Origin of the sequence: Paenibacillus sp. IITD108 (assembly GCF_036541265.1) — a bacterium.
GTDB lineage: Bacteria > Bacillota > Bacilli > Paenibacillales > Paenibacillaceae > Pristimantibacillus.
Genome location: NZ_JAZHCT010000007.1, coordinates 1 through 57,222 on the forward strand (window position 1 = coordinate 1; position 57,222 = coordinate 57,222).

The window sequence follows — 57,222 nt, forward strand, 5'->3', positions numbered from 1 at the left end:
CGCATCTGAGCTTCGTTAGAAACATCGGTCGATTCAATTTACGGTTAACATTCAAAATCAAATTTTAATTGGAGGGTTTGCAATGTCCGATAAAAAAACATTTTACATTACAACACCAATCTATTATCCAAGTGATAAGCTGCATATCGGTCATGCTTATACGACAGTAGCTGGAGATGCTATGGCACGTTATAAGCGACTGCGCGGATATGATGTTTGGTATTTGACGGGTACAGATGAGCATGGTCAAAAAATTGAGCGCAAAGCAAAGGAAAATAATAAAACGCCGCAGCAATTTGTTGATGACATTGTTGTAGGCATTAAAAGCTTATGGTCAAAGCTTGATATTTCCAATGATGATTTCATTCGTACGACAGAAGAGCGCCATAAGCGTGTAGTTGAGCAGATTTTTGATCGATTGCTGCAGCAGGATGATATTTATAAAGGAACTTATGAAGGCTGGTACTGTACACCTTGCGAATCATTTTTCCTAGAGAGACAGCTTGATTCGGGCAACTGTCCGGACTGCGGCCGTCCTGTCGAAAGGGTGAAGGAAGAAAGCTATTTTTTCAGAATGGGCAAATATGCAGACCGCTTGCTTGAGTACTATGAGCAAAATCCGGATTTTATCCAGCCTGAGTCCCGCAAAAATGAAATGATCAACAATTTTATAAAACCAGGCCTTGAAGATTTGGCTGTTTCGCGTACTACGTTTGATTGGGGCGTTAAAGTAAAGGGCGATCCGAAGCATGTTATTTATGTATGGATTGACGCGCTCAGCAACTATATTACTGCGCTTGGCTACGATCTTGATTCACCGGCTGATAAGTTCAAAGCATACTGGCCGGCCGACGTTCATTTGGTAGGAAAAGAAATAGTAAGATTCCATACCATTTATTGGCCAATTATGCTGTTGGCGCTGGGCTTGCCGCTTCCGAAAAAAGTATTTGCACATGGCTGGCTGTTAACGAAGGAAGGCAAAATGTCCAAATCAAAAGGAACTGTAATCGACCCTGTTGTGCTGATTGACCGATATGGCCTTGATGCGCTGCGTTATTATTTGCTGCGCGAAGTGCCGTTTGGTGCAGACGGCGCGTTTACGCCAGAAAATTTTATTGAACGGATCAATTTTGATTTGGCTAATGATCTTGGCAATTTGCTGAATAGAACGATTGCGATGATTGACAAATATTTTGACGGCGTTATTCCAAGCTATGCTGGTGCGGTCACACCATTTGATGAGACTTTGCAAAAAGCGGCAGCGGAGTCGATTGCACAGGTTGAAGCTGCGATGGAACGGATGGAGTTTTCTGTTGCACTAACAGCACTATGGCAATTTGTAAGCCGTACTAACAAATATATCGACGAGACGCAGCCATGGACGTTGGCGAAGGATGAAGGCAAGCGCTTAGAGCTCGGATCAGTTATGTACCATCTTGCAGAATCACTGCGCATTATATCGATTGCATTGCAGCCGTTTTTGACGAATGCTCCGCGTGTAATGTGGGAGCAGCTTGGTATTGAGGGCGAAGGGCTGACTTCTTGGGATAGCATAAAAGCATTTGGCCAGATTCCAGGCGGAATGAAGGTAAATAAACAAAACCCGCTATTCCCAAGGCTTGAAACGGAAGAGGAGGCTGCGTTCATTACCGCATCGATGAGAGGCGGCCAAGCGCCAGCAGCAGACGCTTCAACCGAAGATGCGAATCAAGCAGCAGCAGACGCACCAGCTCCGGAGGGCAAAGAGGAAATCGCGATTGATGATTTTGCCAAGGTGGAGCTTCGCGTAGCGCAGGTGCTTGCTGCAGAGCCTGTCGCAAAGGCTGATAAGCTGCTTAAGCTTCAGTTGGATCTAGGCTATGAGCAGCGCCAGGTTGTTTCCGGCATTGCGAAATATTATAAGCCCGAAGAGCTTGTAGGCAAAAAAGTGATTTGTGTAACGAATTTGAAGCCAGTCAAGCTGCGTGGCGAGCTTTCGCAAGGTATGATTCTTGCCGCATCGACAGATGATAAGCTTACGCTAGCTACAGTTCCTGACACAATGCCTAATGGAGCGATTGTAAAATAAGCATCGTCTAAAACCATCCAAAAGACTTCCCAAATTGTCGCTGATCTTTCAGATGATAATTAAGGAAGTCTTTTTATATACTAAAATTGATGGTTGACAACAATTTTGGGTAGACGTATACTATTAAACGTAATCATAACGATTACTAATAAGATATAAATATAGGAGTGGAGCTTTATTATGCGATTGAAACGAGGGACAGGTACAAAGCGAGTAGCTGCAATATTGCTAAGTTTGCTATTAGCAGCAGCATTATCGGCATGCGGAAGCGGCAACGGCAGCAAAAATGAAGGCGATACGAATCAGAAGCCGGAAGAAACAAATAAGCAGGCTGATGAAAAATTAAGTGTTGTAACCAGCATTTATCCGATATATTTTATAGCAACTGAAATTGGCGGAGAGCATGTGGATGCTGTAAATTTAATTCCAACAGGCATCGACCCGCATGATTGGACACCAAAAAGCAAGGAGCTGAAAGCAGCCTCAGATGCGGCTTTATTTCTTTATCATGGGGCAGAGCTAGAAGGCTGGGTGGATGGCTTTCTAAAAGGATTGTCGAAGGACAGCAAAGTGATTACAAAGGTAGTGAGTGAAGGGATAGACTTGATTGCCGGCGAGCATGAGGAAGAGGGCGAGGAGGAGCATGATCATCATGAACATGCGGAGGAGGCCGAGCACGACGACCATTCCGGCCATCACCATGAGATCGATCCTCATACATGGGTGAGCCCGAAATCTGCCCTAATCATCGCGCAAAATGTGAAAAACAGCTTAATTGAGGCTGATCCTGAGCATACTGATTATTACGAGCAAAATTATGCTTCACTGCATGATAAGCTGCTTCATCTCGATAAGCAGTATGAGGAAAAGCTGGGTCAGGCGCCGCAAAAAAACATAGTCGTTTCTCATCAGGCTTTTGGTTACCTGGCAAGAGATTACGGACTTAAGCAGGTTGCAATTATGGGGCTTAATCCCGAAGCTGAGCCGCTCGCACAGGACATATTGAATATTGCAAAGTTTGTTAAAGAACATAATGTGAAATATATTTTCTTTGAAGAGCTCGTATCGGACCAGCTGGCAAAAATGCTGGCTTCTGAAGCAAAAGTCGATACTATGGTATTGAATCCGCTGGAAGGTTTGACAAAAGAGCAACAAAAATCAGGTGAAAATTATTTGACATTAATGGAGCGCAACTTGCAAAATTTAGTTCAAGCATTACAATAGATTATGGTATACGAATCGTAACGGAGCTTTTTAAGGCTCCGTTTTCACTATTAAGGGGTGAAGAAATGGAAGGAGACGCATATATTTCGCCTGCAGATGCATATTGTCATCGGGATGTTATTTCGGTGCAGAACGTATCTTTTGCCTATCAAAATAAAACGGTTCTCTCCAATGTCAGCTTTAATGTAAAAGAAAGAGATTTTATTGGGTTAATTGGTACGAATGGAGCAGGCAAGACGACATTGCTGCGCATGATTGTTGGCCTATTAAAGCCGGCCTCTGGACAAATTACGCTGTTTGGCGAGCCAGTAGAACGCTTTAAGCAGTGGGGCAGAATTGGTTATGTGCCGCAAAAAAATAATCTCAATCCATTGTTTCCCGCTACAGTTAAGGAAGTTGTTTTATCTGGTTTAAATGGAGCGAAAAATAAATCCAAATCGGATCAATTGATGTGCAATGATGCACTTGAAGCGATGGATATCGTCAATCTGGCTGAAAAAAAGATAGGGCAGTTGTCCGGCGGCCAGCAGCAGCGCGTCTTTCTTGCGCGGGCTTTAATTAATAACCCATCTTTGCTCATATTGGATGAGCCTACCGTCGGTATCGATGCCGAAACACAGGAGAGCTTCTTTCATATGATCAAGCATATGCATCAGCATCATAATATGACTTTTTTAATGGTTTCTCATGATATGGATATGATTAGAGGCTATTTGGGCCAGCAGCCAGCCTCCGAAGCGGGCAAGCTGAAATTTTATATTAAACATTCGCATGAGACGCAGGATTGTGTTGAAACTAATATTGCGCATAGCTTGAAAGAGCTTAGAGAGCGAATTGTTGGCGAGAAAGAGGTTGTGCAGGTTGGAAATTTTAACTAGTGAGTTTTTTCAACGAGCACTGATTGGCGGAATTTTGATTGGGATAACCGCTCCGCTGATGGGGATGTTTCTCGTGCTGCGGCGGTTGTCGATGATTGGGGATACGTTGTCGCACGTCGCAATAGCTGGGGTAGCTCTTGGATTTATTATGCAAGTATATCCGATTATGATGGGACTCATATTTGCAATTATCGCTTCGTTTGCCATTGAAAAGCTGCGCAAGGCGTATAAAACTTATGCGGAGCTTTCGCTGGCGATTATTATGTCTGGAGGGATCGGGCTGGCTTCGCTGCTATTCACTTCGGGCAGAGGAATGAAAATGAACGTAAGCAGTTATTTGTTTGGCAGCATTTATACGCTTAACAGTACAGATTTGTACGTTATTGGCGGAGTGACGGCTGCTGTATTGATTGCGATCTTCTCGCAAATGAAAAAGCTGTTCCTCATTACATTTGATGAGGAGGCTGCTTCTGTAAGCGGCTTGCCAGTGCGTTTCTACAATGTTATGATTAGCGTGCTCACTGCCCTTGTTATTAGTGTTGCGATCAAGATTGTAGGTGCTTTGCTTGTGTCGGCTTTGCTTACTATTCCTGCAGCCTGCAGCTTGCTCGTAGCCCGCAGCTTCAAACAAAGCATTGTGATGGTTATCATTATTGGTGAAATAGCGGTTATCGGCGGTTTAATGATCGCGGGTGTTTGGAATTTAGCGCCTGGCGGTACAGTTGTCCTTTTATTGATTGCAATTCTGCTGCTGCTTCTAGTATTTCGTAAAGGTGTAAGATTTGGCAACTAAGCAATTAGAGGTGATTATAAATGGCTGACATTACGATATGGCTGGCGCTGGGCGCCGGTTTTGCATCTTTTATTTCTCCTTGCGTCCTTCCCTTGTATCCATCATACTTGTCATACATAACAGGCATTTCGGTTACAGAGATAAAGGATAATCAGCTTCCCGCTCAAAAACGAATGATTACTATGACTCATACCCTTGTTTTTTTAATCGGGTTTAGTACGGTATATTATGCGCTCGGTTATGGAGCAAATGTGTTTGCAGATTTTTTCAGCGAATACGACAAGCTGATCAGACAGCTTTCCTCTATCCTTATTGTGTTAATGGGTTTATTTTTACTAGGCATTTTTCAACCAAAGATGCTTTTGAAGGAAAGAAGAATGAACTTAATTCCGAAAAAAGTGAATTATGTAAGCTCATTTGTATTCGGACTTGGCTTCTCAGCCGGCTGGACACCTTGTACAGGCCCTGCATTAACTGCTATATTAGGATTAGCAGCTTCATCGCCAGGAACTTGGTTTCAGCTGACGACGGCTTATGCCGCCGGCTTCTCAATCCCGTTTTTTATTTTAGCTTTCTTTATCGGACCATCGCGCTGGATTTTGAAATATTCTTCAACCGTAATGAAAGTTGGCGGCGGTTTAATGATATTGATGGGTATATTGCTGTTTACGGATCAGATGACCAAAATTACTATTTGGTTGAATTTGATTACGCCTGAATGGCTGAAATTTTAAATTTGCTTGCTGGAAGGCAAGCTATTACGGTTAGGAGGTCTTACATTGCCGACTCCAAGCATGGAAGACTATTTGGAGCGCATTTATAAGCTTATTGATGAGAAGGGCTATGCGCGCGTATCTGATATTGCAGAAGGGTTAGAAGTTCATCCTTCATCCGTTACGAAGATGATTCAAAAGCTTGATAAAGGCAGTTATTTGATTTATGAGAAGTACCGCGGCCTTGTGCTTACGAATAAGGGCAAGAAAATGGGCAAGAGGCTGATGGAGCGCCATCAGCTTCTCGAATCTTTCTTGACGATGATCGGTGTACAGGAAGAAAACATATATGCCGACGTTGAAGGCATTGAGCACCATTTAAGCTGGGACTCGATTACTTGCATCGAAACGCTGGTGCAATACTTTGAGAGAGACCCTGTTCGCTTGGAGGAGCTTCGCGCCATACGCGAAGAGATGGACAATGAGTAGCTTAGCAAACAAAAAAGAAACCGTGCAGGCCATATAGTAGGCCGTACGGTTTCTTTTTTTGAAATATAAGAAAGTATCAGCTTTGCATTCTTATACCTGTCCTTATATTTCATCGGTAAACGCGCCTGTCCAAAGGACGGCGGAGCCGTTTATCCTTGATTAATGATACTTGGGCTTGTCGTCGTCCTCTTTCCCGCCGTCAATAACGTGAAAAGGCACTGTTTTGGAGCGTGGACGGCTTTGCTGAGGCTTAGCAGAAGTTTTCGGGTTAATGACATATGTGCGATTCCCCGATTTCGCTCCTTTTCTCCAGGCAGCAGGCGGATACTTATAAAGCAGAAAAATACCGCCGATGATCAGCAACGGGAGCAAGAAGTTCAACGGATTAAAAATTAGCTCAACAACTACTCCGATAATAATAAGCAGCATGATTATAACTACTAGACTGTTCCAACCTTTTGGCCATCTCATAAAAATTCACGTCCTTCTAGCCATTTTGGGAAATGTTTTTATTCAATTGCGAATCAAGCTCACGCATTCTATTAAAGGAAGCTATGGACACTTCGACCTGATCGTCATGCGGCTCTTTCGTAGTAAGCAGCTGAAGCCACAAGCCAGGATACCCTAAATAACGAAGCAATGGGATTTCACGCATAGCGTTCGTTAATCTTAATACTTCATAAGAAATACCCAGTACAACGGGCAGTAGAAGTATTCTGATGTACACTCTTTCCCAAATCGATTGCCAATCAAAGATCGGCAAGGAATAAATGACGACTCCGACGATAACGGTAAATACGATAAAGCTTGAACCGCAGCGATAATGCAGGCGGCTGTACTTTTGCACATTGGACACGGTGAGCTCTTCGCCAGCCTCATAGGCGCTTATGACTTTATGCTCAGCACCGTGATACTGAAATAAACGCTTAATGATAGGTGTTAATGAGATGAAATACAAGTAAGCCAGTAAAAAAATAATTTTAATAAGACCTTCTAATAAGTTATGAACTATTTTGCTTTCAAATACGTTAGTAAATAACAATTCTTCTACTGCAGCAGGTGCGGCTGTAAAAATCAATTTCCCGAATATGAAGGACAGCACGCCAGCAGCCGCTACGCTTATAATCATGCCTGTGCTGAAGCCGCTTTTTGATTTTTCTTCTTTCTGCTTAAGCTTCTCGCGCTCTTCCTCGGACAGGTTTTCGTTCTCATCCTCCGCATATTGCTCCATGGAAAAATTCAAATGCTGGGAGCCCTTAGCGCTTGATTCAATAATTCCTACAACACCTCGTAGAAAAGGAACCTTTTTTAATGGCTGCAGCCAACGGCTCGATGTCCGAGGCAGCTCGTAAAATACGATTTCTTTGTTTTTTCTTCGAACCGCTGTTACATTGACATGCTTCCCTTGAAACATGACGCCTTCTATAACAGCTTGTCCGCCATATATGTTACGTGGATCCTGCGACAAGTGACGTTCACCTTCCTGTTAATAGCTTAATTAATAATATCTATTGTACTTGATTAGACATTCAAATGCCAACGCTCATATCTCGGTTACTTTCAAAATATTTGACACATACTACAAGAGGATAAGGTTGGAATAAGGAGGCAATGGCAGCGATGGCGAAGAGAAAGCCGAATAATCATAGCAGTGGAGCAGTGCAAAATAAAACTAACCCGTATCTGTATGCGCTGTTTATTGGTTTTTTTGCAGGTGTAATTTGGGGCGTTGTACGATGGATGTTTTATGGATTGAAGTTTACAAAGGAGCTGCCAGGCTACTGGCTGGAGCCGTTTTTTCAGAACAGTTTTTTAAAGACATACTGGGGTGCTGTAGCCGGAATCGGCAGCTTTATTGTTTTTTCTATTGCTGCTGCTTTTATCTATCAAATCGTGCTGCATAAGTTCAAAGGGGCATGGCCGGGAGTCATTTACGGCTTTGTGTGGTGGTTTATAATTTTTGTTCTAATTGGGCCTTGGCTGAAAATGACGACTGTTATAACGAAGGTAGGCTGGGAGACCTTGTCGGCAGAGCTTTGCATATGCCTGTTATGGGGTTCTTTCATCGGCTATTCCATTTCTTTCGAGCTCAATGATGAAGCTTCGAGAGAGCCGTCGCGTGCCAATAAAGACAGCAACAGATAATTACTTCTCAAGTGGCGGTTATTTGTGGTAAAATGTCTAGTGTCTTAATGCGCAGTATTTAATATTTTGCCAGAGGGGTGCAGTTATGCGTAAAATCGCTGTATTTAATGGACCAAACTTAAATATGCTAGGGATACGAGAGCCTGGTATATACGGCAGCGAAACACTGTCCTCTATTGAAGAGATGCTCAAGGAGCATGCAGCTGCGCTTGACGTCGAGCTTCATTTCTTTCAGACAAACCACGATGGCGCAATGATTGATGCGATACATGCTGCTTTCGGCAAGCTGGACGGTATTATCATGAATCCAGGAGCGTGGACGCATTATAATTACGCGATAAGAGACGCGCTAACCACAGTTAATCTTCCAGTTATTGAAGTGCACTTGTCCAATATACATAAACGGGAAGCATTCAGGCATCATTCTGTTGTAGCTCCTATTGCTGTTGGCCAAATCGCAGGTCTTGGCTCTTATGGGTATGTACTTGCTCTTGACGCGATGGTTCGTTTGCTGGGCGAGAATGACAACTAAAAAGTTGGTATGAAAGGATGAAGGCAATGACAATCGAGCGTGTTCATAAATTACGTCAGTTAATGGAACAAAAAGGTATACAAGCTATGCTGATCAGCAGCAGCGTGAACCGCCGTTACGTAAGCGGCTTTACCGGTTCATCTGGAATGGTTCTTGTTACTGGGACGGCTCAGTTTGTTATTACTGATTTTCGATATCGTACACAAGCGCCGTTACAATCGCCGCAATTTGCAATTGTCGAGCATGGCGCGATTATGATGAACGCAGTTTTAGAGCTTTTGAATCAAGAATCGATTAAAGAGCTTGCGTTCGAACAGGATCATGTTACGTACAGTGATTATTTAATGTGGTCTAAGCTGCTTCAGGACATTAACCTGAAGCCGGCATCAGGCCTTGTAGAGCAGCTGCGAATGATTAAAGATGAGCAGGAGCTGCAAATTATGCAGGAGGCAGCTGATCTGGCTGACCGCACCTTTGCCTACATTCAGCGTTTAGTTCAGCCTGGCATGAAGGAATCGGATTTGGCGCTTGAGATGGAAGTGTTTATGCGCAGCAATGGCGCTACCTCATCATCCTTTGATACGATTGTCGCATCAGGTGAGCGCTCTGCTTTGCCGCATGGCGTTGCAAGCGACAGAATAATTGGCAGCAATGAATTTGTGAAATTTGACTTTGGCGCTTATTACAAAGGGTATTGCTCTGATATTACGAGAACAGTAGTCGTCGGAAAGCCGACAGCCAAGCATATTGAAATTTATAATATTGTGCTTGAAGCACAGCTTCATGCCCTCGCTCATATCAAGCCTGGCATGACTGGTAAAGAGGCGGATGCGCTTGCTCGTGATGTTATAAACAAATATGGCTACGGCGATTTGTTCGGCCATAGCACTGGACATGGCCTTGGCATGGAAATTCATGAAGCGCCAAGATTATCGATGCTTTCAGATACGATTTTAACCCCCGGCATGACTGTAACGGTAGAACCTGGTATTTACGTTCCCGGCTTTGGCGGCGTACGCATTGAGGATGACATCGTTATTACGGATTCCGGTATTAAAATATTAACCTCATCCACAAAGGATCTTATTACTTTGGGATAGGAACAATTTATTCAGGAGGGAATCAGTAATGATTTCAGTTAATGATTTTAAAACAGGCTTGACAGTTGAAGTTGATAACGAGATTTTTACAGTTCTTGATTTTCAACACGTAAAACCAGGCAAGGGCGCAGCGTTTGTACGCTCCAAGCTGAAAAACCTGCGTAATGGCAACACTGTGGAAAAAACGTTCCGTGCTGGCGAAACGATTGGTCGTGCCATTATTGAAAACCGCGAGGTACAATATTTGTACAACTCCGGCTCAGAATATACATTTATGGATAATGAAACGTATGATCAGTTCAATCTTGACAGAGATCAACTAGAGTGGGAGCTTAATTTCTTGAAGGAAAATATGAACGTTCATATTTCCAGCTATAATGGAGAAATTCTTGGCATTCAGATGCCAAACAGCGTAGAGCTTGCAGTGACAGAAACTGAGCCAGGCGTAAAAGGAAATACAGCGCAGGGCGCTACGAAAAATGCTACTCTTGAAACGGGCCTTACTGTGCAAGTGCCGCTTTTCATCAACGAAGGCGACGTATTGCTTATTGATACAAGAGAAGGCAAATACATTTCCAGAGCCTAGTAATCATACAATTTCTTACGGGCATTCCAAAAGAACATTGGAGCACCCTCAGCAAGAAAAAAAGGCTTGAGAAAAACCACGGAGCTAAGAAGCGGCTTGTTGTTTCCGCTTAGCCCCGTGGTTTATTGCATCTTAAGTGATCTTTTGAGCTGAAGTTGGTGAGGGATGCCCTCGCTATTGCCTTCAATAAAACGATTGACCAGCTAGGAATACTGTCGATTACGATTATGTTAATAAGTATCGTATCCAAGAACTAGGGAGCTGTGCTATAATATTAAGTTGTATATAAATGTCGGGTTTGGGGAGTGAATCAGCTTTGTCTTTGATTGTGATGAAATTTGGCGGCAGCTCTGTAGGTACGCCTGAGAGAATGCAGCTTGTAGCAAAGCGAATTATTGAAAGGCAGCAAGAGGGCAATGAGATTATCGTAGTCGTGTCTGCAATGGGAGATACGACGGATGATTTGATTGATCAATCCAAACAGCTAAATGCGAATCCTCCCGCTCGCGAGATGGATATGCTTTTGTCTGTTGGGGAACAAATTTCAATTTCCTTGCTATCGATGACGATCCATCAGCAAGGCCATTCTGCTGTATCATTTACAGGATGGCAGGCAGGTATGATTACAGAGAAAGAGCATGGCAAGGCAAAAATTAAAAAAATTGATCCGCATCGCGTAATAACCGCTGTCAAGAATGGATCAATTGCGATTGTGGCGGGCTTTCAAGGCATGAGTGAGGACGGAGAAATTACTACACTCGGACGCGGCGGCTCGGATACAACAGCAGTTGCTTTGGCAGCAGAGGTTGGCGCTGACGCATGTGAAATATATACAGATGTAGACGGCGTATATTCAACTGATCCGCGTGTTGTAAAACGCGCCCGCAAGCTTGACAATATTTCCTATGATGAAATGCTGGAGCTTGCAAACCTTGGAGCAGCAGTCCTGCATCCAAGAGCTGTAGAATATGCTAAACATAATAATGTGAAGCTGGTTGTACGATCAAGCTTTACACACAATGAAGGAACAGTTGTGAGGGAGGAAGCAATAATGGAGCAAGGGGTAGTCGTTAGCGGCATTGCTTTTGATAAAAATGTAGCTCGTATCAGCATTTTAGGAGTTGAGGATGAGCCGGGAGTACTGGCGCATGTGTTCGGCGCGCTGGCTGATAACGGCATTGATGTTGATATTATTGTGCAAAGCGGCGTTCAGGATGGAAAAGCTGATTTCTCCTTTACTTTGTCGAGAAACGATGCAGACAAGGCGCTTCAAGTTATTGAATCCATCCGTGAAACAGTGACGCATCGTGAAGCTACCTCTGATGATAATTTGGTGAAGGTTTCTATCGTTGGCGCTGGCATGGTGAGCAACCCTGGCGTTGCAGCCAAAATGTTCGCTACGATTTCTTCACTCGGCGTAAGCATCAAAATGGTCAGCACATCTGAAATTAAATGCTCCTGCGTAATTGCCCCGGATAAATTGTCTGAGGTAGTTATTGCACTGCATACGGCATATGGTCTTGATGCTGAAACTGAAGTATTTGTCGGCGGTCCTAAAGAAAGAAGATAGTTGAAGCAAGTCAGTCAGCTCGGAACTCATAGATTTGATCATAAAAATTAATATAACACCTCGTTTGTCAGCTTAGCTGGCAGTCGAGGTGTTTTTTAATTGATTTTTGGGTGTGCGAACGGCTTTGTATGTTTTTTCGTACCAACGAGTGCCGCACGGGTCACGATAGAGGCATTTTGTACGTTTTTTCGTACAAACAGGTACAGCACTATTGTCTGGTTGTCGTAATCGTTTCGTATGGATTAAAGCGAATAAGCTTGTTATCCAATAATAGCGGCACATCGTCAAGCACATCTGTTTGCGAGCAGGCAATAACATCTGCCTCTTGACCGGAACGCAGCAGTCGCTTTCCGCATTTGCTTTGCCTAAGCACATCCTCTGCTTGATTTTCATAATGCTTGTAAAGCGCCAGCATAGCATGACCGAGGTCATCTAGCACGACAGGCTCAGCCAATCCGCCGGACATAAGCGAATCAATAAGCATTCCGGCACAATAGCCGTCCTCGATGGCAAACTGATCCTGATGGCCGGCGCAAAAGATAACAACATCACGATTAAGCAGCTTCAGCGTCTCGGCTGCAGCCTGCACGTTCAGTAAAGATACGGCGATTAAATAATCGGATCGCATTGCTTTTTTTATCGCTCTTGTGCCATTCGTTGTCGTAATAATCATTCTGCGGTTAAGTAATTTTTGCTGTGTCAGCTCGGTAGGCGAATTGCCAAGCTCGAAGCTGGCTATTTTTCGTCCGAACCTTTCACCGGCGAGTATATCGTTATCCAGCTTCATCTGTCTGGCTTCCATTACCGTTTCTACAGGAACGACACTTTCGGCTCCCAATGATAAAGCTGCTGCAATCGTGCTTGTAGCTCTCAGCACATCTATTACGGCAACTGACTTAAAAGGAAAATAAGCTGCGCTAGCCTCATTAACATGCGATATCACTTGAATTTCCATTTGGATCACAGTCCCTTTTGTATGATGCATATGACCATTTATTTCATACATCATATGCCTAATTTTTAGGCATGTGTGCAGCATGATATGTAGACGAGCCTGCATATACATAATTATGAGGATGGAAAGGAGGGAAGCCAATGATTAATAAAATTGTCCTGACTATGGGTTCCTTGCGTATTTTTTCCGGCATGATTGAAATTGCGGCCGCATTGCTGATCCTTCGCTGGAACAGCATTGATCGGGCATTAGTCATTAATTCATCACTGGCTCTGGTTGGGCCGCTTATTTTGATTACTACGACGACAGTCGGCTTGGTAGGGTTATCTGACAAGCTGTCTGCTTCCAAATTTTTATGGGTAGCCGCAGGTGTAACCTGCTTAATGATCGGTATATTGAAAAAATGATAGAGCCCGACTCTAGCAAAATAAAAATAACGTATAAGCAGCTCCAAGACATATTTTCAAAAGACAAGCATACAATGGGAACTACGCAACAATCATCCGGGAGTGATGGCTTATGCTGGCGCAGGTCGCGCATTTATTGCCGCAAGAGATGAGAGCTTTGCTTGAAAAGCTACCAAAGGATATTCAAACGGATTTAGAAGAAATAAGAATAAGAGAAGGCAGGCCGCTTGAAATCGGCTATAGAGGTCAGTCGAGACTAGTTGCGAAGGACGGGCTAGTGGCCTGGACGAGTGACGAAGCGTTTATTCCGGCTAGCGAGCACTGCCGAATGTTGCTAGAGCGAATAACTAATTATTCGCTGTATGCGATGGAGGAGGAGCTGCGCCGGGGGTATATTACAGTATCGGGCGGACACCGAATTGGACTCGCGGGCAGAACGGTGCTGGATCAGGGAAGCGTGAAAGGAATTCGCGACATCGGAGCTTTTAATATAAGGATCGCTAGAGAGGTTATAGGAGCAAGCAAGTCATTGCTGCCAGCGCTTATTGATACGAAGAGGCGCACCTTAAGCTCGACGCTGATCATTGCTCCGCCACAGCAAGGCAAAACAACGATTATACGAGATCTGGCGAGATCGATAAGCTACGGCTATTGGCAAACGCCTGAAAGCCGCGGCTGGCCAGGCAGAAAAGTCGGCATCGTCGATGAACGGTCAGAAATAGCAGCATGTGTAAAAGGCATCCCGACCTTTGATGTAGGTCCCAGGACAGATGTTATGGACGCTTGCCCAAAGGCGGAAGGAATGATGATGCTGCTGCGCTCCATGTCGCCAGAGGTGCTTATTGCTGACGAAATCGGCCGCATTGAGGATGGCGCAGCTATAACAGAGGCGGCTCATGCCGGTGTTAATGTTATTGCCACTGCTCATGCCTATGATTTCAACGAAGCGGTTGGCAGGCCTGTGCTGTACAAGCTGCTTAAGGAAGGAGCCTTCTCGCTGGTTGTGCAGCTAAGAAGAACAACGGACGGCATATCGCATCAGGTGGCCAAAACAGCGGACATAATGAACCAGCCTTCGCGCAGCTATGAAGCAGGGTTAACAAGATGGTAAAGCTGATCGGTGCTTTGTTCGTACTGTTTGCAGGCACGATGATCGGCTTTCAGCAGGCTGCAAAATTCGCTGAAAGACCGCGTCAATTGCGACAGCTTGTTCATATGCTGCAAAGACTGATTACAGAAATAAGCTACGGCTATACACCCCTGCCAGAGGCATTGAAGCGCGCAGGAGGAACTGGGAAAGGCCCAATAGCCGCTATGTTTGCAGAAGCAGCGAAAGGCCTTTTGTCCGGAAGCGAGCAATCCTTTGAGCAGCATTGGAAAACGGCCATTGATGAATATTGGGGCCACACTTGTATGCGGAGCAACGAACAGGCTGTACTATACAGGCTTGGCACATCGCTTGGCATAAGCGATGCAAACGATCAAATTAAGAACTTGCAGCTCGCAATCGATCAAATCAAGCTTGAAGAGCAGGCTGCAAGGGAGGAGCAAGGGAAGTATGAAGCGATGTGGAAAAGCCTAGGGGTATTAACCGCTGTGCTCATTATTATTTTAATGATGTAAGAGGGTGCCTGCGTTGATGAATATGGATGTGAGCGCAATATTTCAGATTGCCGGCATTGGCATCATTATTGCGATGATTCACTCAGTGCTGAAGCAGATGGGAAAAGAGGACATGGCGCATTGGGTCACTTTAATCGGATTTGTCGTCGTTTTATTTATGGTAGTCCGCTTGTTAAACGATCTTTTCCAGGAAATTAAAACAATTTTTTTGTTCCAGTAGGTGAGCAGTGTGGAAATGATTCAGATCGTTGGGCTTGGCATTATTGCCACCGTATTGATCATCGTAATAAGGGAACAAAAACCGATGTTTGCTTTTTTGCTTGCTTCTTTTACAGGGCTGTTCATTTTATTATTCGTAATTGGAAAGATAGAGGCAGTTATTGCGGTTATTGAGGATCTGGCCAACCGCTCGGGCATTCCATCCATTTACCTGAAGACGATTTTGAAAATAATCGGGATTGCCTATATTGCAGAATTCGGGGCGCAAATTGTGCGGGATGCTGGTCAGGAGGGGATAGCTTCCAAAATAGAGTTCGCAGGGAAAGTTTTTATACTCGTCATGGCCATTCCAATTATTAGCGTCATCGTTGAAACAATACTCGGATTGCTGCCGGACGGGGGTGGGTGACATGCTTTTGCAGAAGGATTTTCAAAAAAGAAAAATACTTTTCTGCTTGCTTGGGATGGCATTTTTGTTCGTTATGTTGCTTCCTATGGGAGGAATATATGCAGATTCTGGCAAACAGCCGCTGAACGAAACAGAAAGCATTCCAGTATCCTCGCCCAAGCAGCAAATCGAAGAGCTGGACATCAGCGCAGTTGAATCCTATTGGAATAAACTGGGGAGCGAGTACGGCGGTTTTTTTCCGGATCGACATATTCCAAGCTTTATGGAAATGCTGATGCCTGGCGGCGAAGGCTTGAAGCTTTCGCAAATGGTGCAAGGGCTGCTGCGTTATTTATGGCATGAAGTGCTATACAATGGCAAGCTGCTCGTCACAATCGTTATGCTGACTGTTTTTAGTATGGTGCTCGAAACGCTGCAGAGTGCTTTTGAGAGAAATACAGTAAGCAAGGTTGCATATTCGATCACGTACATGGTGCTCCTAATTATTGCGGTCAACAGCTTTTACGTAGCTATTGGTTATGCCAAGGATTCCATTCAGAGCATGATTCAATTTATGCTCGCCATGGTTCCGCTGTTGCTCACACTGCTTGCCTCCATGGGCAGCATTGTAACGGTATCTATTTTGCATCCGCTAATTATTATGATGATACACGTCGTTGGGACTGTCATTTATACCGTTGTTTTTCCTCTATTATTTTTCTCTGCTGTCCTGCATATTGCGAGCGCTTTGTCGGACAAGTATAAAGTAACACAGCTGGCTAATTTGCTCAGATCGATTGGGGTAAGCATTTTAGGCGTACTGCTGGCTATATTTCTAGGGGTTATATCGGTACAGGGTGCAACAGGAGCAGTAACAGACGGGGTTACGGTGCGCACAGCCAAGTATGTAACAGGCAATTTTATTCCAGTGGTAGGTAAAATGTTTTCAGATGCGGCTGATACAGTTATATCCGCTTCGATGATCGCGAAAAATGCGGTAGGAATAGCAGGCGTCATTATTATTTTATTTCTTAGCGCATTTCCCGCAATAAAAATATTAACATTGGCCTTAATCTATTATATCGCTGCAGCTGCCATGCAGCCGCTTGGCTCTTCGCCTATCGTCACCTGCCTGCAAACGATCGGAAAAACGATGATTTACGTGTTTGCTTCGCTGGCAGCTGTAAGCCTTATGTTTTTTTTGGCAGTAACCATTATATTGACGGCTGGCAATGCGGCAATGATGGCGAGATAGCTTTGCGGCAGGCAGGCGCACTTAGGGGGGAGTGAATTGACCTCATGGCTGGTTGAATGGCTTCGCAATATTATAGCTGTTATCCTGCTGGCAGTCATTGTTGATATGCTGCTGCCGAACAAAACGATGCAGCGCTATGCAAGACTGGCGATTGGCTTAATTATTTTGCTGACGATCTTATCGCCGATTTTAAATCTTCTGAAGCAGGATGTCGGCAAGAAGCTGGAGGAAAGCGTAAAAATATGGGATCAGCGATCGATCGAAAAGGGTATCAAAATGCCTACGCTTGAAGATATTCAAAAAAAAGGGGAGGCTTTGCAAAAAAAATACCAATCTGACGCCTTGTCATTAACCGAGCAAACGATCGAGCAGGCCATGCTTGAGCAGCTGGAGCAGCAAATTGATCAGGAAATTTTATCGGTTTCTGTACAGCTGGAGCTGCATGACAGCAGCGATGCACATGCCAAAATCGAGCAGGTAGTCGTAACGGTCAGACAGCCACAGCAGGGGGCCGAGAATGCAATCGAAGGGAACGGGGGAAGCAAGGCAAGCGGAGAGACAGATATTACAGCTATTGCCCCGATCGCGCCCATCAAGCCTGTTGAAATTGCGATAAAAGAATTATCCTCATCTATTGATGTGACTGATGCAAATCAAGGGATGGAGAATGCGGAAGCGGCAGAGAAAAATGAGCATTTTCCTGACGCAGAGCTGGAGAAGCAAATCAAAAGGATGATTTCAACCCGATGGGAGGTGAATGAGCGGCTAGTCATAATTAAAGCTTTAGCTTAAGCATCAGCTCGAGTTTGGAATGGTACAGGAAGGGAGAGATAGCATTGTGGCCAAGTGGCTGGAGCGTATTGAAAAAGCGATAGGTGGCGGACCAGGCGGGCCAAAGCGAGTGCGTTCACTTCGCCTATTGCTCATCATTGGCGGAGTAGGTGCGGCGCTTATGCTGCTTAACTCTTTCCTGCCATTTAAACCGGTAGAGCGTTATGCGGAGCAGGAGACTGTGCCGCCAGAAACTTCTGAGGCATGGTCCAAGCAAGACACGTCAGGCTCTATGTTTGAAGCTTATGAGCATCCGATCGAAAATCGCCTGAAGGACATACTGGAGCAAATCGTTGGTGTAGGCAAGGTGGATGTGCTAGTAACGATTGATTCTACGGAGGAAATTGTAATCGCAAGCGCCATTTCAGAGTCTCAGCAAATCACGGATGAAAATACTGGGAACGGCGGCAGGCGGCATATTACTTCCGTAACAAAGAACGGGCAAATTGTTTTGCATGAGGTATCAGGCGACAGCAAGCCAATTGTTACCAAGACGATAAATCCTCGAATAAGAGGCATTCTCATCGTTGCCAGCGGCGCAGAAAACGCGACAGTCAGGAAGCTGATCACACAAGCGGTTGAACGCGGCGTTAATATAGCTGTAAATCGAATTTCTGTAGTACCTAGAAAACAATAATGAACTTATTTTGGGAGGGTAAACGAAAATGAATACAAAAAGACAAACAATATGGCTAGTGTCGATGCTCAGTTTAATGGTGGTGCTGTCCGCGTATTACTTGTTTACACAGGATACCAGTGATAATAAAGCGTTAACGGACAACGGCAATCCCAAAGGCGAAGTAACGGAGGTTGCAGGCGAGAACGATAAAACGATTGTGAATAATGATGAGCTGAATGAAGAAATACTTGCAAAGATTGAACGTGAAGGCATTTTGCAGGGCGGCATTTTCGATAATTTGCAAACGAAGCGCGATCAGTACTTGGATTCTGAATATGACCGCATTTTGTCCTCGATAACTAATTCAGGTGACAGCAATGAGGAAGTAACAGCAGCCTTTGCTGAGCTGCAAAAATTTGAAGACAATGCATCAAAGATTAAATCGCTTGAAGATAAGCTGATGGAAAAATACGATGTGGCACATATCGACCAAACAGAGGATGTTTTGAACATCGTCGTCTCCAGCAGCAATATGAATAAAAGCGAGGCAGCTGAAATTATAGAAGAAGTAATGAGTGTCATGGCTGTAAAGCCTAATCAAGTATCTGTCCAATACGTGCCGTAAAGGTCAGAATTGCAGCTAGCGGGGCATAAGCTTTGAGTGGTTTGGCTGAATGCCGGACAGCTCAAAGCTTTTTATTTTGTCCCAGCTCAAATAAATGCTATACTCTTTTATATTTCAAAAAGAATCGCTGCGCGTTTTTGGCTATGGGCTGTGCTGTTTCTAGGTGAAATATATATTTTAAAAAATGATTCGTGTTCTTCCGTATTTATGTTATAATGTGTTACGTTATGTGAATAAGAGGAGTGATTACGTTCATGTTTAAATTGAGCGAGATTAAAGAATTGATCAAGCTAGTCGATCAAACATCCGTTCAGGAGTTGGAAATTGAAAATGAAGGAGCACGTCTGCTTATCCGCAAGCCTGGAAAAACAGAAGTTTTAAATGTTCAAACTGCTCCAATTACGCATACATACACGCAAGCCCCTGCAGTGGCAGCTCCGCAGCCGATAGCAGAAGCTGTAATCCAGCCAAGCGCAGCAGCGCCGGAAGCATCCGCCAAGGATAACTTGCATCGCATTGTATCTCCTATGGTAGGAACTTTTTATGCAGCGCCATCACCTGAAGCGCCTGCTTTTGTCAAGGTTGGCGATCGCGTAAATGATAAGAGTGTCGTTTGTATTCTTGAGGCAATGAAGTTGATGAATGAGCTGGAAGCTGAAGTGAACGGCGAAATTGTTGAGGTATTAGTTTCTAACGGCCAGCTCGTTGAATTTGGCCAGCCGCTCTTCCTTGTTAAGGCGGACTAACTAATCTCCCCAATTCAATTGGGAAATTGTCGTTTGAAAGGGGTTCCTACGTGAAATTCCAAAAAATATTAATTGCGAATCGCGGCGAAATCGCAGTTCGAATTATTCGCGCTTGCCGTGAATTAGGCATTAGTACTGTTGCTGTTTATTCTGAAGCGGATAAAGATTCCTTGCATGTCAAGCTTGCAGATGAAGCTTATTGCATCGGTCCGACACCATCGAAGGACAGCTATTTGAATTTAACTAACATTATGAGTGTTGCTACATTAACAGAATGTGATGCGATTCATCCGGGCTATGGATTCTTGGCTGAAAATGCTGATTTTGCAGAAATTTGCGAGTCATGCAACATTACATTTATAGGACCATCGCCGGAAGCGATCAGCAAAATGGGCGATAAATCAGTTGCTAAATCGACGATGAAGGAAGCTGATGTGCCGATCATTCCAGGTTCAGACGGTTTGATTGAGGATATTGATGAAGCGATTAAAGTAGCTCGCGAAATCGGCTACCCTGTCATTATTAAAGCGACTGCAGGCGGCGGCGGCAAAGGAATTCGCATCGCTGAGAACGAAGAGTCGCTAGTTTCTCAAATTACGACTGCGCAGCAGGAAGCGCAAAAAGCTTTCGGCAATGCCGGCGTATATTTGGAGAAGTATTTAACCGGCATGAAGCATGTCGAGATTCAAATTGTAGCTGACAAGCATGGCAACGCCGTGCATCTGTTCGAGCGCGATTGCTCTGTGCAGCGCAGACGCCAGAAGCTGATTGAAGAGGCGCCTTGCCCAATCATGACGCCTGAGCTTCGCGAGCGCATGGGACAAGCTGCCGTACGCGCGGCACTGGCTGTGGAATATTCCGGAGCAGGCACACTTGAGTTTTTGCTGGGCCCAGACAATCAGTTTTATTTTATGGAAATGAATACCCGAATTCAGGTTGAGCATCCGGTAACCGAGATGATCACCAATGTTGATCTCATAAAGGAAATGATTTCAATTGCTGAAGGCGAACCATTATCCTTCAGTCAAGAGGATTTGAAAATAAACGGCTGGTCTATTGAATGCCGCGTAAATGCAGAGGATTCTGAGCGTAATTTCATGCCTTCTGCAGGACATATTCCGTTCTATCTGCCGCCAGGCGGAGCAGGTGTGCGTGTGGATAGCGCTGTTTATCCCGGCTATACCATTTCACCACATTACGATTCGATGATTGCGAAGCTTATCGTATGGGGCGCTAACCGCGAGGAAGCAATTGCACGAATGAAGCGGGCGCTGGAGGAGTTTGCCATTGAAGGCATTAAGACAACAATTCCGTTCCATTTGAAGGTGCTGAATCACTCGAAATTTATTAAGGGCGATTTCGATATTAAATTCCTTGAGGAATATGACATTAACCAGCAGTAAACATTCAATTAGAATAGTTTGTCATATTTTCGGCTGAATGTTATAGTATAGAAATAAGATGCGGATGTAGGCTTGTCAACGGAGCCGTTAACGCGCAACTTTAGGGAGGTGTACAACCAACATGAGTACGATCGCTGCTGATTATGAGAAAACGGAAATCGGAACTATTCAAATTGCCCCCGAAGTCATCGCAGTTATTGCAGGTCTTGCCACAATCGAAGTGCAAGGCGTAGCTGGCATGAGCGGTGGCCTTGCTGGAGGCATTACTGAATTGCTCGGCCGTAAAAACCTGTCAAAGGGCGTAAAAGTAGAGGTTGGACAGCGTGAAGCTGCTGTGGACGTATCCATCATTGTGGAATATGGCAACAAGATCCCCGAGATCGCTGCTAATATTCAAAGCAATGTGAAACGTTCAATCGAAATGATGACTGGGTTGCATGTGGTTGAAGTAAATGTTCATATCCATGATGTTTATTTCAAGCCTGCCGAAAAACCTGAAGAGGAAGATCAGAACTATCGAGTTAAATAGATAGCAATGCGCACTAGAAATGTACAACCCCCTTGTGATTGGGCATGCCGCTTTCGCACTTGGGGGTTTTCATTCGAGTCCGCGGGAGGAGACGCACAATGATTAAAGTTGTAGATAAGCTGTTTTTATTTTTGTACAGCATTGTAATCATTATCATCTCTTTGTTTGTAGCTGGAGCAGGCTTTGGCTGGATCCCTAAAGATATGTTGAATGATGGGATTACCTATTTGTACGAAGAGAAATCGCTTCAAATCACGGTAATATCAATAAGTGCTGTATTCCTTTTGATCAGTATTCGTTTCTTGATTGTTTCATTATATAGAGGCTCTGCAACATCACCTTCGATCGACCAGAGAACAGATTTTGGAGATATTAGAATTTCTATCGAAACAATCGAGAATTTGGCGCTTAAAGCAGCATCGCGTCAGCGTGGCGTAAAGGATTTAAGAGCGAGAATAAAAGTGACAGAGGCTGGCTTGGATATTGTACTGCGCACCGTTATCGACGGCGAAACTTCAATTCCGCAGCTGACAGAAGAAATTCAAAGTACTGTTAAAACACATGTTGAAGAAATTACGGGCATGCCGGTAGCCAATGTAGCTGTATTTGTTGCTAATGTTATTCAAGCCAATACTTTCAAAAGCCGCGTAGAGTAGAAAAGGGGGCTTGCTGATGTTCAGGGAGTTCTGGAATATCTATTGGAAGCGGATATTAGGCGTTGCGTCAGGCGTTTTATGCGGGATCGTTTATTTATGCTTCGGTTTTTGGGACATGCTATTCGTAGCGCTTCTAGTATTTGTCGGTTATTCTATAGGCAAATATAAAGAAATGAACGAAGGGCCTGTATTGCCGTTGCATCGATTATGGGAAGCCTTGCTTGATCGCTTCAGGCCTTTTAAGTAATCCTGTGGTCTCCTCCGTTCTCCGGATTCCTTCTATTCGGAGCAGGGAGGAGATCATAGGTTTTTTCGAATTATAGGCAAGTACAGACACGCGGATATGCGGATACGGAGGATACATGAGACGACGATTAGCAAGAGAAATAGCGGTATCAGGCTTATACCAAACGGAAATGAACGAAGTAACGATTAAAGAGGCTGTCGATATGATTATGGACGAGCTTCGTGGCGAGAATGAAATTGGCGGAGATCTTCATGGGCTGGAAGGGACTGAAGCCTTCGCGCGAGAGCTTGCTTATGGTGTGGCGGAGCGCAGGGAAGCGATTGATGATATGCTGCGGCAGTATTTGACAGGCTGGCAGGTAGATCGTCTATCGCGAGTTGATCGCCAAGTATTAAGGCTTGCTTGCTTCGAAATCATGTTCCGAGATGATGTACCGCCGAAAGCAGCCGTTAACGAAGCGATTGAAATTGCAAAGCATTATGGTAATGAAGAATCGGGTAAATTCGTCAATGGCGTACTGGGCAAGTTCATTTCAATCGCAGATGAATGGAAGCAAAAAGAAACGAAGGAGTAGACAAAGACGTATTTTGATATAAGGAGTAGATCGGTAAATGAGCGCACAAAAAATTGAAGGTAAAAAAATTTCTGATCAAATTCGCGAGGAGCTTATTGCTGAGACGGCCAGGTTAAAGCAGCAGGGTGTAACTCCTGGCTTGGCGGTCGTACTGGTTGGTGAGGATCCTGCTTCCAAGGTATATGTTGGCTCCAAGGAAAAGGCTTGCGAGCAGGTCGGTTTTTATTCCGAGGTTCACCGTTTGCCGGCTGAAACGAGCGAGACGGAATTGCTTGCGCTTATTGAGCGCTTGAATAATCAAAACAGCATTAACGGTATTTTAGTTCAATTGCCACTGCCGGGCCATATTAATGAGAAAGCAGTCATTGATGCAATTAGACTCGAGAAAGATGTCGACGGTTTCCATCCGCAAAGCGTCGGAAATCTAGTCATCGGCGACGACAGCTTGCTGCCATGCACCCCAGCAGGCGTAATCGAGCTTATTAAGCGCAGCGGAGTGGAAATTGCAGGCAAGCATGCCGTAGTTATCGGCAGAAGCAATATTGTTGGCAAGCCGGTAGCTATGCTGCTTATGCGTGAGCACGCAACCGTTACGATCTGCCATTCCAGAACAGCGAATATGAGCGAAATTGCTAAGCAGGCAGATATACTGGTCGTTGCGATCGGCAAACCGAAAGCGATTGACAGCAGCTTTGTGAAGCCGGGCGCTATCGTCATTGATGTAGGCATTAACCGCATGCCTGACGGAAAGCTTGCTGGAGATGTAAATTATGAGGATTGCTTGGAAAGTGCGGCCTTTATTACTCCTGTCCCTGGCGGAGTTGGTCCGATGACCATTACGATGCTTATGAAAAATACGTTGACTGCAGCAAAAAGGGCTAATGGAATTAAGGGGTGATCGGATTGGCCAATCAGCCTCATATTTATTCCATCAAAGAAATTAACAAATATGTGCGAATGAAGATGGAATCGGATGCGCTGCTGAGCGATGTATGGCTTAGAGGCGAAATATCTAATTTTGTTCATCATTCCAGCGGGCATATGTATTTTACTTTGAAAGATAAAGACAGCAAGCTGAAGTCTGTTATGTTTGCGTCCTACAATGCAAGACTCCCTTTTATCCCAAAGGAAGGCACAAAGGTGCTTGCTCGAGGCAGCATAAACGTATTCGAGCGTGATGGAACCTATCAGTTCTATGCTACAGCGATGCAGCCTGACGGTATAGGCAGCTTGTATCTTGCTTACGAGCAGTTGAAAAATCGACTGGATGAGGAAGGCTTGTTTGCTGCTGCGCGCAAACGGGCCATTCCTGTCTTTCCCCGGTCAATCGGCATTATTACATCCCCAACCGGCGCGGCGGTGCAAGATATTATTATAACGCTGCAGCGGCGTTATCCGGTTATACCTATATATATTTATCCTGTGCTTGTGCAAGGCAAGCAGGCAGCCCCGTCAATAGCCGCTGCAATTGATGCGATGAATCGGCACAGCGCTTGCGACGTGCTGATAATCGGCAGAGGCGGCGGTTCATTGGAAGAGCTTTGGGCTTTTAATGAAGAAATAGTTGCAAGAAGCATTGCTGCTTCGCAAATTCCTGTTATTAGCGCAGTCGGTCATGAGACAGATTTTACAATTGCTGATTTTGTAGCCGACCTGCGAGCAGCGACGCCTACAGCGGCGGCTGAGCTTGCCGTACCGCATTTGCTGGAGTTGAAGCAGCAGCGAGCACGAGCAGAGCAGCGCCTGCAGCTTGCAATGAAGGCGCTTATACAAGCAAACAAAGAGAAACTGACGCGGCTTAAACGTTCTCCTTTCTTTATGCAGCCTCGCAAGTATATGCTGGATCAGATGCAGCGGCTTGATCGCTTAACAGAGCAGCTGGAGGGCAGAACAAGACAGCTGGTGAAGCAGCGCTATATTCAATTGGCGCAGCAGCAGGCCGCCTTGGCAGGCAATCATCCTGGCGCGCGGGTGCTTTATTTGAAAAAGCAGCTGGAAGGCTTTAATAAGCGGATGAATAATTCGATTCACGCAAGCCTCAAGGAAAACAAACTGAATTTGACAGGGAAAATAAAGCAGCTGGATGCGCTTAGTCCGCTTAAAGTAATGGCGCGCGGCTATAGCTTAGTATACGATGAGCTGGAAAATCATATTATCGGCAGCATTGATCAGGTCCAAGATGGCGATAAAGTAAAAGTAAAGTTGTCAGATGGACAGTTAGATTGTGTTGTACAATCCAAACGAGGTGAGCCACATGGCAGAAACAACGACTAATCTTGAGACGTTAAGCTTCGAGAAAGCAATGGAGCGATTAGAGCTCATTGTCGCTCAGTTGGAAAACGGGGATGTTCCGCTGGAAACTGCCATTGAGCTGTTTCAGGAGGGGATGGCCCTCTCCCGTTTATGCGGCGGAAAGCTTGAGCAGGTAGAAAGCAAAATTCATTTGCTGATTGAATCGGAGCAAGGGCTGCAACAAAAACCGTTTGTATCTTCAAACGAGGAAAAAGGGGAATAAGCTTGGAACAACTGGCTGCTATTTCTATATATCTGAAACAATCCGCTGCCCGCGTTGAGGCGGCAATGGCAAAATCATTATCAGCAGAATGGGATGTGCCTGATCAGCTTCGAAAGGCTATGGCTTACTCGCTTGAAGCAGGAGGCAAACGGATTCGTCCTGCGCTAGTGCTGGCAGCTGCAGAAGCGGTTCATGGCGCTGAGGAAGCAAGCGAGCATGCACTGCCCGTCGCTTCAGCTATTGAGTATATACATACCTATTCATTGATTCATGATGATCTACCAGCGATGGACAATGATGATTTTCGCAGAGGTAAGCCAACTAACCACAAAGTATTTGGAGAAGCGCTGGCTATTTTAGCAGGGGATGCTTTATTGACGCACGCTTTTTATCTGGTATCCGAGGTTGCAGGTAAAGGTGCGGTTAGCGCTGAGCAGACTTTGCGTATCGTAGCAGATCTTGCCCGTTTGGCTGGCCCAAGCGGGATGGTTGGCGGTCAAGTGGCTGATATGGAAGGCGAGCAGGGCATTACATCCATAGAAGAGCTCGAATATATACATTTGCATAAAACAAGCGATCTGGTTATATTCTCGGCAACAGCAGGAGGCCGCATCGGCGGCGCTACTGAGCAGCAGTTGAAGCAGCTGGCGTATTATGGGCGAAATATTGGACTAGCCTTTCAAATCCAGGACGATATTTTAGATTTAACTGGCGACGAGCAAAAGCTTGGCAAAAAAACAAATAGCGACATAACACAAAGTAAAGTAACTTATCCATATTTGTATGGTTTAGAAGAAAGCAAGGCCAAAGTGGAGAAGCTGACTCATGATGCCAAAGCGGCCATTCTGGATGCGAAATTTGCAGCTCCAGAGCGTTTATTGCAAATTGCAGATTATTTGGTGCATCGCGATCATTAGATAGCTCAGGAAATTGGGCAACTGGCGATGAATATGCTATACTAGCATAAAATTGTATCGTTCATAGGACAGCTTAGCAAGAATAGACTGTCCGCGAAAGCGAGGAAAAAATCGTGCTGCTAGATAAAATTAACGGTCCTCAGGATTTAAAAGGCTTATCAACTGATCATTTGGAACAGTTGGCGGCGGAAATTCGCCATTTTCTAGTTGAGAAATTGTCTGCGACAGGCGGTCATCTTGCTCCTAACCTGGGAGTTGTTGAGCTCACTATCGTTATGCATTATTTGTTCAACAGTCCAGAGGATAAGTTTATTTTTGATGTGGGACATCAATCTTATGTGCACAAAATGCTGACTGGAAGAAAAGATAAATTTGATACATTACGTAAATATAAAGGCCTGTGCGGTTTTGTTAAACGTTCCGAAAGCGAGCATGACGTATGGGAGGCCGGACATAGCAGCACATCATTATCAGCAGCTATGGGGATGGCTTTAGCTCGCGATTTGAAGGGCGAGACTAATCGCGTAGTCGCTGTAATTGGCGACGGTGCGCTTACAGGCGGCATGGCGCTGGAAGCGTTGAATCATATCGGACATGAAAAAAGAAAAATGATCGTTATTCTTAATGATAATGAAATGTCGATCGCACCTAACGTTGGCGCGATGCATCATTATTTAGGTAAAATCCGTTCTGACCGCCATTACCAGAAAGCTAAGGAAGAGCTGCAGCAATTTTTAAACAAAATTCCTGCAATTGGCGGCAAGCTGGCCAAAACAGCAGAGCGTTTTAAGGACAGCCTGAAATATTTGCTCGTAAGCGGCATTTTGTTTGAGCAATTCGGCTTAACTTATCTAGGTCCGGTTGATGGCCATGACATTGACCAGTTAAAAGAGATTATGAAACAGGCTGACGCTATTCAAGGGCCTGTGCTTGTGCATGTCCTGACAATAAAAGGAAAAGGCTACAAGCCAGCAGAGAATGACTCCCATACTTGGCATGGCGCATCGCCTTACAAAATAGAATCAGGCAAAATGATTAAAGCAGTTGGACCGCCAATGTATACGCAAGTATTCGGCGATATGCTGATCGAGCTTGCCGAGCAGGATAAACGTATCGTAGCCGTAACGCCCGCCATGCCTGGCGGTTCAGGCCTAATGAGTTTTGCAGAAAAATTCCCTGATCGTATGATCGATGTCGGCATTGCTGAGCAGCATGCGGCAACGATGTCAGCTGCGCTGGCAATGGAGGGCTTAAAGCCTGTGTTTGCCGTGTATTCGACTTTTCTGCAGCGTGCTTACGACCAGGTTATTCATGATATTTGCAGGCAGAATCTGAATGTTGTATTTGCGATTGACCGTGCAGGCTTTGTCGGCCCGGACGGCGAAACGCATCAAGGCGTATATGATATTGCTTTCCTTCGACATGTTCCTAATATAGTTGTCATGATGCCGAAGGACGAGAATGAGCTAAGACGGATGATGAAAACGGCAATTGAGTATTCAGCAGGACCGATCGCAGTTCGTTATCCGCGAATTAACGGCTTGGGCGTTGAGCTTGATGCAAATCCGGAGCCGCTTGAAATCGGCAAGTGGGAAACAGTGCGTGAGGGCGATTCGGCAACAATTGTTGCCATAGGCCCGATGCTGGAGGTAGCTGCAGATACAGCAGATTTGCTGAAGCGTGAAGGCATGAATGTACAGATTGTCAACGCCCGCTTTATTAAACCGCTGGATGAGGAGCTGCTTCTTAAGCTGGCTAGCGAAGGCAGACGAATTATTGTACTGGAGGAAGGTACGGAGCTGGGAGGCTTTGGAAGCTCCATTCTGGAGTTCTATTCCTTAAAGGGCATTTACAATGTTCCTGTCAAAATAATCGGCGTGCCGGATATTTTTGTTGAGCATGGCTCGATAACGGAGCAGCGTGCAGAAATTGGATTAACTGCGGAACGTGTTGCCGGAGAGCTGCGCAATATGCTGCCGATTCGCATGAAGCGTGTGACAGGCAGATCATAAATAAAGGTGAATAATGACAAACAGTAAAGAAAGAATTGATGTTCTTTTAGTTGAACAGGGCTTTTTTGCAAGCCGCGAAAAAGCAAAGGCAGCTCTGATGGCCGGCCTTGTGCTTGTAGATGAGGAGCCAATAGACAAAAGCGGTACGAAAGTGCTGCGTACTGCCGCAATTAAAGTAAAGGGCGCAGTGCATCCTTATGTTAGCCGCGGCGGTTTAAAGCTTGAAAAAGCGATAAAGCTGTATCAGATTGACTTGACGGGCAAAGCAATGCTTGATATCGGAGCTTCGACGGGCGGCTTTACGGATTGCGCGCTGCAAAATGGCGCAGCTTACGTATATGCTATCGATGTAGGCTACAATCAGCTTGACTGGTCACTTAGGCAAAATGAAAAAGTTTGCGTAATGGAGCGGACAAATTTCCGCTATTTGCAGCCTGAGGATTTGAAGGGGCCAGCACCTGAATTTGCTTCCATTGATGTATCCTTTATATCGTTGAAGCTGATACTGCCAGTACTAGCGACTTTGATTGCGCCTGGCTCTAAAGTCGTAGCCTTAATTAAGCCGCAGTTTGAGGCGGGGCGTGAAAAGGTAGGCAAAGCGGGCATCGTTCGCGAGCCGGCCGTGCATGAGGAAGTGCTTCAATCCATTACGGCTTTTGCTGCAGAGCTCGGTTTTTCGCTGCAGGGCTTAACTTTTTCTCCGATTACGGGCGGCGAGGGCAATATCGAGTTTTTGGCTTTTTGGAGCTGGACTGGTGTAGAAAACCAGCCCGCATTTGATCAAGCTGCTATCAAGCAGCTTGTCCACGAGGCTAATGCTGCCTTCAAATAATAAAATAAAAGCACCAAGGAAAGGATGCCGATCAGTAAATACTGCACAGGCATCTTTTTTGCTTTACTAAGGTGGCAACATTTGCTACACTATCTATAACCAAACAAGCGTTCGCTTAATCGATTTGCTCAAATGGAGGATATTCGATGACGAAATACGGAGATTGGTTCATAATGTTGGCTGGCGGGATTTTTATTGTAATCTGGCTTTATCGAGCGGTTTACCGCTGGCTCCATTCGCCAGTTGCCATGAATACCGTCAAGCTGGGCAAGGGCAAGCCCGTTGATCCTGACGATGAGGCGGTAAAACTGCTGAAGCGTGCCGGATATGATGTGCCCTCATGCAAGCATATTATTCGCATTCCTATTGAAGTAGACGATGAACTGCTCGAATATGGGACAAGATTGAATATAGATTACATAGCAGAGCAAGACCACTGCACATATGTTGTAAAGCTTGAAAAAGAACGTAAATCAGTAGATTATTCACCAAGCAGTCTTAGGGATCATCTGTTGATGTATTCTTTAATTTTGCCAAGCTGCTCCGGCGTATTAATCGTTAACGTGAAGGAAGCGACAGTTCGCAAAGTATCTTTCTTAATTGGATAGCAGAGCAGGTTTAAACAAAAAAGGATGGGGGCCATTTCATGAAGGGCATGCGCCAATTTAAAATAAAGGAAATCATTTCAAACCAGACGATAGAGACGCAAGATGAGCTAGTCGACGCGCTTCGCAAGACAGGCATGCACGTTACCCAGGCGACGGTATCAAGGGATATTAAAGAGCTGATGCTTGTTAAAATTCCTGCGGAGGAAGGGAAATACCGATATTCAATGCCAATGGATGTACAGAGGCACAACCCGATTCATAAGCTGAAACGGGCTTTACTGGACCATTTCACTCATATCGATTATACCGATAATCTGGTCGTGCTGAAGTGCTTGCCAGGCACAGCAAATGCGATAGGCGCCTTAATCGACAATATGGAATGGCCTGAGGTAATGGGCACGATATGCGGTGACGATACGATATTAATGATTTGCAGAACGAAGAAGCAAAGCGGAGAAATTGTGGAGCGCTTGTTTGCTTTACTAAACTAAGGAGGATCTGATCATGCTGCGTGAGTTATCGATAAGAAATTTAGCGGTTATTGAAGAAGTTAACGTTTCATTTCATCGGGGCTTTCATGTTCTAACTGGAGAGACGGGTGCAGGCAAATCTATTCTGATTGACGCACTCAGTTTAGTTATTGGTGGAAGAGGCTCTGCGGATATGGTCAGATACGGATGTGATAAAGCCGAGATAGAGGCTATGTTTGATTTAAATGCCAAGCATCCTGTATGGACGGTATTGCAGCAGCTCGGCATTGAAGGATCATCTGATGATATGCTAATAATTAGAAGAGAGCTTTCTGCCTCAGGCAAAAGCACAAGCAGAGTAAATGGACAACTGGTTACCTTGACGATGCTGCGTGAAATCGGAGAATGTCTCGTTAATATACACGGTCAGCATGAGCATCAATCATTGCTAAAGACGGAGCAGCATTTGGAATGGTTGGATTTGTATGCCGGTGATTTATTAATAGAGCGGAAGCTGCAATATCAGGCTATTTTTGCGGAGCTCCAGCAGATTAAAGGGAATATTCGGGATTTGGAGCAATCCACCCGGCAAAATGCGCAAATGCTTGATCTATACCATTTTCAAATCGAAGAAATATCGCAGGCTGCATTAAAGCAGCAAGAGGATGAATTATTACTGGAAGAAAAGCAAAAGCTAATGTATGCAAGTAAAAGGATGGATGGCATATCAGAAGCTTATGAATTGCTGCAGGGCAAGCGCGCTCTCGATGCGCTTAGCACGGCTATGAGCAAGCTGAATGACATTTTGTCGTATGATCCAGCCAAATTGTCTCCTTTATTTGAACAGCTTTCAAGCGCATTTTATCAAGCTGAAGATGTAGCTTTCCAATTGCGAGATTATCGTGACAGTATTGAATCTGATCCTGAGCTGCTGGAGCAAATTGACGATCGCTTGGCACTCATCAATAGCCTTAAGCGTAAATACGGTGAAACGATACCTGATATTTTAAGTTATTTGGACTCCATTATTGTGGAACGTGATCTAATAGAAAATCGTGATGATATTTTAGAAAAGCTTCATAAGCAGGAAGCTGCCATGCAGAAGCAGGCAGCTGAGCTTGCGCAGGAGCTTTCGCATTTGAGAAGCCACGCAGGCAAAAAACTGTCAGCAGCAATTGAAAACGAGCTTAAGATGCTGCAAATGCCTGCCGCCAGATTTGAAGTAAGCTTGCAGCCGCTTCTAGAAGCAGACCAATCGGTCAAGCTGAACAGCAATGGCATGGATGAAGCTGTGTTTTTGCTTTCCTCAAATCCGGGAGAGCCGCTTAAGCCGCTTAACAAAATCGCCTCCGGTGGAGAAATGTCGCGCATTATGCTGGCCTTGAAGAGCATTTTTGCCGAAATTGACCATATCCCTGTGCTTGTTTTTGACGAAGTGGATACTGGAGTGAGCGGCAGGGCGGCCCAGGCTATTGCAGAGAAAATGTCCCGTCTTGCTTTAACTTGCCAGGTGTTTTCGATTACGCATTTGCCGCAGGTTGCTTGCATGGCGGATCATCATTATGAAATACGCAAGCAAATTACCGATGAAAGAACGGCAACTGGCGTTACGGAACTAGTTCACAATGCCAGGATCGAAGAGCTGGCAAGAATGCTCGGCGGTGTGGAGGTTACGGAAAAAACTCGCAATCATGCACAAGAAATGCTTGATTTGGCACATGATTTAAAAGGTGCTTAAAGGAAGTAAATAAGGGAAACTTTTTGCGGACATAAAACGGTGAGCGAAGGGTAACTTAAAGGTACGCCATTGGCGATACTACCTTTTTCGTCTTACGATGGAAAGTCAGGGAGCGTGAAATCATTGAACTCCAATCAAAGGAAGCGATGGTTTGGCCTTGTTCTCGTGATCGTCGTATGCATGCTCGGTAGCTCCTCCGCTTTTCAACAATTTGCCGCATTGCCGAATGAACTTCGTTTATTCTCAGGCCAGTTGAAGCATTTACAATATGGAGTACCCGTTCAAGCAGAAGTATCGGTCGATCCACAAGTGCTGCAGGTTAACGGATCATCAGCTCAAACGTTATCCGTTAATTTGAAAAACCCGCTGTCATTACAGCCTTTTCAAAGTGGTCAAACAAACCTGAAGATGAAATTATTTGGTAAAATTCCTTTCAAAACTGTAAAGGTAAATGTAGTTCCAGATTTAAGGGTAATCCCTGGGGGACAGACGATCGGCGTAAAGGTGAAATCTGCTGGAATACTAGTCGTCGGCCATCACCAAGTAAAGGATGAATCTGGTCAGAAGCTATCACCTGGAGAAGCAGCTGGTTTAAAGCTTGGCGATCTTATAACGAATATTAATGATACTCCAATTAGAGAGGTACAGAAAGTATCCGAGCTTTGCGCCAAGTACGCTGATCGCAATAAGCCGCTAAAGGTTACCTTTAAACGTAACGGTCAAATAAAGGAAACATTGCTTCAGCCTGTATTTGATGCTGAGGATCAATCCTGGCGTCTTGGGCTGTATATCAGAGACTCTGCAGCAGGGGTGGGCACATTAACCTTCTTTGCTCCTGATCATGGCGTATATGGCGCTTTGGGACATGTAATAACCGATATGGATACACAAACTGCGATTGAGGTCGGTGAAGGGAAAATTTTGCAGTCGCATGTTACCTCAATTAACAAAAGCCAATCTGGCGAGCCTGGAGAGAAGAGAGCAACCTTCGTAAAGGAAGGACATATTCTCGGCAATATTGAGCGCAACACAGCTTTTGGTATCTTCGGTAAGATGAAGGAAGCCCCTGCACAAGGCTATAGCATGAAACCAGTTCCTGTAGCATTTGCTGAAGATGTCAAGGAAGGACCAGCAGAAATTTGGACCGTTGTGAACGGACAGAAGGTGGAACGTTTCCAGATTGAAATTGCTCATGTTTCCAAGCAATCTGCACCAGCTACTAAAGGAATGGTTATTAAAATAACAGATAAACGCTTATTGGATAAAACTGGCGGCATCGTTCAAGGAATGTCCGGAAGCCCGATATTGCAAAATGGTAAATTGATTGGTGCGGTAACACATGTGTTTGTTAATGATCCTTCATCAGGCTATGGCTGCTTTATTGAATGGATGCTGCAGGACGCAGGCGTCCTTAAGCCAACCAAATCCGCCCTGGCTGAGCAAGTGCAGTATGCAGTTTAACTCTGCTTAATAAACAACAAAACTGTGACTTGCATCTTGATTAGTTGAACTTTCCTTCAACTAAACAAGCTGTTAGTCACAGTTTTGTTTATACTCGTTGCTAAATTGTGTTAAAATTAAACAGTTCCATATTTGTCATATGAAAAGGCTCTATTTGTCGAATGATTTCGAATGGAATCAGATCATGTAGCAAATTATTAATTATATCGAAATTACATAAAAAAATAAAGAAAAAAAATTTTCGACAGGAGGAATTCAATTAGTTATGTCGAAAACTAAATTCAGACAACCTAAGAGCGAGACATCAATATCATTTCGAGGGAGGATTACACTTTGCACAAGATCGAAGTATTGTTAGCAGATGACAACAGAGAATTTACTGGCTTGTTATCGGAATACATATCCGAACAAAGTGATATGAAGGTTTGCGGTGTTGCGTATAACGGTGAAGAGGTAATAAGACATTTGGAGCAGACACGTAATGTTCCAGATATTTTAATACTTGATATTATTATGCCTCATTTGGATGGATTAGGTGTTTTGGAAAAACTGCGTGAAATGAATTTGAGTCCAATGCCTAAGATCATTATGCTAACAGCATTCGGCCAAGAAAATATTACGCAAAAGGCCGTACAGTTGGGAGCTTCATACTATATTTTAAAGCCATTCGATATGGAAGTATTGGCTAATCGTATCCGTCAGCTTGTGGGAGTGCCTGCCCACTCGACTTCAGCGCAATTCAGCACTTCATCCACATCATTGAAATCCAATGTAGTGCCAATGGCAAAGGGCAAAAATCTGGATGCGAATATTACGAGCATTATTCACGAAATCGGCGTACCAGCGCATATTAAAGGTTATCAGTATCTTCGTGAAGCGATCACGATGGTATACAACAATATTGAAATTTTAGGAGCAATTACAAAAACGTTGTATCCAGCTATCGCCGAAAAATTCAAAACGACGCCGTCACGCGTCGAACGTGCGATCCGCCATGCGATCGAAGTGGCGTGGACACGCGGCAACATCGACAGCATCAGCCATCTGTTCGGCTACACCATCAACATCAGCAAGTCTAAACCAACCAATAGCGAATTTATCGCAATGGTGGCTGATAAGCTGAGGATTGAGCATAAGGTGTCGTGAAAGGGTAAGAATTAAATATAACGCGAGAAGCAACAGACACTTCTTTATCGGAAATCCAATTCCGTTAAAGAAGTGTTTTTTATTTAAAGTATTTGATTGAATATCATTTTGTTCATGACAAACACAAACATATCATATATGATAAACAGACAATAAAAATATAAAAGCTTAAGGTGCCAGTAAGTAAAGTTGACTTTATTTAATTGGGTAAAAGGGAAGTGGGTGAGATTCCCACGCGGTCCCGCCGCTGTATAAGAGGAGTCTATGCTTAAATGCCACTGGGAAACTGGGAAGGCAGCATAGACGTTGATTCTTGAGCCAGAATACCTGCCTGAAAAGCTTTAGATCATTTTTCTACGAAGGATAGGAGGGTGTCTATTTTTGCATGCTTTTTTTGTAAGTGCAGTTTAGACCTCTTAACCTTCTGTTAAGAGGTTTTTTGAATTATAAGAATTTATAAGTTTTATCTATAAACTTGTTCTTATCATTCATCGGTATAGAGTAACAGGAGGAGTTTGAAAGAGATGAGAAAACAGAAGTGGTTATCGTGGCTGCTCATTGGCAGTTTGTTTGTTTCGGCGTTCTTGTTCCATGTATCGATAGCTTCTGCAAGTAAGGAACAGCAATCTACGTCTTCCATTAAAGAGCTGTATCGCGATTATGAACAAATTTCTGCTTGGGCATTAGAGGCTATACAACAAGCTACGGACAATGGCTTTGTCCAAGGCAGCGCAGGCAAGTTCAATCCGAAGAAGCCGATTACGAGAGCGGAGTTCACAAAGATTTTGGCAGCAATGCTAGACTTTGATGTGACCCCAGAACAAACAGGCTTTTTTACGGATGTAACGGACCAGGACTGGTTTGCTCCTTATGTAAACACAGCTTTTAATAAAGGCTTGATTACAGGCTACGCGAATAAATTCCAGCCTAATGCAACGATTACTCGTGAAGAAATGGCAGTTATAATCGCTAGAGCATTAGAGCTTGAATTTTCAAAATCCGCTAGTGTAATAAAAGATAGCAATAAAGTGTCAGAATGGGCAAAGCAAGCTGTTGAGGCAGTTACCGCACTTGGCATTATGACGGGCGATGCAGCTGGCTTTCATGCCAATCAAGCCGTTACTAGGGAAATGGCTGCTGTAGTTGCAGTTCGTGCATATGTATACAAGGAAGATTCAACAGCATTTCAAAAATCTTTGGAAATAGCAAAAATAACGGAGCAGTTGAAAAAAACGTCCAGCTTTATACAAGCAGAAGTAACGAATCCTGTCATAGCAAGCGTTGGCGGCGATTGGACGATATTTGGGCTTGCTCGTTCAGGCATACCAATCGATGCGCAATATTATAGTCAATATGTTAAAAATGTAGAGCAATTTTTAATAGAGAATTCCAGCAAGCTCCATCATGTAAAATATACGGAGTATGGCAGAGTTATTCTTGCGTTAACCGCGATTGGAAAAGATATAACGAATGCTGCAGGCTACGATTTGCGCGAGCCGCTTGCAGATTTTGAAACTGTTATTAAGCAAGGAATTAATGGCCCAATCTTTGCGCTTATAGCTTTGGATAGTAAAAGCTATGACATCCCTGTAGCAGCAGGCGTTAAAAAACAAACGACCAGAGAGCTGCTGATTCAGTTTATTTTGGATAGAGAAGTGAATGGAGGAGGCTGGGCGCTTGGCAATAACCCATCTGAAGCGGATCCGGATATAACGGCAATGGCTATACAAAGTTTGACTCCCTACTATAAAAATAATGAGAAAGTCACAAAGGCTATCGATCGCGGTTTGTCTTGGCTATCAAATGTCCAGCATGCAGATGGTGGTTATGCCACCTGGGAAACTGTAAATTCGCAGAGCGTCGCTCAGGTAATCGTTGCTTTAACAGGCCTTGGCATTAACCCTGATCAAGACGTCAGATTTATTAAAAACGGAAATTCAGTATTTGATGCATTGCTGGCCTACTCAGACGTAAAAGGCGGATTTTATTATGTGAAATCTGGTGGAAGCAGTAACGGCGGGGCTAATTCTGGTCAGATTGATTTGATGGCTACGGATCAAGCTTTCTATGCATTATCGTCCTATGAAAGATTTCTGACGAATAAGAACCGTCTCTACGACTTGTCAGACGTTTGATTTGGAGGTTTACATGAATAAAAAGAAATGGTTAACTGGTCTGGCAATTGTATGTGTACTGGCAATTGCATTTTTTTGGGGCGGAAATTTTCAGAAGCAATCGGTGAAAACAGATAATAATGTCGGTCAACTTACACACAATTCTTCATTAGAACAAACTGGCGAGGCAGGGAGTGCCACGGATGAGCTAGAGAACAATCAGGAGAAGCATCTGGAAAGTAATCCTGAAGTTCAATCTGAAGCTCAATCTAATGAAGGTTTAAAAGATGATGGGGAAGCTCCCGTCGATCAATCCAGCACATCCTCTACCATCATACCTGAACCTGATAAGCAGCCGGAGCCAGAAACTAAACCGATTGTGCCAACACCTGCAGCAACCGCGGCAAATGGATCCAATCAAGCTGCAGAAGCTTCAAATAATAGTGAGAAAGCACCAGCTTCTACGCCAGCACCAATTGAAACTAAAGAGCCAAACGACAAGGATAAATATCTCACCGATCCTGTTCTGCCAGGTAAACCAGAGCCTGTGGAGTGGCAGGATACGAAGATTGATAAACAGAAAGAGCTGACGGTTACATTATCGGTATCAGCAGCAACGATCCTCGATAATTTAAATATATTTGATGCAGATAAATTAGAGGTGCTACCGCAGGACGGAATAATTTATGCTGCAAAGAAGGTTGTTTTTTACGAAGGTGAATCGGTGTTTGATGTGCTGCTTCGCGAGCTGAAGGCAAATAAAATTCATATGGAATTTAATAGGACCCCTCTTTATAACAGTAATTATATTGAAGGGATCAACAATATTTATGAATTTGATTGCGGAGAGTTAAGCGGCTGGATATACAAAGTAAACGGCTGGTTTCCCAATTACGGAAGCAGTCGTTATGCCTTACAGGACGGGGACGTAGTGGAATGGGTTTATACGTGTGATTTAGGCAGAGATGTTGGCGGATATGTTGCGGCAGCGGGAGAGTCCAAATGAGCAAGGATGTCTTTTCTACCTTTCATCCCATCGTCAATTTTACTTTTTTTGCAGCGGTATTTATGTTTAGCATGATTTTTATGCATCCCATTTTTCAATGCCTGTCATTTATTGGCGCAGTTACCTATTCCATTATGTTAAACGGGAAAAAAGCAGTTATTTTCAACTTTGTTTATATGCTGCCCCTAATGCTGATTATGGCGTCACTCAATCCTATGTTTAACCATGCAGGAATTACCATTTTGTTTTATGCCAAGAGCGGAAATCCGATTACCTTGGAATCCATTTTGTACGGCGTGGCGATGGCTGCGATGTTTATAACCGTTATTATTTGGTTTTCCTGCTACAACAAAGTGATGAGCTCGGATAAATTTATTTATCTGTTTGGCAAAATAGTGCCGGCATGGTCTCTCGTGATAGCTATGGCGCTTCGTTTTGTACCGCGCTACAAAGAGCAGCTAATCGCTATTTCTAATGCGCAAAAATGCATCGGCAGAGATATAACGCAAGGCCATTTGGTGCAAAGAGCGCGTAATGGATTAACGATCCTGTCCATATTGACGACCTGGGCTTTAGAAAATGCAATCGAAACCGCAGATTCTATGAAGGCAAGAGGATATGGCTTGCCAGGAAGAACAAGCTTTTCTATTTATCGATTTGACGGCAGAGACCGGAATGTTTTTATTTTGCTTGTTTGCTTAATTATCATTATTTTTATAGGTGCAGCAATAGGGGAAAATAGCATTCGTTTTTTTCCTTCAATTAAATATACAGAAGCAACAGCGTTCAGTTTAGTTGTCTATTTTGCTTATTTCGTTTTATGTATGATACCGGTTATTTTGTATGTGTGGGAGGAATGGAAATGGACTTATATCAAATCGAACAGTTAAGCTTTTCATTCCCGGACAGTGAGAGCGACGCGCTTAAATCTATAAGCCTAAGCATTAAGAACGGCGAGTTTATCGTTATTTGCGGCCAATCCGGCTCGGGAAAGAGCACTTTACTGAGACAGCTGAAGCCAGTGCTTTCACCTCATGGGAAGCGCAGAGGCACTATTTATTATCGCAGCAAGCCTGTTCAGGAGTGGGATACGCGCACGCAGACGGCGGAAATCGGTTTTGTTCAGCAAAATGCAGAGAATGGCATCGTAACGGACAAGGTATGGCATGAGCTGGCGTTTGGGCTTGAAAGCCTCGGCTTTGACAATGCAGTCATACGTTTGCGCGTTGCTGAAATGGCCAGTTTTTTTGGCATACAGCATTGGTTTCATAAAGGAGTGACCGAGCTTTCAGGCGGTCAGAAGCAGCTCCTCAATTTAGCTTCCATAATGACTATGCATCCTTCCATACTTATTTTGGATGAGCCGACTTCACAGCTTGACCCGATCGCCGCTGCTGAATTTTTAGCGTCGCTTAAAAAAATTAATCAGGAGCTGGGCACAACTATCGTAATTACTGAGCACCGTCTCGAAGAAGTGCTGCCGCTCGCCGATCGATTGCTCGTTATGGATAACGGCTGCTTGTTAATCGATGACCCGCCAATAAAAGCCGGACAATCGTTATTCGAGCTGGCTCACCCGTTATTTGCTTCGATGCCTGCGGCTATGCAAATAAAAGCATCCATTGAAAAAAGCGGCGCTTTGCCTATCACAGTTAAGGAAGGCCGGCAATGGCTGGAGTATTTTGCAGCGGGTAAGGAAAGAAAGGAAGCAGCGACGCTGCCTAAGCAATCGGAGCAATCGCATGGCGAAGCAGTGATCGTATTTAAAGAGGTATGGTTTAAATATAATCAATCTGGCCCGGATGTGATAAAAGATTTAACCTTTTCCGTTCGCAAAGGGGAGTTTTATTGTATTGTCGGCGGGAATGGCGTAGGGAAAACGTCCGCTTTATCGCTGATTAGCGGCATTCACAAGCCATATAGAGGTGAGATTTGGCTTAGCGGCAAAAAATCGACAGCATGGAGCACGAAAGATAAATATACGAAGCATTTAGGTATATTGCCTCAAAACCCCCAAACGCTTTTTGTGAAAAAAACAGTAGAGCTTGATCTATACGAAATGCTGCAAGGCTCTGCTATTACAAAAGAGCAAAAGCAGGAAAAGGTGATGGAGATTGTTCGCTTCGCAGAGCTGGAAAAGCTGCTGAATAGACATCCTTACGATTTAAGCGGCGGCGAGCAGCAGCGTGCTGCTTTAGCTAAAGTGCTCCTATTAGAGCCTGTGATTTTACTGCTGGATGAGCCGACAAAAGGGCTGGATGGCTACTTTAAGCAGAAGCTCGCACAATTGCTGACGGGCTTGAACAAACGTGGCGTTACGATAGTGATGGTTTCTCATGATATTGAGTTTTGTGCGCAGTATGGCCAGACTTGCGCGATGTTTTTTGACGGTAAGCTGATTACAGCTAACGCTGCCAAATCATTTTTTGCCGGAAACAGCTATTATACGACTGCTGCAAACCGAATGGCGCGGCATATTTGGAAGGATGCGGTTACGGCTGAGGATGTGATTTCACGATGTCAAAGCTTAAGGTAGCTATTCACAATCGAACGTTAATGTCTGCGTTAATGATTTTGATCATTATTCCTGCGACGATTATGCTAGGTATTTTTTTATTGGATGACCGAAAATATTATTTTATAAGCCTGCTTATTATTATGTACGCTATTGTTCCATTTCTTATGGTGTTTGAAAGACGCAAGCCAGCGGCCAGGGAACTGATCGTTATTGCCGTTCTTGCAGCCATTGCCGTTGCGGGAAGGGCAGCTTTTTTTATGCTGCCTCAGTTTAAGCCTGTCATAGCTATTGTTATTATTGCAGCAGTCTGTCTTGGAGCTGAAGCGGGATTTCTGGTAGGAGTGACCACAGGCTTTGTATCCAACTTTTTCTTCGGTCAAGGCCCCTGGACCCCTTGGCAAATGTTTTGCTTTGGCATCATCGGCTTTATTGCAGGCTTACTTTTTCAAAAAGGCTGGCTTAGCAGATCAAAGCTGGCGCTTTGCCTATTTGGAGGCGCGGCAACATTTGTTATTTATGGCGGGATTATTAATATTGGTTCTTTGTTTATATTTACAGGCCAATTTTCTTGGACCGCACTAGCCGCCGCTTACGTTTCAGCGTTTTGGTTTGATCTCATTCATACGATTGCTACGGTTGTATTTCTGTATATTTTAGCCAAGCCAATGATTGAAAAACTGGATCGGGTTAAGGTGAAGTATGGTCTAGTGGAGTAACTAAGGTCCTATTCCATCATTCCTATTTACAATTATTGAAGCATTTGGAATAATGAATGTTCACATAATTGGTTAAATATAGGAGGATCAAATTAGGATGAAGATTAGAGCGAACAGGGTTACAGGCATTATATTATTTGTAGCGCTAGCGTTGCTAATAGCTGCTGCAGCACCATTGCCGGCAACGGCACAAACATCATCGAATGAGTCTAAGAATTATGAATTGCTGCACTCGGAGTACAAATTAATCGACGGCCAAATGAAAATAACGGCAGATGTACGTGTTACAGCTGGCGAAAATATTACAGTTTTAGCGGTAGGCTATGATAAATCAGGCAATATTATCGAAATGAAGACAAAAACTGAATTTAGAATGTCAGGCACCACGGGCGTATTTCAATTCATGATGGACAAAGGAGAGCAGCTGGATAAGGTGGATATCCAGGCAATCGGAAAAATTGAAGAGCCTTATAAAGTGCTTGCCCAATCGATGGTAAAAGAAAAGGACCATGTCGAAGCATGGATTGCAGTAAGGACTGGATCAAGTCAATATATGAATGTCGTTGCAAAGGGATTTAATAAAAATGGGAAGCTAGTTGAAATTAATGGCGCTTCTGAATTTGTAATGTCAAACCATGCATCCGTATTTAAAATTAAGCTTAATGAGGTTAACGATATTGAGAAGGTACAGTTTTTAGTGTTGATAGATGATCAAACTTATGTGGTGGATTACGGCACTTATATAAAAAATGGCCGCTTAATCGTTACTGCAGTCGTTAAGAACGGTTCAGCTCAAAACATAACATCCAGAGTTACACCTTACGATGCAAAAGGTAAAGAATTAAATATTCAAACGAATACCTCATTCGCAATGTCAAAATATCTTTACAAGCTGAATATGGAAATAAAGGATACGAGCGCTAATAAGGTTGCTTTGAAATTTTACGATGAAACGGGGAAGACCGAGTTAAGCAAGCGCGGAATCTTGGTTACGATTGACGGAGCTGGCTTGGCAGTCAAGCAGCCGCCAGTTAAGAAGGACGGCAGAGTCAGTGTTCCTATGAGAGATATATTTGAAGCATTGGGAGCTGAAGTTGGATGGGAACAAGAAACGAAAACGATTACTGCGGCTAGAGGAAGCAAAGAAATTATTCTTCAGATCGGTAATAAAGAGGCGTATATTGATGGAGAAAAGATTACGATTGATGTAGCTCCAGAAATCGTTAAAGGCAGCACGATGGTACCGATCCGGTTTGTAACAGAAGCGCTTGGCTCAAAAGTGTTTTGGGATAATGATTCACAGACCGTGATGATTATCCGATAAGGAAACTAGAAAGGACCTGTTGAAGGTCCTTTTATTGTGTATTGAACAGAGGAATCGGCAATGAATCGACAGCTTCCTTAGCTATCTGGTCAGTCGTTCCGTTATTGCGGTGGAAATCGCAATTTTGAGGCGGCAAAAGGACAGACGTTCCGTTATTGAGCAATAAATAGCACAGTTAGCCCGATTTAGTGCCGAATAGCGGAATGTGTGACCGTCAAATTAATAAAATAGCGTTTTTTATGCAAATAGCGGAACGTGTGACCAAGTGGTGAAGTATTCCTCTTCCATTTTCGGCACATTCTAAATGAGAATTAGCTTTTTATCGGCAGAATAACAGATACTGCGTAGGCTCCAGCAAGGACTCCTATAAAAAAGAGCAGGCATATGAGATCCATAACAGCAAAGCGAGTCTGATAGTAATAAGTGCGTGCCGAACCCATCTGGAACCGTTTGGCTTCCATTGCAATCGCTACGCGCTGTGCGCGCCGTATGCTTTGCGCCAGCAAGGGGACGGCATATTGCTGCAGCCGTTCATACCATCCTCGCACGCCGGGACTGAATTGTATGCCTCTTATTTCTAGCGCATTGCGCCTGGCTCCGATTTCTTCCCACAGCAGCGGCAGCATACGAATGGCTGCAATAAAGCTGTAAGCATATTTGGCTGGCATACGAAATTGCTGCATAAGGGCGTAGAATAGCAGCAGCGGTTTCGTGGTGAGCGCAAAGAGCATGCCAAGAGCCCCAAACGACAATGTTTTGAAGCCGATTAATAGTCCATGATGAAAGCTTTCATTGGATATTTTAATCAGCCCCCACGACCACCAAATCTCTGAGCCCTTGCCAAATAGTATCATAGTTGAAGCGGAGGACAGAAAGGTAAGTATAAATGGCGAAGTGAAAAGCAGCAGCTTTTTTCCGCTGTATCCGCTATATGCGAGCAACAGCACCATGTAAAACACCATTTGGTAGAAAGCGAAGTCAAACTGATTATTTATAAGTGCGATAAGCAGTAGACTCATAAATATAAGAAATTTTCCAGCAGGATTTATGCGGTACAGCCATGTTTCTTTAGCTGGTTGGAATAGCTTCATCAAGCGCAAGCTCTCCCTTCTTGCCTGAAATCTCATCTGTTGGAGGCTTTTTAACGGTTAGTTTGCCTTGCGCGATCTGCCATATTTCGGTTGCAAAATGATTCATAATGTACAGGTCATGTGTAATCATTATAATGATTGTCCCGTCTGTACGCAGCTGTTCGAGCAGCTCAAGGATAGCAAAGGTGCTGCGTGCATCCTGCCCAAATGTTGGTTCATCCAGCAGCAGGATGGAAGGCTTGTGGGATAGCGCTGCTGCAACGCTTAGACGCCGTTTCTGCCCAATCGACAACTGATAGGGGTGCCGATGCCGCTGCGCATCCAGCTGAAATAATTGCAGCAATTCCTTCGTTCTGTCCTCTATATTATTTGGCTCAAGCTGCTCTAATTTCAAGGCAAGTGATATTTCTTCATCGATCCGATTGGTAACAAACTGCATTTCCGGATTTTGAAATACAAAGGACAGCATCTTGAGCAAAGAGGAACGGGGTGTTTTCCGTCTTAAAAACCTATTTGTTCGGTCTCTGTGCTCAACAAGCTCGCCATATATGGTATAATAGCCTTTTGTTTCAATTAGCTGCATGAGGGAAAGCAAAAGCGTGCTTTTGCCTGCGCCGTTTTCGCCGCATATTGCGATCCATTCTCCAGTTAAGGCAGCCGCTTGCTCTACGAAAATGGAAGGCGAGATATCATTTGATTGATTGCCGGAATAGCCTTTCGTGTAAGAGGCACTAAAGTGAAGCAGTTCTAAACCGTCATTATTCGCTGGATTGGGTAATTTGGCAGGATGCTCGACAAGCAGCCTGCTGCGCGCCTTTACGATCCTTGCATAGTTGTCTGTCCTCATATAATCATGCCATACATCTGGATACCAGATGCCATGCTCAATGAACTGAGATTTATAGTTGTTAAATATAACGGAAGGGCTGTCATCTGCGATAATCGCTCCATTTCCATCAAATAACACGATCCGGTCCACCCAGTCGGCAATATAGGAAATTTGATGCTCCACTATGACCACGGTTTTTTGTTCTGCGTGCTTTTTTACTGTTTCCCATATTAACTCAGCACCTTCCGGGTCCAGCAGCGCTGATGGCTCGTCAAGAAACAAAGTATCGGGCTCAAGCAGCAGGATGGATGCCAAGGCCAGACGCTGCTTCATTCCTTGTGACAACAACTGAATTTCGGTATGCGGATGAGCCAGCTTCAATCCTACAGAATCGAGAGCAGCCAGTATTTTTTGATCCATCAATTCTCTTGGCACGTTAAGGTTTTCCAGAACAAAGCCGAGCTCTTCATCAACATAGGGCATGCAAAATTGCGTATCAGGGTCCTGAAAGACGAAGCCCCATGAGGCGGGCGGAGTAAAACGGTCGTACTTGAGCGGCAATTCAATAGAATTAGGAATTATACCGCTTAATACCTGCAGCAGCGTTGATTTTCCGCAGCCGCTTGGTCCTAGGAGCAGCACCTTTTGTCCCTTTGGAACAACAAAAGAGAGGTCCTTGAAAATCAAGGACTGCTCTCCTGGAAACTTTAGCGTTAAATTGCAAATTTCCGCTGCTAAAGATAACTTATGTTCTGACATAATATTTGTATGCTTCAATAACAGCACCTCAACATTCATCTTAGCGGCTTAAAGATTGATAGTCTTCCTCGGAAGCTGGACGAAGGGAAGAAGTGACGCCTGTTGCTTCAAGCGCGCGTACTAAGAAATAGGCGAATACCCCGGCGAATAAAAAGGCGCTGCCGACTCTAAGCCCATATTTTAAAATAAGCACCCAGGTTTCATAGTTAGCGTAGCCATAAACGAGGTCAATGAGAAAGGAAGCGGCAGCGGACATAATGCCCGCGATGCCGGCTACTGCCAAGCCTGCCTTTTTGTAACGGACGGCTGTAAATAATAGCTCAGCCGCCAAGCCTTGAAAGAAACCGTAAACGATCGTTTGCAATCCCCATTCTGAGCTTAGCAGCGCCGATATGCTTGCTGCAGCCAGACTGGCGATTAATGCAACGCCTGGCTTGCGAAGCAATAAATAAGCGAAAGGACCAGCCATAAACCACATGCCGTAAGTTAATTGTCCCGCTTGTGGGAATAATGGTTTTACGATGCCGTACACGCTATCCCATAGCTTGAAAATAACCCCAAAAACTAAAGCTACCATTACGGTAACGAGTATGTGCGAAAATTTGAGACTGCTGCTGCGTTGAGCTGAACTAGACATGAAAACACTCCTTCAATCATGCATGATAATAAAAATTTTACATAAAAAAAACCGGCTGGCAGCGCAGACGGTAGAAGGGTCCCCAAAAACATGTTCTCTACGCTGGCATTATCCAGATCAGATTAACGGTCAGCTGCGCATACTAGCAGCAATCTCAGCCTGAATGACTCAAGCACCCGTGTCAATTATGTAATTAGCAATCATGTTACAATAGAACGGCTTGATTTGCAATACTAGATGCAGAGTGATTTTTTATGCTGCAGCAGGAATGGAGGTACAGATATGATTGAACTTAAACAGCTTATACAGATGATGGAGAAAAAAGATAAATTGGCCTTTTACGACTATTTGGAATCTTATCGGCCAATTGATTTGGCGGAGTGCGTTGAGCAGATGAGCCGGACACAGCAGCTTACTTTTATGGAGCGTATTCCCGTGCTGCTGGCAGCGGAAGTGCTGGAGCATGTAGAGCCGCTTCTGCAGTATCAAATATTGATTCATTTGCAAGAAAAAACGACAGCGCTTGTGCTTAATGAGATGTCAGGCGATGTTGTGGTCGATATGATGCTAGCCATACATCGCAATCAGGCTGCGCGAATGCTGAATTTGCTGCCCGATGATTATAGAGAAAAGCTGCAAATGCTGATGAGCTTCCCTGAGGAAACCGCCGGCAGTCTTGCAACGGTAGATTATATTGCAGCACGAAGCATGTGGACCGTGGAGCAGACGCTCAAGCATATTCGCAAGGTAGGGCGAGATGCAGAAATTACAGCGTATATTTATGTAATTGGCGCTAAGGGCGAGCTGCTGGGCGTAGCTTCGCTGAAAAGTATTATACTGGCTGAACCGCATGTTCAGCTATGGGAAATTATTGTCGAAGCGGTATCCGTGCCCGCTATGATGGAGCAGGAGGAAGCGGCTGATGTGCTGTCGCGCTATGACTGGGTAGCACTGCCTGTTGTCGATACGCAAAATCGTCTGATCGGCGTTATTACGGTTGACGATTTGATCGATGTTATGCAAGAGGAAGCTACGGAGGATATCCAGAAGCTCGGCGGCAGCCAGCCGCTTGAGAACAGTTATTTTAAAACGTCAGTTTTTCAGCTTTATAAAAAAAGAATAGTATGGTTATTGATATTGTTTGTTGCTGAAGCCTACACCGGCAATGTGCTGCGACATTACGAAGATACGCTGTCAGAGGTTATAACACTTGCCTTTTTTATACCACTTTTAATTGGAACAGGCGGCAATACAGGAACGCAAACGGTATCCACGCTGGTGCGTGCGCTTGCGATGGGCGAGGTTCGTTTTAGAGATTTGTACAAAGTAATTCGCAAGGAAATGGCTGCTGGTATCATGACAGGTATCTCCATAGCTATTATTGCCTATGCAAGAGCATGGATACTAGGCGTAGAGTATGATGTTGGACTCGTTGTGGGCATCACCGCATTAGCGATTGTGTTATGGGCTTCCTTGGTTGCGGCGGTATTGCCGCTTATATTGCATAAGCTTAAAGCTGACCCGGCCGTAGTTTCAGGCCCTTTCATAACAACACTGGTTGATGGTACAGGCTTGATTATTTATTTCACAGTAGCACGAATTGTTTTAAGTCTTTGATTTACTGATGAAGTTATATTGAACACAGAAAAAAAGAGCTGCCAATCCAGCGTACAGGCCGGATTGCTCAGCTCTTATTGTTATAGAACTATTCATTTTTTGGTTGCGGCTTCGGAGGACGAGGGCGTTTTTGCTTGAAGCGCGGGGCAACATAATTGCGTTTGCGGTCCCTGAAGAAAATCCAGCCGCCAATAAAGCCGGCGCCGGCAAAAAACATAATTACGCCGGAAATAAATAACCACCATTCAAAGCTGGGCGTAACAGCATCATTGCCAAAATCAGCGAAATAATGAAAAAGAGCATTTTTCACATTTAAAAAGCCAAGACAGGCTATGACACCAGGAATGACTAAAAATAAAATGGCAATAAAGCGAGCAACAATTAATCTCATACGGGGTGATTCTCCTTGTTTTTCGTTCATTTCAGCTCTACTTATCATACCTTTTTATTAGTTGCCTGTCTATTTTAGAAGTTGGCAGTGAAAACAATTGAAAAAACAGTTACAATAGAACTGCGCTAAAAATAGAATGTGAAAATATATCCGATTTTCGATTTTGAATGATCGAATAGGATGCCTTTATATAGCATAGTAGTAACAATGGAGGGGTTTTTATGACGATACAAGTTGATGTCGCTGTTTTAGGCGGAGGGCCTGGAGGATATACTGCTGCAATACGCGCTGCCCAGCTTGGTAAAAGCGTAGCTGTAATAGAGATGGACAAGCTTGGCGGAACCTGTCTGCACAAAGGCTGCATTCCGAGCAAATCACTGCTGCGCAGCGCTGAAGTATACAGAACGCTGTTAGAGGCGAATCAATATGGCATCACTGTGGAGCAGCAAGCAGTCTCGCTGCAGTTCGATTTAGTCCAGCAGCGCAAAGAGCAAACGGTAACGCAGTTACATAACGGTCTTCGCAGCCTGATGAAAAAAAATGGCATCCAGATTATTGAAGGCAAGGGACGTATTATCGGGCCGTCGATTTTCTCGCCTCGCAGCGGCTCTGTCGCGGTTGAATTTGCTGATGGCGAAATGGATTCAGTCGTATCCACCAATCTGATTATCGCCACTGGCTCCCGTCCACGCGTACTGCCGGGACTTGAGCCTGATGGTGAGCATATACTAACAAGCGATGATGCGCTTGTCATGGACAAGCTTCCTGCTTCTATGCTGATAGTAGGTGGGGGCGTTATTGGCGTGGAGTGGGCTTCCTTGCTTCAGGATTTTGGCGTGCAGATAACGATTGCGGAAGCGGGAGCGAGACTGCTGCCTGGCGAGGATCAGGACGTTTCCAGCGAGCTTGCCAAGCAGCTCGCCAAAAGAGGCGTGCGAGTGCTGACCAATATTTCGCTTACAGCAGACAGCTATCGCGTACAAGAGGATGGAATTGAAATAGCCGGAGATACCCCGGAAGGGAAAGTGACACTCAGCGCCTCCAAGCTGCTGCTTTCTGTGGGCCGTGTACCTAATTTGGAAGCAATAGGCCTGGAAAATACGGATATTAAATACAGTTCGTCTGGAATTGAAGTCAATCGCTTCGGCCAAACTAGCGAGCCGCATATATATGCAATCGGCGATGTGATTGGCGGTGTGCAGCTGGCACATGCAGCAGCCAAAGAAGGCGTCGTTGCGGCGGAGCATCTGAGTGAACGGCAGCCTGTTCTCGTAGAAGCAAGGCAAATTCCGCGCTGCATCTATTCCGCTCCGGAGGTTGCCTCCTTCGGATTGACTGAAAGCGAGGCGCGCGAGCAAGGCTATGAAGTGAAAATTGGCAAAATTCCGTTTCAAGCAATTGGCAAAGCGATCGTTTTGGGCGAGACGAACGGATTTGTAAAGGTTGTGGCGGATAAGTCCACTAACGATATTATTGGCGTTCATATTATAGGTCCGCATGCGACTGAATTAATCGGCGAGGCAGCTTTGGCAGGCTGGCTGAACGCATCGCCCTGGGAGATCGGCCAGCTCGTTCATGCTCATCCTTCTTTATCCGAAGCTATAGGCGAAGCGATGCTTGCAGTTGATGGACAATCGATATCTTACTAAAATATATATGACAGTTGTCAGGTTGTTCTTTCTTGGCTGGAGCAGTTATAATATAAGATGTGGTCTTAGTACCAGGTTATAGTATCTTATTAGCATTGTGAAAGTAATCTTAATTAGACAAGGAGGCACCCTTGATGACTCAATTATATGCGACTGGACAACAGGCTAAACATATTGAATTAGGCTTGAGCGATGAGCAAGCTGTAGAAATGTATAAAATAATGATAACGGCGCGCCGGTTTGACGAGCGAGTGCTGCTGCTTCAACGTGCAGGAAAAGTTAATTTTCATGTATCAGGCATTGGGCAGGAGGTAGCGCAGGTTGCCGCTGCGTTTGCGCTGGATAAGGAGCAGGATTACTTTCTGCCGTATTATCGCGATTATGGCTTCGTCATTTCGGTAGGGATGACGCTTCGCGAGCTGTTTTTATCGGTATATGCCAAAGAGGAAGATCCAAATAGCGGCGGCCGTCAGATGCCAGGGCATTTCGGACATAAAAAGCTGCGTATCGTAACCGGATCAAGCCCTGTTACGACACAGGTGCCTCATGCTGTGGGCATCGCATTAGCGGCGAAGATGAAGAAAAAGCCGCTAGTCAGCTTTGTTACGTTCGGCGAGGGATCCAGCAATCAGGGCGATTTTCATGAGGGCTGCAATTTTGCCGGTGTGCAGAAGCTTCCTGTTATTATAATGTGTGAAAACAACCAATATGCGATTTCGGTACCGGTCCGCAAGCAGCTTGCTGCTAATGTTGCTGATCGGGCTATTGGCTACGGGTTTCCGGGCTTTCAGGTTGACGGCAATGATGCGCTTGAGGTTTTCCGGGTCGTAAAGGAAGCGAGAAGCCGTGCGATAGCGGGAGAAGGACCTACCTTGATTGAAGCGATGATGTACCGTCTATCGCCGCATTCTACCTCAGACAATGACTTGGCCTATAGAACGAAGGAAGAAGTTGAGGAATACCGAGCGAAAGACGGAATTCCAAAATACAAACAATATTTAATAGATTGCGGCTTATGGAATGAAGAGCTGGACGAAGCTTTACAGAAAGAAATTCGGACGCAGCTTGATGAGGCCAACGAATATGCGGAGAAGGCGCCATTCCCAACACCTGAATCTTCTCTTTTGCATGTATATGCTGACGACTCTGAACAAGGAGGCCGACAATAATGGCTAATATGCACTATATAGATGCGATTCGTCTCGCGATGAAGGAAGAAATGGAAAAGGACGAGAATGTATTCGTGCTTGGCGAAGACGTTGGCGTCAAGGGCGGCGTATTCACGACGACGCAAGGCCTGCAGGCGCAATTTGGGGAAGAACGCGTACTGGACACGCCGCTTTCTGAATCTGCAATCGCAGGTGTAGCGATAGGCGCTGCTATGTACGGCATGAAGCCGATTGCCGAAATGCAGTACTCGGACTTTATGTTCCCTGCCGCTAATCAAATTATTAGCGAGGCTGCCAAAATCCGTTACCGCTCTAATAATGATTGGACCTGTCCGGTAGTTATACGCGCTCCAATCGGAGGCGGAGTATTTGGCGGGTTGTATCATTCCCAGTGCCCGGAGTCGGTTTTCTTTGGCACGCCGGGACTCAAAATAGTCGCTCCGTATACGCCATATGATGCAAAAGGGCTCTTGAAGGCTGCGGTAAGAGATCCAGATCCTGTGCTTTATTTTGAAAATAAAAAATGCTACAAGCTTGTCAAAGGAGAGGTGCCGGAATCGGATTATACGGTTCCGATCGGCGAAGCGAATTTGCTGCGCGAGGGCGACGATATAACGGTTATTGGTTACAGCCTGCCTTTGATGTTTATCGAGCAAGCTGCTGCTGAGCTGGCAGAAGAGGGCATTGAAGCTCATATATTGGATTTGCGTACGCTCCAGCCTCTTGACAAGGATGCGATCGTGCAGGCTGTACGCAAAACCGGAAAAGTACTTATTGTGCACGAGGATAATAAGACCGGCGGCGTTGGAGCGGAGGTAGCCGCTATTATTGCAGAGGAGCTCCTGTATGAGCTGGACGCGCCAATTATGCGGCTTTGCGGTCCTGATGTGCCGGCAATGCCAATTAATCCACCGGGTGAAAAGTTCTTTATGCTGAATAAAGATAAAGTGAAAGAATCTATGAGACAATTGGCCTTATACTAATTACGGTTAAGATATTGGCAGTTGGGAGATGTTGAAATGAAAAAAATAGTCGAAATCGTAGTGCCTCAGCTGGCTGAATCGCTTGTATCAGCTACGATTGACAGATGGTTGAAGCAGCCGGGTGATTCGGTGGAAAAATATGAGCCGATTTGCGAGCTTCTAACGGATAAAGTTACGGCAGAGCTGCCCGCTACTTATTCAGGCACGCTCAAAAAAATATTGATCGGCAATGGCGAGACAGTTCCTGTTGGTACGTCAATAGCATTGCTCGAGACAGATGAGGAAATTATCGGGGACAATGTTGTGCCTGGTGAATCTGAAGCGCCAATCAATCCTTCCGTCGAAAAAGGCAGCCAAGCTGCGACAGATGCTGCTGCACCTATGCGTAATCGTTTCTCGCCAGCTGTTCAACAGCTTGCAGCTGAGCATGGTGTTGACTTGACCAAACTGTCGGGGACTGGCCTGGGAGGCCGTATTACACGCAAGGATGTACTTGCCTACGTGGAGTCCGGCGCGCATCTGAAGGCGGAGACGCTGCCTGTTGAGAAGCCTGTTGCCGAGGTGAGATCGACCGGCATTCATCTGTCTGAAACGCCGCGTCTTCCTAAAATCGAGGTTGAAAAGTCAAGCGTTCCAGGGCACGGCGAATCATTTATCGACGTTACCCCAATCCGAAGCGCTATCGCCCGTAATATGGTGCATAGCTCAACGCAAATACCGCATGGCTGGACAATGATAGAAGTTGACGTTACCAATCTGGTGCTGCTGCGCAATAAGCTTAAGGATGAATTCAGAAAGCGTGAAGGGGTGAATTTAACCTACCTTGCGTTTTTGATGAAGGCCGTTGTCAATGCCATTAAGGATTATCCAATCATGAATTCCAGCTGGGCAGAGGATAAAATTATCGTTAAGCGGGACATTAACATATCGTTGGCTGTCGGGACGGAGGATTCTGTGCTTACGCCGGTTATTAAAAATGCGGATCAAAAAAATGTGGCCGGACTGGCAAGGGAAATCGAAGAGCTGGCGCGCAAAACGAGAGAAGGCAAACTCAAGCTGGACGATATGCAAGGCGGCACCTTTACGGTTAACAATACAGGCTCGTTCGGTTCGATTTTATCTTACCCGATTATTAACTATCCGCAAGCTGCTATTTTAACCTTTGAATCAATCGTTAAGCGTCCTGTCGTCATTAACGATATGATAGCAGTGCGCTATATGGCGAATTTATGCTTGTCGCTCGATCATCGTATTTTGGATGGCGTAATTTGTGGCAGATTTTTACAGCGCGTGAAGGATAATTTGGAGAGCTATAATTTAGAGAGCACACTGTACTAAGAAAAGGGGAACCGTCATGAGTGAGGCTATACATTTGCCAAGCAGAAGATTGGATGCCCGCTATATGGGTTTGACTGACTATGCTGCGGCATGGGAGCTGCAAAAAGCATACGTCAAGCAAATTGACAAGGAGGAGCGAGCAGAAACGCTGCTCCTTCTTCAGCATCCGCCAACCTATACGATAGGTTCAGACCGCCATCCGGAGCATTTGCTGCTTGAGGCTGCACAGCTAGAGGAAAAAGGAATCTCCGTGTTTGAAATTGACCGAGGTGGAGATATTACGTATCATGGACCGGGCCAGCTTGTGGGCTATCCCTTGCTGTACCTGGACGCCGTTGGCCTTGATCTGCACGGTTATTTGCGAACGATAGAAGCCGTAATTATAGACTGGCTTGCCGAGTATGGTATAGAAGCGTCCAGAAAGCCGGAGTATACCGGCGTTTGGGTTGGGGATGAGAAGATCGCTGCTATTGGGGTGAAATTCAATAAGGCTCGTACGCGCAGAGGCTTTATTACGAGCCATGGATTTGCACTCAATATTAAATCGGGTATTGCTGATGAAGGCTTTAGCGGTATTGTACCTTGCGGCATTCAGCAATACGGTGTAACATCCTTCAATGATTTAACAGGCATGTCGCTAACCGTTGAACAAGCAGCAGCGCAAATACTGCCTTATTTTTGCAGCAGGTTTAATAGCGAGCTAATGCTATCCGAGTATGAAAGAGCCAACTCCCGCTAGCAGAGTAGTGACAAGCAAAGCTGCAGCGACGATAATAGCAACGATTTTAATAATTTTTTGTTGACGCATTGTATTTTGACTCCTTTCCAGAATGCTGACAGTTCGTATAATAATACTATTGTAAACGATCGTAACGAATGGAGGAACCCGTAATGATTGAAAAAAAACGATTAATTGATGAATTTATGGAGTTAGTCCAAGTGGATAGCGAAACAGGCTATGAGGCTGAAATCAGCAAAGTGCTAAAGGACAAGTTCAGTGAGCTTGGATTAAGTATAACTGAGGATGATGCTGCTAGCAAAACAGGTCATCAGGCTAACAATTTATTTATTACGCTGGAAGCTAGCGTGCCTGCTGCACAGGCACCTGTACTGCTTTTTACATGCCATATGGATACTGTTACGCCAGGCAAGGGCATCAAGCCTCAGCTTGACGAGGATGGCTATATTCGCAGCGACGGCACCACTATTCTTGGCAGTGATGATAAAGCAGGCATTGCCGCTATGCTGGAAGCCATTCGCGTAGTAAAAGAAAATAATATTGCCCATGGGAAAATTCAGTTTGTCATTACAGTCGGCGAGGAATCCGGCCTGCTGGGAGCTAGAGCGATGGATGCGTCGCTTCTGGAAGCAAAGCTTGGCTTTGCACTGGATTCCAACGGGAGTATTGGGGATATTGCAGTTGCAGCCCCTACTCAAGCGCGCGTTACGATTCATATTTATGGAAAATCTGCTCATGCAGGCGTGAATCCTGAGGACGGCATCAGCGCTATTCAAGTGGCAGCCAAAGCCATATCACGTATGCCGCTCGGTAGAATAGATGCAGAGACAACGGCGAATATCGGACGTTTTGAAGGCGGAGGAGCAACCAATATTGTTTGCGATTATGTCAAACTGGATGCTGAAGCAAGAAGCATCGTGCAGCACAAGCTTGATGAGCAGGTTAATAAAATGCGCGCTGCTGTAGAAAGCACTGCAAAGGAATTTGGCGCTCGCGGTGAAGTGGAGAGTGAAGTGATATATCCAGCTTATCGATATACCGATGGCGATGAAGTTGTTGAGCTGGCCAAAAAGGCGATTGTCGCCATTGGACAAACGCCTCGATTATTCCACTCTGGCGGCGGAAGCGATGCTAATGTGTTTAATGGTTACGGCATCCCAACTGTCAATCTGGCTGTTGGCTACGAGCATATTCATACAACCAAGGAACAAATTAAAGCAGATGATTTAGTGAAAACAACGGAGCTTGTCGTTGAAATTATCCGTCAGGCTGCATTGTAACGTTGTAACTTATCTTTGTGTGCTATGAAGAAAAGGGCTTGGGACTGAGGCATTACACAGCTGTGCAAGCGGCGCTCTACCAAATTGCTGCGTAAGCTTGCGCAGCTGATGTCTCACTTCCCAAGCCTTTCCTACTATTCGCAGCTGATCAGCTATCAGATATACCTTCATCATTGAATTCCCCCTTGAGTTACTATGCTTGTCTCATATGTATGCATCAGCTGGACAAGTTAGAAGCGAGAGAGCGGCTATCGTATAGGAGTGAATCAAATATGAGCGACAATCAAAATAAAGAACTTTTATCAGGCGATTGGACAGAAAAAACGGTTACCTCAAAGCCTATTTTTGCCGGTAAGGTAATTTCACTGCAAGTAGATACCGTAGCGCTGCCGAATGGCAAGGAAGCCGCGAGAGAAATTGTCAGGCATCCGGGAGCAGCAGCAGTCATAGCGCTGGTTGACGGCAAGCTGCTGGTCGTGGAGCAATATCGCAAGCCGCTTGAAAGATTCCAAATTGAAATACCTGCGGGCAAGCTTGATCCGAATGAGGATCCGATGACTGCGGCGGCCAGAGAGCTGGAGGAAGAGACTGGCTATCGTGCAGAAAATCTAGTTCTATACAATGCTTTTGCTACGTCGCCTGGCTTTGCAGACGAGGTTATTTACATCTATTTCACTGATCAAGCTGTTCCCGGCGAGCAAAGGCTCGATGAGGATGAATTTTTGCATGTATCTGCTATCACGATGGAGCAAGCGGACGCTTATATTGCAGAAGGGCGCATATGCGATGCCAAGACGCTGATCGCTGTGCTTACTTGGAAGCTCTATGCGGCTACAGGAAAGCTGTTATCATAAATTCTAGTATTTCGTCATAGTGAGATGAGGCCTTTCATAGACTAAAGGTACAGCCTTACGAAAGAAATGGAGGGCCGCTTCTGATGAAAACTAAATTGAATTTATATGTATTTGCAGGTGTGCTGATTATAGCTGGGGCGGTATTTGGCCTTTTGCTGGCAAGCGCTCTTACCCATGACCAGCAGCAGGTGCTGGAGCAGGATGTGCAGCAGTATTTGAACTTTATGCAGGCAAGCCCGGAAATGGCAGGCAAGCTGAGCGTTTGGTCTTACTTTTCAACGCATATTAAATGGCTGCTGCTGCTTTGGCTGCTTGGTGTAACGGTTATAGGGCTGCCTGGCGTTCTTATTCTAATTTTTGTAAAGGGTTCAATTCTAGGTTTTTCAATGGGCACTTTTATCGCCCAGTTTGGCTGGAAAGGGATTGTTTTTTCGGCGGCAGCCTTTGGACCGCAAAATATAATTATTATACCGGCGATGGTCATTATGACTGCAGGGGCAATGAGCTATGCTATTCAATTTGTACAGCTGAGAGTTTTGAAGCAGCAAATAAAGGAGTCTCCTAAATTAATAGAATTCACTACAGTTTCTGTAGTGATGCTCGTTATGTTTTTGGCAGCCGCTTTACTTGAAGCGTACTTATCTCCGCCTCTGATTAACTGGGCTTCTACTATTCTTGTTTCCTCCACTTAAGTAAACAGCTATCAAAACGTTTGACTTGGCTGCTGATTAGACTTTATAATGATAGGAAACGTTTTCGCTGTTGTAGGAGGGGAACTATGGAAGCCCGCATTGAAAAAATTAAACAACAATTACAGTCGCAGGGCTATAAGCTTACTCCACAGCGAGAAGCAACTTTGCGTGTACTGCTGGAGAATGAAGAGGATCATCTTAGCGCTGAAGATGTTTTTATGCTAGTAAAGGATAAAGCGCCGGAAATTGGACTGGCTACTGTATACCGCACATTGGAGCTCCTTAGCGAGATGCATGTGGTAGAAAAACTTAATTTTGGCGATGGCGTAGCTAGATATGATCTGCGCAACGATAGCAGCAAGCATCATCATCATCATTTAATATGCGTGCAATGCGGCTCGATGGATGAGATCAAAGAGGACTGGCTGCTGCCGCTCGAAGAGAAGCTGGCGCTAGAATATGGTTTTAACGTCATCGATCACCGGCTTGATTTCCAAGGCGTTTGCAAAAGATGCCGCGAGAAAGAAGATTCGGAACAATAATAAACGGCTTTGCTCCAGTGATTGCTGGCCAGCAAAGCTTTTTTAATTTCTCTAGCAAATAACTGAAAATCATTATCTGATAAATATGCTCAGCTTCAGG

General features: G+C 44.8%; 61 protein-coding genes and 1 riboswitch. Of the genes, 53 read left to right on the forward strand and 8 right to left on the reverse strand.

Features of this window, described 5'->3' with window-relative positions; all coding sequences use genetic code 11:
• The first annotated feature begins 82 nt into the window (after positions 1-82).
• The 6 genes from metG (at position 83) to mntR (ending at position 6,165) form a co-directional block, all read left to right on the forward strand.
• Positions 83-2,068 (forward strand): methionine--tRNA ligase, encoded by a 1,986-nt coding sequence (gene metG / locus V1L65_RS07785; RefSeq protein WP_331698550.1) that lies wholly within the window; start codon positions 83-85, stop codon positions 2,066-2,068.
• A 180-nt stretch (positions 2,069-2,248) separates the two neighbouring features.
• Positions 2,249-3,292 (forward strand): metal ABC transporter solute-binding protein, Zn/Mn family, encoded by a 1,044-nt coding sequence (locus tag V1L65_RS07790; protein WP_331698551.1) that lies wholly within the window; start codon positions 2,249-2,251, stop codon positions 3,290-3,292.
• A 65-nt stretch (positions 3,293-3,357) separates the two neighbouring features.
• Positions 3,358-4,170 (forward strand): metal ABC transporter ATP-binding protein, encoded by an 813-nt coding sequence (locus tag V1L65_RS07795; protein WP_331698552.1) that lies wholly within the window; start codon positions 3,358-3,360, stop codon positions 4,168-4,170.
• The gene (locus V1L65_RS07800; RefSeq protein ID WP_331698553.1) at positions 4,154-4,963 is read left to right on the forward strand and encodes a metal ABC transporter permease; all 810 of its coding nucleotides are present in this window, start codon (positions 4,154-4,156) and stop codon (positions 4,961-4,963) included. The genes V1L65_RS07795 and V1L65_RS07800 overlap by 17 nt, the downstream gene beginning before the upstream one ends.
• 20 nt (positions 4,964-4,983) lie before the next feature.
• Entirely contained in the window at positions 4,984-5,697 is a 714-nt protein-coding gene (locus tag V1L65_RS07805) for a cytochrome c biogenesis CcdA family protein (protein ID WP_331698554.1), read from the forward strand.
• Positions 5,698-5,742: 45 nt separating this feature from the next.
• Positions 5,743-6,165 carry a transcriptional regulator MntR gene (gene mntR, locus V1L65_RS07810; protein WP_331698555.1) on the forward strand — a complete coding sequence of 141 codons (423 nt, stop codon included), beginning with the start codon at positions 5,743-5,745 and terminating at the stop codon, positions 6,163-6,165.
• 159 nt (positions 6,166-6,324) lie between these two features.
• Here mntR and V1L65_RS07815 read toward each other — a convergent pair whose 3' ends face one another.
• Complete coding sequence (locus V1L65_RS07815; RefSeq protein WP_331698556.1) at positions 6,325-6,636, reverse strand: hypothetical protein; 312 nt, start codon at positions 6,634-6,636, stop codon at positions 6,325-6,327.
• Positions 6,637-6,652: 16 nt separating this feature from the next.
• Positions 6,653-7,579, reverse strand: a complete 927-nt coding sequence (locus V1L65_RS07820) for a DUF1385 domain-containing protein (RefSeq protein WP_432500559.1) — start codon at positions 7,577-7,579, stop codon at positions 6,653-6,655.
• Positions 7,580-7,785: 206 nt separating this feature from the next.
• On the opposite strand from V1L65_RS07820, the gene V1L65_RS07825 reads away from it, so the two are divergent.
• The 5 genes from V1L65_RS07825 (at position 7,786) to V1L65_RS07845 (ending at position 12,098) form a co-directional block, all read left to right on the forward strand.
• On the forward strand, positions 7,786-8,310 hold the full coding sequence (locus V1L65_RS07825) for a YqhR family membrane protein (RefSeq protein WP_331698558.1): 525 nt from the start codon (positions 7,786-7,788) through the stop codon (positions 8,308-8,310).
• Positions 8,311-8,395: 85 nt separating this feature from the next.
• A complete protein-coding gene (gene aroQ, locus V1L65_RS07830; protein WP_331698559.1) occupies positions 8,396-8,842 on the forward strand; it encodes a type II 3-dehydroquinate dehydratase in 447 nt (148 codons plus the stop codon).
• 26 nt (positions 8,843-8,868) lie between these two features.
• Positions 8,869-9,942, forward strand: coding sequence for a M24 family metallopeptidase (locus V1L65_RS07835; RefSeq protein WP_331698560.1), 1,074 nt, complete (start codon positions 8,869-8,871; stop codon positions 9,940-9,942).
• Positions 9,943-9,970: 28 nt separating this feature from the next.
• Positions 9,971-10,528 (forward strand): elongation factor P, encoded by a 558-nt coding sequence (efp, locus tag V1L65_RS07840; protein ID WP_331698561.1) that lies wholly within the window; start codon positions 9,971-9,973, stop codon positions 10,526-10,528.
• 316 nt (positions 10,529-10,844) lie between these two features.
• On the forward strand, positions 10,845-12,098 hold the full coding sequence (locus tag V1L65_RS07845; RefSeq protein WP_331698562.1) for an aspartate kinase: 1,254 nt from the start codon (positions 10,845-10,847) through the stop codon (positions 12,096-12,098).
• A 208-nt stretch (positions 12,099-12,306) separates the two neighbouring features.
• Here the strand turns inward: V1L65_RS07845 and V1L65_RS07850 are convergent, their stop codons facing one another.
• Complete coding sequence (locus V1L65_RS07850; protein WP_331698563.1) at positions 12,307-13,107, reverse strand: 2-phosphosulfolactate phosphatase; 801 nt, start codon at positions 13,105-13,107, stop codon at positions 12,307-12,309.
• Positions 13,108-13,193: 86 nt separating this feature from the next.
• Here V1L65_RS07850 and V1L65_RS07855 point away from each other — a divergent pair, with 86 nt between their 5' ends.
• The 32 genes from V1L65_RS07855 (at position 13,194) to V1L65_RS08010 (ending at position 42,552) form a co-directional block, all read left to right on the forward strand.
• Positions 13,194-13,460 carry a YqhV family protein gene (locus V1L65_RS07855; RefSeq protein WP_331698564.1) on the forward strand — a complete coding sequence of 89 codons (267 nt, stop codon included), beginning with the start codon at positions 13,194-13,196 and terminating at the stop codon, positions 13,458-13,460.
• Between the two features lie 112 nt (positions 13,461-13,572).
• The gene (gene spoIIIAA, locus V1L65_RS07860) at positions 13,573-14,571 is read left to right on the forward strand and encodes a stage III sporulation protein AA (RefSeq protein ID WP_331698565.1); all 999 of its coding nucleotides are present in this window, start codon (positions 13,573-13,575) and stop codon (positions 14,569-14,571) included.
• A complete protein-coding gene (gene spoIIIAB / locus V1L65_RS07865; protein ID WP_331698566.1) occupies positions 14,565-15,083 on the forward strand; it encodes a stage III sporulation protein SpoIIIAB in 519 nt (172 codons plus the stop codon). The genes spoIIIAA and spoIIIAB overlap by 7 nt, the downstream gene beginning before the upstream one ends.
• Positions 15,084-15,099: 16 nt before the next feature.
• The gene (gene spoIIIAC, locus V1L65_RS07870; protein WP_331698567.1) at positions 15,100-15,303 is read left to right on the forward strand and encodes a stage III sporulation protein AC; all 204 of its coding nucleotides are present in this window, start codon (positions 15,100-15,102) and stop codon (positions 15,301-15,303) included.
• Positions 15,304-15,312: 9 nt separating this feature from the next.
• A complete protein-coding gene (spoIIIAD, locus tag V1L65_RS07875) occupies positions 15,313-15,711 on the forward strand; it encodes a stage III sporulation protein AD (RefSeq protein WP_331698807.1) in 399 nt (132 codons plus the stop codon).
• 85 nt (positions 15,712-15,796) lie between these two features.
• A complete protein-coding gene (gene spoIIIAE / locus V1L65_RS07880) occupies positions 15,797-16,945 on the forward strand; it encodes a stage III sporulation protein AE (protein ID WP_331698568.1) in 1,149 nt (382 codons plus the stop codon).
• A 36-nt stretch (positions 16,946-16,981) separates the two neighbouring features.
• Positions 16,982-17,737: a stage III sporulation protein AF gene (spoIIIAF, locus tag V1L65_RS07885; RefSeq protein ID WP_331698569.1), complete on the forward strand. Its 756-nt coding sequence runs from the start codon at positions 16,982-16,984 to the stop codon at positions 17,735-17,737.
• A gap of 46 nt (positions 17,738-17,783) precedes the next feature.
• The gene (locus V1L65_RS07890) at positions 17,784-18,413 is read left to right on the forward strand and encodes a stage III sporulation protein AG (protein WP_331698570.1); all 630 of its coding nucleotides are present in this window, start codon (positions 17,784-17,786) and stop codon (positions 18,411-18,413) included.
• A gap of 28 nt (positions 18,414-18,441) precedes the next feature.
• Entirely contained in the window at positions 18,442-19,020 is a 579-nt protein-coding gene (locus V1L65_RS07895; protein WP_331698571.1) for a SpoIIIAH-like family protein, read from the forward strand.
• Between the two features lie 254 nt (positions 19,021-19,274).
• Positions 19,275-19,766, forward strand: coding sequence for an acetyl-CoA carboxylase biotin carboxyl carrier protein (gene accB / locus V1L65_RS07900; RefSeq protein WP_331698572.1), 492 nt, complete (start codon positions 19,275-19,277; stop codon positions 19,764-19,766).
• A gap of 50 nt (positions 19,767-19,816) precedes the next feature.
• Complete coding sequence (accC, locus tag V1L65_RS07905; protein ID WP_331698573.1) at positions 19,817-21,169, forward strand: acetyl-CoA carboxylase biotin carboxylase subunit; 1,353 nt, start codon at positions 19,817-19,819, stop codon at positions 21,167-21,169.
• Between the two features lie 121 nt (positions 21,170-21,290).
• Complete coding sequence (locus V1L65_RS07910; protein WP_331698574.1) at positions 21,291-21,698, forward strand: Asp23/Gls24 family envelope stress response protein; 408 nt, start codon at positions 21,291-21,293, stop codon at positions 21,696-21,698.
• Positions 21,699-21,796: 98 nt separating this feature from the next.
• The gene (amaP, locus tag V1L65_RS07915) at positions 21,797-22,354 is read left to right on the forward strand and encodes an alkaline shock response membrane anchor protein AmaP (protein ID WP_331698575.1); all 558 of its coding nucleotides are present in this window, start codon (positions 21,797-21,799) and stop codon (positions 22,352-22,354) included.
• 16 nt (positions 22,355-22,370) lie between these two features.
• Entirely contained in the window at positions 22,371-22,601 is a 231-nt protein-coding gene (locus V1L65_RS07920) for a DUF2273 domain-containing protein (protein WP_331698576.1), read from the forward strand.
• Positions 22,602-22,716: 115 nt separating this feature from the next.
• Positions 22,717-23,175 carry a transcription antitermination factor NusB gene (gene nusB / locus V1L65_RS07925; protein WP_331698577.1) on the forward strand — a complete coding sequence of 153 codons (459 nt, stop codon included), beginning with the start codon at positions 22,717-22,719 and terminating at the stop codon, positions 23,173-23,175.
• Between the two features lie 37 nt (positions 23,176-23,212).
• On the forward strand, positions 23,213-24,073 hold the full coding sequence (gene folD, locus V1L65_RS07930; protein WP_331698578.1) for a bifunctional methylenetetrahydrofolate dehydrogenase/methenyltetrahydrofolate cyclohydrolase FolD: 861 nt from the start codon (positions 23,213-23,215) through the stop codon (positions 24,071-24,073).
• A 5-nt stretch (positions 24,074-24,078) separates the two neighbouring features.
• Entirely contained in the window at positions 24,079-25,449 is a 1,371-nt protein-coding gene (gene xseA / locus V1L65_RS07935) for an exodeoxyribonuclease VII large subunit (protein WP_331698579.1), read from the forward strand.
• A complete protein-coding gene (xseB, locus tag V1L65_RS07940) occupies positions 25,430-25,690 on the forward strand; it encodes an exodeoxyribonuclease VII small subunit (RefSeq protein WP_331698580.1) in 261 nt (86 codons plus the stop codon). Before xseA ends, xseB begins: the two co-directional genes overlap by 20 nt.
• A gap of 2 nt (positions 25,691-25,692) precedes the next feature.
• The gene (locus V1L65_RS07945) at positions 25,693-26,607 is read left to right on the forward strand and encodes a polyprenyl synthetase family protein (protein WP_331698581.1); all 915 of its coding nucleotides are present in this window, start codon (positions 25,693-25,695) and stop codon (positions 26,605-26,607) included.
• Positions 26,608-26,720: 113 nt separating this feature from the next.
• Positions 26,721-28,619 (forward strand): 1-deoxy-D-xylulose-5-phosphate synthase, encoded by a 1,899-nt coding sequence (gene dxs, locus V1L65_RS07950; RefSeq protein ID WP_331698582.1) that lies wholly within the window; start codon positions 26,721-26,723, stop codon positions 28,617-28,619.
• Positions 28,620-28,632: 13 nt separating this feature from the next.
• The gene (locus tag V1L65_RS07955) at positions 28,633-29,451 is read left to right on the forward strand and encodes a TlyA family RNA methyltransferase (RefSeq protein ID WP_331698583.1); all 819 of its coding nucleotides are present in this window, start codon (positions 28,633-28,635) and stop codon (positions 29,449-29,451) included.
• Between the two features lie 146 nt (positions 29,452-29,597).
• Positions 29,598-30,059: a hypothetical protein gene (locus V1L65_RS07960; RefSeq protein WP_331698584.1), complete on the forward strand. Its 462-nt coding sequence runs from the start codon at positions 29,598-29,600 to the stop codon at positions 30,057-30,059.
• Between the two features lie 38 nt (positions 30,060-30,097).
• The gene (ahrC, locus tag V1L65_RS07965; RefSeq protein WP_331698585.1) at positions 30,098-30,550 is read left to right on the forward strand and encodes a transcriptional regulator AhrC/ArgR; all 453 of its coding nucleotides are present in this window, start codon (positions 30,098-30,100) and stop codon (positions 30,548-30,550) included.
• A 13-nt stretch (positions 30,551-30,563) separates the two neighbouring features.
• On the forward strand, positions 30,564-32,267 hold the full coding sequence (recN, locus tag V1L65_RS07970; RefSeq protein ID WP_331698586.1) for a DNA repair protein RecN: 1,704 nt from the start codon (positions 30,564-30,566) through the stop codon (positions 32,265-32,267).
• 123 nt (positions 32,268-32,390) lie between these two features.
• Positions 32,391-33,728 carry a SpoIVB peptidase gene (gene spoIVB, locus V1L65_RS07975; protein ID WP_331698587.1) on the forward strand — a complete coding sequence of 446 codons (1,338 nt, stop codon included), beginning with the start codon at positions 32,391-32,393 and terminating at the stop codon, positions 33,726-33,728.
• Positions 33,729-34,061: 333 nt separating this feature from the next.
• The gene (gene spo0A / locus V1L65_RS07980) at positions 34,062-34,874 is read left to right on the forward strand and encodes a sporulation transcription factor Spo0A (protein WP_331698588.1); all 813 of its coding nucleotides are present in this window, start codon (positions 34,062-34,064) and stop codon (positions 34,872-34,874) included.
• Positions 34,875-35,028: 154 nt separating this feature from the next.
• A riboswitch (cobalamin riboswitch) is annotated at positions 35,029-35,223 on the forward strand.
• 175 nt (positions 35,224-35,398) lie between these two features.
• Positions 35,399-37,009, forward strand: a complete 1,611-nt coding sequence (locus V1L65_RS07985) for an S-layer homology domain-containing protein (RefSeq protein ID WP_331698589.1) — start codon at positions 35,399-35,401, stop codon at positions 37,007-37,009.
• 13 nt (positions 37,010-37,022) lie between these two features.
• Entirely contained in the window at positions 37,023-37,994 is a 972-nt protein-coding gene (locus V1L65_RS07990) for a DUF4430 domain-containing protein (RefSeq protein WP_331698590.1), read from the forward strand.
• The gene (locus V1L65_RS07995) at positions 37,991-38,884 is read left to right on the forward strand and encodes an energy-coupling factor transporter transmembrane component T (RefSeq protein ID WP_331698591.1); all 894 of its coding nucleotides are present in this window, start codon (positions 37,991-37,993) and stop codon (positions 38,882-38,884) included. The genes V1L65_RS07990 and V1L65_RS07995 overlap by 4 nt, the downstream gene beginning before the upstream one ends.
• The gene (locus V1L65_RS08000) at positions 38,857-40,530 is read left to right on the forward strand and encodes an ABC transporter ATP-binding protein (protein ID WP_331698592.1); all 1,674 of its coding nucleotides are present in this window, start codon (positions 38,857-38,859) and stop codon (positions 40,528-40,530) included. Before V1L65_RS07995 ends, V1L65_RS08000 begins: the two co-directional genes overlap by 28 nt.
• Positions 40,512-41,228, forward strand: coding sequence for an ECF transporter S component (locus V1L65_RS08005; protein ID WP_331698593.1), 717 nt, complete (start codon positions 40,512-40,514; stop codon positions 41,226-41,228). Before V1L65_RS08000 ends, V1L65_RS08005 begins: the two co-directional genes overlap by 19 nt.
• 97 nt (positions 41,229-41,325) lie before the next feature.
• A complete protein-coding gene (locus V1L65_RS08010) occupies positions 41,326-42,552 on the forward strand; it encodes a copper amine oxidase N-terminal domain-containing protein (protein ID WP_331698594.1) in 1,227 nt (408 codons plus the stop codon).
• Positions 42,553-42,863: 311 nt separating this feature from the next.
• Here the strand turns inward: V1L65_RS08010 and V1L65_RS08015 are convergent, their stop codons facing one another.
• Genes V1L65_RS08015 through V1L65_RS08025 form a run of 3 tightly spaced genes read right to left on the reverse strand, consistent with a single transcriptional unit; the run spans position 42,864 to position 45,868 of the window.
• Positions 42,864-43,643: an energy-coupling factor transporter transmembrane component T family protein gene (locus V1L65_RS08015; RefSeq protein WP_331698808.1), complete on the reverse strand. Its 780-nt coding sequence runs from the start codon at positions 43,641-43,643 to the stop codon at positions 42,864-42,866.
• Positions 43,621-45,231 (reverse strand): ABC transporter ATP-binding protein, encoded by a 1,611-nt coding sequence (locus tag V1L65_RS08020; RefSeq protein ID WP_331698595.1) that lies wholly within the window; start codon positions 45,229-45,231, stop codon positions 43,621-43,623. The genes V1L65_RS08015 and V1L65_RS08020 overlap by 23 nt, the downstream gene beginning before the upstream one ends.
• Before the next feature lie 40 nt (positions 45,232-45,271).
• On the reverse strand, positions 45,272-45,868 hold the full coding sequence (locus V1L65_RS08025; RefSeq protein ID WP_331698596.1) for an ECF transporter S component: 597 nt from the start codon (positions 45,866-45,868) through the stop codon (positions 45,272-45,274).
• Positions 45,869-46,150: 282 nt separating this feature from the next.
• Here V1L65_RS08025 and mgtE point away from each other — a divergent pair, with 282 nt between their 5' ends.
• Positions 46,151-47,485: a magnesium transporter gene (gene mgtE / locus V1L65_RS08030; protein ID WP_331698597.1), complete on the forward strand. Its 1,335-nt coding sequence runs from the start codon at positions 46,151-46,153 to the stop codon at positions 47,483-47,485.
• Between the two features lie 88 nt (positions 47,486-47,573).
• Here mgtE and V1L65_RS08035 read toward each other — a convergent pair whose 3' ends face one another.
• The gene (locus tag V1L65_RS08035) at positions 47,574-47,876 is read right to left on the reverse strand and encodes a DUF2627 domain-containing protein (RefSeq protein WP_331698598.1); all 303 of its coding nucleotides are present in this window, start codon (positions 47,874-47,876) and stop codon (positions 47,574-47,576) included.
• A 221-nt stretch (positions 47,877-48,097) separates the two neighbouring features.
• Between V1L65_RS08035 and lpdA the strand changes: the two genes are divergently transcribed.
• The 6 genes from lpdA to V1L65_RS08065 all read left to right on the forward strand — a co-directional run bounded on the left by lpdA (position 48,098) and on the right by V1L65_RS08065 (position 55,034).
• Positions 48,098-49,525: a dihydrolipoyl dehydrogenase gene (lpdA, locus tag V1L65_RS08040; RefSeq protein WP_331698599.1), complete on the forward strand. Its 1,428-nt coding sequence runs from the start codon at positions 48,098-48,100 to the stop codon at positions 49,523-49,525.
• 134 nt (positions 49,526-49,659) lie between these two features.
• Positions 49,660-50,694 (forward strand): thiamine pyrophosphate-dependent dehydrogenase E1 component subunit alpha, encoded by a 1,035-nt coding sequence (locus V1L65_RS08045; protein WP_331698600.1) that lies wholly within the window; start codon positions 49,660-49,662, stop codon positions 50,692-50,694.
• Positions 50,694-51,677, forward strand: a complete 984-nt coding sequence (locus V1L65_RS08050) for an alpha-ketoacid dehydrogenase subunit beta (protein ID WP_331698601.1) — start codon at positions 50,694-50,696, stop codon at positions 51,675-51,677. The genes V1L65_RS08045 and V1L65_RS08050 overlap by 1 nt, the downstream gene beginning before the upstream one ends.
• A gap of 36 nt (positions 51,678-51,713) precedes the next feature.
• Positions 51,714-53,015, forward strand: coding sequence for a dihydrolipoamide acetyltransferase family protein (locus tag V1L65_RS08055; RefSeq protein WP_331698602.1), 1,302 nt, complete (start codon positions 51,714-51,716; stop codon positions 53,013-53,015).
• 16 nt (positions 53,016-53,031) lie between these two features.
• On the forward strand, positions 53,032-53,754 hold the full coding sequence (lipB, locus tag V1L65_RS08060) for a lipoyl(octanoyl) transferase LipB (protein WP_331698603.1): 723 nt from the start codon (positions 53,032-53,034) through the stop codon (positions 53,752-53,754).
• Positions 53,755-53,906: 152 nt separating this feature from the next.
• Complete coding sequence (locus V1L65_RS08065) at positions 53,907-55,034, forward strand: M20/M25/M40 family metallo-hydrolase (protein ID WP_331698604.1); 1,128 nt, start codon at positions 53,907-53,909, stop codon at positions 55,032-55,034.
• Between the two features lie 9 nt (positions 55,035-55,043).
• Here the strand turns inward: V1L65_RS08065 and mciZ are convergent, their stop codons facing one another.
• Positions 55,044-55,208: a Z-ring formation inhibitor MciZ gene (gene mciZ / locus V1L65_RS08070; protein ID WP_331698605.1), complete on the reverse strand. Its 165-nt coding sequence runs from the start codon at positions 55,206-55,208 to the stop codon at positions 55,044-55,046.
• A 98-nt stretch (positions 55,209-55,306) separates the two neighbouring features.
• Here mciZ and V1L65_RS08075 point away from each other — a divergent pair, with 98 nt between their 5' ends.
• The 3 genes from V1L65_RS08075 to fur all read left to right on the forward strand — a co-directional run bounded on the left by V1L65_RS08075 (position 55,307) and on the right by fur (position 57,122).
• A complete protein-coding gene (locus V1L65_RS08075) occupies positions 55,307-55,888 on the forward strand; it encodes an NUDIX hydrolase (RefSeq protein ID WP_331698606.1) in 582 nt (193 codons plus the stop codon).
• An 83-nt stretch (positions 55,889-55,971) separates the two neighbouring features.
• Positions 55,972-56,580, forward strand: coding sequence for a stage II sporulation protein M (spoIIM, locus tag V1L65_RS08080; protein WP_331698607.1), 609 nt, complete (start codon positions 55,972-55,974; stop codon positions 56,578-56,580).
• A gap of 86 nt (positions 56,581-56,666) precedes the next feature.
• Positions 56,667-57,122, forward strand: coding sequence for a ferric iron uptake transcriptional regulator (gene fur / locus V1L65_RS08085; protein ID WP_331698608.1), 456 nt, complete (start codon positions 56,667-56,669; stop codon positions 57,120-57,122).
• Positions 57,123-57,222 lie beyond the last annotated feature (100 nt).

Excerpts from the sequence above, each read along its gene's own strand:
- lipB (WP_331698603.1), top strand. The coding sequence starts at position 53,032 with ATGAGTGAGGCTATACATTTGCCAAGCAGAAGATTGGATGCCCGCTAT.
- V1L65_RS07790 (WP_331698551.1), top strand. The coding sequence starts at position 2,249 with ATGCGATTGAAACGAGGGACAGGTACAAAGCGAGTAGCTGCAATATTG.
- V1L65_RS07815 (WP_331698556.1), bottom strand. The coding sequence starts at position 6,636 with ATGAGATGGCCAAAAGGTTGGAACAGTCTAGTAGTTATAATCATGCTG.
- metG (WP_331698550.1), top strand. The coding sequence starts at position 83 with ATGTCCGATAAAAAAACATTTTACATTACAACACCAATCTATTATCCA.
- spoIIIAE (WP_331698568.1), top strand. The coding sequence starts at position 15,797 with ATGGGAGGAATATATGCAGATTCTGGCAAACAGCCGCTGAACGAAACA.
- spoIIIAB (WP_331698566.1), top strand. The coding sequence starts at position 14,565 with ATGGTAAAGCTGATCGGTGCTTTGTTCGTACTGTTTGCAGGCACGATG.
- mgtE (WP_331698597.1), top strand. The coding sequence starts at position 46,151 with ATGATTGAACTTAAACAGCTTATACAGATGATGGAGAAAAAAGATAAA.
- V1L65_RS08020 (WP_331698595.1), bottom strand. The coding sequence starts at position 45,231 with ATGTCAGAACATAAGTTATCTTTAGCAGCGGAAATTTGCAATTTAACG.
- V1L65_RS07825 (WP_331698558.1), top strand. The coding sequence starts at position 7,786 with ATGGCGAAGAGAAAGCCGAATAATCATAGCAGTGGAGCAGTGCAAAAT.
- V1L65_RS08005 (WP_331698593.1), top strand. The coding sequence starts at position 40,512 with ATGTCAAAGCTTAAGGTAGCTATTCACAATCGAACGTTAATGTCTGCG.
- V1L65_RS08050 (WP_331698601.1), top strand. The coding sequence starts at position 50,694 with ATGGCTAATATGCACTATATAGATGCGATTCGTCTCGCGATGAAGGAA.
- recN (WP_331698586.1), top strand. The coding sequence starts at position 30,564 with ATGCTGCGTGAGTTATCGATAAGAAATTTAGCGGTTATTGAAGAAGTT.
- V1L65_RS07835 (WP_331698560.1), top strand. The coding sequence starts at position 8,869 with ATGACAATCGAGCGTGTTCATAAATTACGTCAGTTAATGGAACAAAAA.
- spoIIM (WP_331698607.1), top strand. The coding sequence starts at position 55,972 with ATGAAAACTAAATTGAATTTATATGTATTTGCAGGTGTGCTGATTATA.
- V1L65_RS08065 (WP_331698604.1), top strand. The coding sequence starts at position 53,907 with ATGATTGAAAAAAAACGATTAATTGATGAATTTATGGAGTTAGTCCAA.
- aroQ (WP_331698559.1), top strand. The coding sequence starts at position 8,396 with ATGCGTAAAATCGCTGTATTTAATGGACCAAACTTAAATATGCTAGGG.
- V1L65_RS08025 (WP_331698596.1), bottom strand. The coding sequence starts at position 45,868 with ATGTCTAGTTCAGCTCAACGCAGCAGCAGTCTCAAATTTTCGCACATA.
- V1L65_RS07910 (WP_331698574.1), top strand. The coding sequence starts at position 21,291 with ATGAGTACGATCGCTGCTGATTATGAGAAAACGGAAATCGGAACTATT.
- mciZ (WP_331698605.1), bottom strand. The coding sequence starts at position 55,208 with ATGATGAAGGTATATCTGATAGCTGATCAGCTGCGAATAGTAGGAAAG.
- V1L65_RS08015 (WP_331698808.1), bottom strand. The coding sequence starts at position 43,643 with ATGAAGCTATTCCAACCAGCTAAAGAAACATGGCTGTACCGCATAAAT.
- V1L65_RS07960 (WP_331698584.1), top strand. The coding sequence starts at position 29,598 with ATGACGAAATACGGAGATTGGTTCATAATGTTGGCTGGCGGGATTTTT.
- V1L65_RS08035 (WP_331698598.1), bottom strand. The coding sequence starts at position 47,876 with ATGAGATTAATTGTTGCTCGCTTTATTGCCATTTTATTTTTAGTCATT.
- V1L65_RS07955 (WP_331698583.1), top strand. The coding sequence starts at position 28,633 with ATGACAAACAGTAAAGAAAGAATTGATGTTCTTTTAGTTGAACAGGGC.
- V1L65_RS08055 (WP_331698602.1), top strand. The coding sequence starts at position 51,714 with ATGAAAAAAATAGTCGAAATCGTAGTGCCTCAGCTGGCTGAATCGCTT.
- V1L65_RS08075 (WP_331698606.1), top strand. The coding sequence starts at position 55,307 with ATGAGCGACAATCAAAATAAAGAACTTTTATCAGGCGATTGGACAGAA.
- V1L65_RS07805 (WP_331698554.1), top strand. The coding sequence starts at position 4,984 with ATGGCTGACATTACGATATGGCTGGCGCTGGGCGCCGGTTTTGCATCT.
- ahrC (WP_331698585.1), top strand. The coding sequence starts at position 30,098 with ATGAAGGGCATGCGCCAATTTAAAATAAAGGAAATCATTTCAAACCAG.
- V1L65_RS08000 (WP_331698592.1), top strand. The coding sequence starts at position 38,857 with ATGGACTTATATCAAATCGAACAGTTAAGCTTTTCATTCCCGGACAGT.
- efp (WP_331698561.1), top strand. The coding sequence starts at position 9,971 with ATGATTTCAGTTAATGATTTTAAAACAGGCTTGACAGTTGAAGTTGAT.
- V1L65_RS07795 (WP_331698552.1), top strand. The coding sequence starts at position 3,358 with ATGGAAGGAGACGCATATATTTCGCCTGCAGATGCATATTGTCATCGG.
- lpdA (WP_331698599.1), top strand. The coding sequence starts at position 48,098 with ATGACGATACAAGTTGATGTCGCTGTTTTAGGCGGAGGGCCTGGAGGA.
- xseB (WP_331698580.1), top strand. The coding sequence starts at position 25,430 with ATGGCAGAAACAACGACTAATCTTGAGACGTTAAGCTTCGAGAAAGCA.
- accB (WP_331698572.1), top strand. The coding sequence starts at position 19,275 with ATGTTTAAATTGAGCGAGATTAAAGAATTGATCAAGCTAGTCGATCAA.
- spoIIIAA (WP_331698565.1), top strand. The coding sequence starts at position 13,573 with ATGCTGGCGCAGGTCGCGCATTTATTGCCGCAAGAGATGAGAGCTTTG.
- fur (WP_331698608.1), top strand. The coding sequence starts at position 56,667 with ATGGAAGCCCGCATTGAAAAAATTAAACAACAATTACAGTCGCAGGGC.
- V1L65_RS08010 (WP_331698594.1), top strand. The coding sequence starts at position 41,326 with ATGAAGATTAGAGCGAACAGGGTTACAGGCATTATATTATTTGTAGCG.
- folD (WP_331698578.1), top strand. The coding sequence starts at position 23,213 with ATGAGCGCACAAAAAATTGAAGGTAAAAAAATTTCTGATCAAATTCGC.
- V1L65_RS07985 (WP_331698589.1), top strand. The coding sequence starts at position 35,399 with ATGAGAAAACAGAAGTGGTTATCGTGGCTGCTCATTGGCAGTTTGTTT.
- V1L65_RS07820 (WP_432500559.1), bottom strand. The coding sequence starts at position 7,579 with ATGTTTCAAGGGAAGCATGTCAATGTAACAGCGGTTCGAAGAAAAAAC.
- V1L65_RS07995 (WP_331698591.1), top strand. The coding sequence starts at position 37,991 with ATGAGCAAGGATGTCTTTTCTACCTTTCATCCCATCGTCAATTTTACT.
- V1L65_RS08045 (WP_331698600.1), top strand. The coding sequence starts at position 49,660 with ATGACTCAATTATATGCGACTGGACAACAGGCTAAACATATTGAATTA.
- spoIIIAC (WP_331698567.1), top strand. The coding sequence starts at position 15,100 with ATGAATATGGATGTGAGCGCAATATTTCAGATTGCCGGCATTGGCATC.
- V1L65_RS07920 (WP_331698576.1), top strand. The coding sequence starts at position 22,371 with ATGTTCAGGGAGTTCTGGAATATCTATTGGAAGCGGATATTAGGCGTT.
- V1L65_RS07990 (WP_331698590.1), top strand. The coding sequence starts at position 37,023 with ATGAATAAAAAGAAATGGTTAACTGGTCTGGCAATTGTATGTGTACTG.
- amaP (WP_331698575.1), top strand. The coding sequence starts at position 21,797 with ATGATTAAAGTTGTAGATAAGCTGTTTTTATTTTTGTACAGCATTGTA.
- V1L65_RS07855 (WP_331698564.1), top strand. The coding sequence starts at position 13,194 with ATGATTAATAAAATTGTCCTGACTATGGGTTCCTTGCGTATTTTTTCC.
- V1L65_RS07895 (WP_331698571.1), top strand. The coding sequence starts at position 18,442 with ATGAATACAAAAAGACAAACAATATGGCTAGTGTCGATGCTCAGTTTA.
- nusB (WP_331698577.1), top strand. The coding sequence starts at position 22,717 with ATGAGACGACGATTAGCAAGAGAAATAGCGGTATCAGGCTTATACCAA.
- V1L65_RS07850 (WP_331698563.1), bottom strand. The coding sequence starts at position 13,107 with ATGATGTATGAAATAAATGGTCATATGCATCATACAAAAGGGACTGTG.